The 57,671-nt window shown below is 59.7% G+C and carries 48 protein-coding genes and 2 pseudogenes (1 of these 50 running past the window's edge); 20 read left to right on the top strand and 30 right to left on the bottom strand.

Annotated elements, in window-relative coordinates:
• Nucleotides 1-28: 28 nt before the first annotated feature.
• Together SNL23_RS31595 and SNL23_RS31600 are read right to left on the bottom strand one after the other, a co-directional pair.
• Nucleotides 29-784 (bottom strand): methyl-accepting chemotaxis protein, encoded by a 756-nt coding sequence (locus tag SNL23_RS31595; protein ID WP_371916652.1) that lies wholly within the window; start codon nucleotides 782-784, stop codon nucleotides 29-31.
• A gap of 102 nt (nucleotides 785-886) precedes the next feature.
• Nucleotides 887-2,176, bottom strand: a pseudogene (locus tag SNL23_RS31600) (HAMP domain-containing protein); the annotation flags it as partial.
• Between the two features lie 394 nt (nucleotides 2,177-2,570).
• Here SNL23_RS31600 and SNL23_RS17925 point away from each other — a divergent pair.
• From SNL23_RS17925 to SNL23_RS31610, 3 genes and pseudogenes are all read left to right on the top strand, one after another.
• Nucleotides 2,571-3,890, top strand: coding sequence for a Na+/H+ antiporter family protein (locus SNL23_RS17925; protein WP_167410187.1), 1,320 nt, complete (start codon nucleotides 2,571-2,573; stop codon nucleotides 3,888-3,890).
• Nucleotides 3,891-3,960: 70 nt separating this feature from the next.
• A pseudogene (locus SNL23_RS31605) lies at nucleotides 3,961-4,782 on the top strand (cache domain-containing protein); the annotation flags it as partial.
• A 102-nt stretch (nucleotides 4,783-4,884) separates the two neighbouring features.
• Entirely contained in the window at nucleotides 4,885-5,640 is a 756-nt protein-coding gene (locus tag SNL23_RS31610; protein ID WP_371916653.1) for a methyl-accepting chemotaxis protein, read from the top strand.
• A 12-nt stretch (nucleotides 5,641-5,652) separates the two neighbouring features.
• Here the strand turns inward: SNL23_RS31610 and SNL23_RS17935 are convergent, their stop codons facing one another.
• The 14 genes from SNL23_RS17935 to SNL23_RS18000 all read right to left on the bottom strand — a co-directional run bounded on the left by SNL23_RS17935 (nucleotide 5,653) and on the right by SNL23_RS18000 (nucleotide 24,314).
• Nucleotides 5,653-9,012, bottom strand: coding sequence for a dermonecrotic toxin domain-containing protein (locus SNL23_RS17935; protein ID WP_318302991.1), 3,360 nt, complete (start codon nucleotides 9,010-9,012; stop codon nucleotides 5,653-5,655).
• Between the two features lie 350 nt (nucleotides 9,013-9,362).
• Nucleotides 9,363-10,826, bottom strand: a complete 1,464-nt coding sequence (gene nuoN / locus SNL23_RS17940; protein WP_017476148.1) for an NADH-quinone oxidoreductase subunit NuoN — start codon at nucleotides 10,824-10,826, stop codon at nucleotides 9,363-9,365.
• A gap of 7 nt (nucleotides 10,827-10,833) precedes the next feature.
• Nucleotides 10,834-12,366 (bottom strand): NADH-quinone oxidoreductase subunit M, encoded by a 1,533-nt coding sequence (gene nuoM, locus SNL23_RS17945; RefSeq protein ID WP_076016753.1) that lies wholly within the window; start codon nucleotides 12,364-12,366, stop codon nucleotides 10,834-10,836.
• Between the two features lie 49 nt (nucleotides 12,367-12,415).
• Entirely contained in the window at nucleotides 12,416-14,269 is a 1,854-nt protein-coding gene (gene nuoL / locus SNL23_RS17950; protein ID WP_076016754.1) for an NADH-quinone oxidoreductase subunit L, read from the bottom strand.
• The gene (gene nuoK / locus SNL23_RS17955) at nucleotides 14,266-14,574 is read right to left on the bottom strand and encodes an NADH-quinone oxidoreductase subunit NuoK (protein ID WP_003219560.1); all 309 of its coding nucleotides are present in this window, start codon (nucleotides 14,572-14,574) and stop codon (nucleotides 14,266-14,268) included. The genes nuoL and nuoK overlap by 4 nt, the downstream gene beginning before the upstream one ends.
• Nucleotides 14,575-14,576: 2 nt before the next feature.
• A complete protein-coding gene (gene nuoJ, locus SNL23_RS17960) occupies nucleotides 14,577-15,080 on the bottom strand; it encodes an NADH-quinone oxidoreductase subunit J (RefSeq protein WP_003219561.1) in 504 nt (167 codons plus the stop codon).
• 9 nt (nucleotides 15,081-15,089) lie between these two features.
• Complete coding sequence (nuoI, locus tag SNL23_RS17965; RefSeq protein ID WP_003174725.1) at nucleotides 15,090-15,638, bottom strand: NADH-quinone oxidoreductase subunit NuoI; 549 nt, start codon at nucleotides 15,636-15,638, stop codon at nucleotides 15,090-15,092.
• 11 nt (nucleotides 15,639-15,649) lie between these two features.
• A complete protein-coding gene (nuoH, locus tag SNL23_RS17970; RefSeq protein ID WP_076016755.1) occupies nucleotides 15,650-16,657 on the bottom strand; it encodes an NADH-quinone oxidoreductase subunit NuoH in 1,008 nt (335 codons plus the stop codon).
• A complete protein-coding gene (gene nuoG, locus SNL23_RS17975) occupies nucleotides 16,654-19,368 on the bottom strand; it encodes an NADH-quinone oxidoreductase subunit NuoG (RefSeq protein WP_076016756.1) in 2,715 nt (904 codons plus the stop codon). Before nuoG ends, nuoH begins: the two co-directional genes overlap by 4 nt.
• A 135-nt stretch (nucleotides 19,369-19,503) precedes the next feature.
• Nucleotides 19,504-20,862 (bottom strand): NADH-quinone oxidoreductase subunit NuoF, encoded by a 1,359-nt coding sequence (gene nuoF / locus SNL23_RS17980; protein ID WP_076016757.1) that lies wholly within the window; start codon nucleotides 20,860-20,862, stop codon nucleotides 19,504-19,506.
• Nucleotides 20,859-21,356: an NADH-quinone oxidoreductase subunit NuoE gene (nuoE, locus tag SNL23_RS17985; RefSeq protein ID WP_003219568.1), complete on the bottom strand. Its 498-nt coding sequence runs from the start codon at nucleotides 21,354-21,356 to the stop codon at nucleotides 20,859-20,861. Before nuoE ends, nuoF begins: the two co-directional genes overlap by 4 nt.
• A gap of 2 nt (nucleotides 21,357-21,358) precedes the next feature.
• On the bottom strand, nucleotides 21,359-23,143 hold the full coding sequence (nuoC, locus tag SNL23_RS17990; protein ID WP_076016758.1) for an NADH-quinone oxidoreductase subunit C/D: 1,785 nt from the start codon (nucleotides 23,141-23,143) through the stop codon (nucleotides 21,359-21,361).
• A gap of 72 nt (nucleotides 23,144-23,215) precedes the next feature.
• A complete protein-coding gene (locus SNL23_RS17995; protein WP_003174719.1) occupies nucleotides 23,216-23,890 on the bottom strand; it encodes a NuoB/complex I 20 kDa subunit family protein in 675 nt (224 codons plus the stop codon).
• Between the two features lie 10 nt (nucleotides 23,891-23,900).
• Nucleotides 23,901-24,314: an NADH-quinone oxidoreductase subunit A gene (locus SNL23_RS18000; protein ID WP_003219575.1), complete on the bottom strand. Its 414-nt coding sequence runs from the start codon at nucleotides 24,312-24,314 to the stop codon at nucleotides 23,901-23,903.
• A 592-nt stretch (nucleotides 24,315-24,906) separates the two neighbouring features.
• Between SNL23_RS18000 and SNL23_RS18005 the strand changes: the two genes are divergently transcribed.
• From SNL23_RS18005 to SNL23_RS18060, 12 genes are all read left to right on the top strand, one after another.
• Nucleotides 24,907-25,905 (top strand): ATP-grasp domain-containing protein, encoded by a 999-nt coding sequence (locus SNL23_RS18005; RefSeq protein ID WP_167663371.1) that lies wholly within the window; start codon nucleotides 24,907-24,909, stop codon nucleotides 25,903-25,905.
• A gap of 79 nt (nucleotides 25,906-25,984) precedes the next feature.
• A complete protein-coding gene (locus SNL23_RS18010) occupies nucleotides 25,985-27,124 on the top strand; it encodes a trypsin-like peptidase domain-containing protein (protein ID WP_076016760.1) in 1,140 nt (379 codons plus the stop codon).
• Nucleotides 27,125-27,193: 69 nt separating this feature from the next.
• Entirely contained in the window at nucleotides 27,194-28,330 is a 1,137-nt protein-coding gene (locus SNL23_RS18015) for a phosphoribosyltransferase domain-containing protein (RefSeq protein WP_167663370.1), read from the top strand.
• Nucleotides 28,320-29,078 carry a trehalose phosphatase gene (locus SNL23_RS18020; protein WP_318302994.1) on the top strand — a complete coding sequence of 253 codons (759 nt, stop codon included), beginning with the start codon at nucleotides 28,320-28,322 and terminating at the stop codon, nucleotides 29,076-29,078. The genes SNL23_RS18015 and SNL23_RS18020 overlap by 11 nt, the downstream gene beginning before the upstream one ends.
• Nucleotides 29,071-30,165, top strand: a complete 1,095-nt coding sequence (locus tag SNL23_RS18025) for a cysteine protease StiP family protein (protein WP_318302995.1) — start codon at nucleotides 29,071-29,073, stop codon at nucleotides 30,163-30,165. The genes SNL23_RS18020 and SNL23_RS18025 overlap by 8 nt, the downstream gene beginning before the upstream one ends.
• Nucleotides 30,165-31,115 carry an HpcH/HpaI aldolase/citrate lyase family protein gene (locus SNL23_RS18030; RefSeq protein WP_167663367.1) on the top strand — a complete coding sequence of 317 codons (951 nt, stop codon included), beginning with the start codon at nucleotides 30,165-30,167 and terminating at the stop codon, nucleotides 31,113-31,115. The genes SNL23_RS18025 and SNL23_RS18030 overlap by 1 nt, the downstream gene beginning before the upstream one ends.
• A gap of 102 nt (nucleotides 31,116-31,217) precedes the next feature.
• Complete coding sequence (locus SNL23_RS18035; protein WP_076016765.1) at nucleotides 31,218-31,808, top strand: TerD family protein; 591 nt, start codon at nucleotides 31,218-31,220, stop codon at nucleotides 31,806-31,808.
• On the top strand, nucleotides 31,805-32,989 hold the full coding sequence (locus SNL23_RS18040) for a TerD family protein (protein ID WP_318302998.1): 1,185 nt from the start codon (nucleotides 31,805-31,807) through the stop codon (nucleotides 32,987-32,989). The genes SNL23_RS18035 and SNL23_RS18040 overlap by 4 nt, the downstream gene beginning before the upstream one ends.
• 63 nt (nucleotides 32,990-33,052) lie before the next feature.
• The gene (locus tag SNL23_RS18045; protein WP_076016767.1) at nucleotides 33,053-33,502 is read left to right on the top strand and encodes a tellurite resistance TerB family protein; all 450 of its coding nucleotides are present in this window, start codon (nucleotides 33,053-33,055) and stop codon (nucleotides 33,500-33,502) included.
• A 12-nt stretch (nucleotides 33,503-33,514) separates the two neighbouring features.
• Entirely contained in the window at nucleotides 33,515-34,549 is a 1,035-nt protein-coding gene (locus SNL23_RS18050; RefSeq protein ID WP_076016768.1) for a TerC/Alx family metal homeostasis membrane protein, read from the top strand.
• 33 nt (nucleotides 34,550-34,582) lie between these two features.
• Complete coding sequence (locus SNL23_RS18055; RefSeq protein ID WP_076016769.1) at nucleotides 34,583-35,158, top strand: TerD family protein; 576 nt, start codon at nucleotides 34,583-34,585, stop codon at nucleotides 35,156-35,158.
• Nucleotides 35,159-35,188: 30 nt separating this feature from the next.
• Complete coding sequence (locus SNL23_RS18060; protein ID WP_076016770.1) at nucleotides 35,189-35,767, top strand: TerD family protein; 579 nt, start codon at nucleotides 35,189-35,191, stop codon at nucleotides 35,765-35,767.
• Nucleotides 35,768-35,844: 77 nt separating this feature from the next.
• On the opposite strand, the gene SNL23_RS18065 is transcribed toward SNL23_RS18060, so the two are convergent.
• The 10 genes from SNL23_RS18065 to SNL23_RS18110 form a co-directional block, all read right to left on the bottom strand.
• Nucleotides 35,845-36,384 (bottom strand): DUF1523 family protein, encoded by a 540-nt coding sequence (locus SNL23_RS18065; RefSeq protein WP_318303002.1) that lies wholly within the window; start codon nucleotides 36,382-36,384, stop codon nucleotides 35,845-35,847.
• A gap of 252 nt (nucleotides 36,385-36,636) precedes the next feature.
• Nucleotides 36,637-37,962, bottom strand: coding sequence for an isocitrate lyase (gene aceA, locus SNL23_RS18070; RefSeq protein WP_003219577.1), 1,326 nt, complete (start codon nucleotides 37,960-37,962; stop codon nucleotides 36,637-36,639).
• A 494-nt stretch (nucleotides 37,963-38,456) separates the two neighbouring features.
• Nucleotides 38,457-39,194, bottom strand: a complete 738-nt coding sequence (locus tag SNL23_RS18075) for a secretin N-terminal domain-containing protein (protein ID WP_318303004.1) — start codon at nucleotides 39,192-39,194, stop codon at nucleotides 38,457-38,459.
• A 237-nt stretch (nucleotides 39,195-39,431) separates the two neighbouring features.
• Nucleotides 39,432-39,854, bottom strand: coding sequence for a GNAT family N-acetyltransferase (locus SNL23_RS18080; RefSeq protein ID WP_017479509.1), 423 nt, complete (start codon nucleotides 39,852-39,854; stop codon nucleotides 39,432-39,434).
• The gene (locus SNL23_RS18085) at nucleotides 39,847-41,013 is read right to left on the bottom strand and encodes a ribosomal protein uL16 3-hydroxylase (protein ID WP_063031419.1); all 1,167 of its coding nucleotides are present in this window, start codon (nucleotides 41,011-41,013) and stop codon (nucleotides 39,847-39,849) included. The genes SNL23_RS18080 and SNL23_RS18085 overlap by 8 nt, the downstream gene beginning before the upstream one ends.
• An 84-nt stretch (nucleotides 41,014-41,097) precedes the next feature.
• The gene (gene purB / locus SNL23_RS18090) at nucleotides 41,098-42,468 is read right to left on the bottom strand and encodes an adenylosuccinate lyase (protein WP_076016774.1); all 1,371 of its coding nucleotides are present in this window, start codon (nucleotides 42,466-42,468) and stop codon (nucleotides 41,098-41,100) included.
• A 124-nt stretch (nucleotides 42,469-42,592) separates the two neighbouring features.
• Entirely contained in the window at nucleotides 42,593-43,216 is a 624-nt protein-coding gene (hflD, locus tag SNL23_RS18095) for a high frequency lysogenization protein HflD (protein WP_076016775.1), read from the bottom strand.
• A complete protein-coding gene (gene mnmA / locus SNL23_RS18100; protein WP_076016776.1) occupies nucleotides 43,213-44,337 on the bottom strand; it encodes a tRNA 2-thiouridine(34) synthase MnmA in 1,125 nt (374 codons plus the stop codon). Before mnmA ends, hflD begins: the two co-directional genes overlap by 4 nt.
• Nucleotides 44,338-44,396: 59 nt before the next feature.
• Nucleotides 44,397-44,843, bottom strand: coding sequence for an NUDIX hydrolase (locus SNL23_RS18105; protein ID WP_318303005.1), 447 nt, complete (start codon nucleotides 44,841-44,843; stop codon nucleotides 44,397-44,399).
• A 228-nt stretch (nucleotides 44,844-45,071) separates the two neighbouring features.
• Nucleotides 45,072-47,297: an NADP-dependent isocitrate dehydrogenase gene (locus SNL23_RS18110; RefSeq protein WP_076016778.1), complete on the bottom strand. Its 2,226-nt coding sequence runs from the start codon at nucleotides 47,295-47,297 to the stop codon at nucleotides 45,072-45,074.
• 494 nt (nucleotides 47,298-47,791) lie between these two features.
• On the opposite strand from SNL23_RS18110, the gene icd reads away from it, so the two are divergent.
• The gene (gene icd / locus SNL23_RS18115) at nucleotides 47,792-49,048 is read left to right on the top strand and encodes an NADP-dependent isocitrate dehydrogenase (protein ID WP_010172708.1); all 1,257 of its coding nucleotides are present in this window, start codon (nucleotides 47,792-47,794) and stop codon (nucleotides 49,046-49,048) included.
• A 70-nt stretch (nucleotides 49,049-49,118) separates the two neighbouring features.
• On the opposite strand, the gene cspD is transcribed toward icd, so the two are convergent.
• Nucleotides 49,119-49,385, bottom strand: a complete 267-nt coding sequence (gene cspD / locus SNL23_RS18120) for a cold shock domain-containing protein CspD (protein ID WP_076016779.1) — start codon at nucleotides 49,383-49,385, stop codon at nucleotides 49,119-49,121.
• Between the two features lie 218 nt (nucleotides 49,386-49,603).
• On the opposite strand from cspD, the gene clpS reads away from it, so the two are divergent.
• Nucleotides 49,604-49,993, top strand: coding sequence for an ATP-dependent Clp protease adapter ClpS (gene clpS / locus SNL23_RS18125; RefSeq protein WP_076016780.1), 390 nt, complete (start codon nucleotides 49,604-49,606; stop codon nucleotides 49,991-49,993).
• 29 nt (nucleotides 49,994-50,022) lie between these two features.
• Complete coding sequence (gene clpA, locus SNL23_RS18130) at nucleotides 50,023-52,293, top strand: ATP-dependent Clp protease ATP-binding subunit ClpA (RefSeq protein WP_010172706.1); 2,271 nt, start codon at nucleotides 50,023-50,025, stop codon at nucleotides 52,291-52,293.
• Nucleotides 52,294-52,529: 236 nt separating this feature from the next.
• Here the strand turns inward: clpA and infA are convergent, their stop codons facing one another.
• The 3 genes from infA to aat form a co-directional block, all read right to left on the bottom strand.
• Nucleotides 52,530-52,748 (bottom strand): translation initiation factor IF-1, encoded by a 219-nt coding sequence (gene infA / locus SNL23_RS18135; protein WP_002553999.1) that lies wholly within the window; start codon nucleotides 52,746-52,748, stop codon nucleotides 52,530-52,532.
• 100 nt (nucleotides 52,749-52,848) lie between these two features.
• On the bottom strand, nucleotides 52,849-53,556 hold the full coding sequence (locus SNL23_RS18140) for an arginyltransferase (RefSeq protein WP_167663359.1): 708 nt from the start codon (nucleotides 53,554-53,556) through the stop codon (nucleotides 52,849-52,851).
• A gap of 55 nt (nucleotides 53,557-53,611) precedes the next feature.
• Nucleotides 53,612-54,292, bottom strand: a complete 681-nt coding sequence (gene aat / locus SNL23_RS18145; protein ID WP_076016782.1) for a leucyl/phenylalanyl-tRNA--protein transferase — start codon at nucleotides 54,290-54,292, stop codon at nucleotides 53,612-53,614.
• 487 nt (nucleotides 54,293-54,779) lie between these two features.
• Here aat and SNL23_RS18150 point away from each other — a divergent pair, with 487 nt between their 5' ends.
• Nucleotides 54,780-57,188 carry a DNA translocase FtsK gene (locus SNL23_RS18150; RefSeq protein ID WP_076016784.1) on the top strand — a complete coding sequence of 803 codons (2,409 nt, stop codon included), beginning with the start codon at nucleotides 54,780-54,782 and terminating at the stop codon, nucleotides 57,186-57,188.
• A 57-nt stretch (nucleotides 57,189-57,245) separates the two neighbouring features.
• A protein-coding gene (gene lolA, locus SNL23_RS18155; RefSeq protein WP_026078226.1) for an outer membrane lipoprotein chaperone LolA crosses the window boundary here: on the top strand, nucleotides 57,246-57,671 show its 5' portion. 198 nt of this gene lie beyond the right edge of the window; 426 of the gene's 624 nt are visible here — the first part of the coding sequence; it begins with the start codon at nucleotides 57,246-57,248; the stop codon falls past the right edge of the window.

Here is a 57,671-nt window from a genome sequence, read left to right on the forward strand (position 1 = left end):
GGATACTGCCGGAGTATCCCGCAGCTCATCAAACCTTGAACTGATCCATCAGGCCCTGCTGCTGATTCGCCAAGCTGTTCAACGCCTGACTGACCCGCGCCGATTCATTCGCCTGCTCGGACAACGACTCTGTCACATCGCGAATCGTCGCCACGTTGTTGTTGATCTCCTCGGCCACCGCGCTTTGCTCTTCGGCGGCGCTGGCGATTTGCAGGTTCATGTCGCTGATCACCGTCACCGCATCGCCGATCTGGCGCAAGGCGGTCACGGCCTGGCCCACTTGTTCGACGCTGCCCTGGGCCTGACGATGGCTGTTGCTCATGGAGCCGACCACTTCCTGGGTACCGCTTTGCAGTTGCTCGATCACCAGGCGGGTTTCTTCAACCGACTCCTGGGTACGCCGCGCCAGATTGCGCACTTCGTCGGCGACCACCGCAAAACCACGACCGGCTTCACCCGCACGGGCAGCTTCGATGGCGGCGTTCAGCGCCAGCAGGTTGGTCTGCTCGGCAATCGCACGAATCACTTCCAGTACCGAACCGATCTTCTCGCTGTTGGCGGCCAGGCCTTCAACCTGGGTCATCGCGGTGCTCATGTCTGCGGCCAAATGGCCGATGCTGGTGGTGGTGCGGTCGATCACGGTCAAACCTTCACGCGTGGCCTGATCGGCATCGCGGGCGGCCTGGGCGGCTTGTGCTGCACTGCGGGCAACGTCCTGGGCGGTAGCGCTCATCTCGTGGGAGGCGGTGGCCACCTGGTCGACCTGGCGGTATTGCTGCTCCATGCCGGCGCTGGTCTCAGTGGCAATCGCCGCCGACTGGTCAGCGGTGCCACGGGCGTCCTGCACCGAGCGTTTGACCTGGGCAATGATCGGCTGCAGCTTGTCGAGGAAGCGGTTGAACCAGCCGGCCAACTCGCCGAGTTCGTCATGCTTGTCGTAGGCCAGGCGCCGGGTCAGGTCGCCTTCGCCACTGGCGATGTCTTCCAGCATGCGCGCCACGCCGAGGATCGGGCGGGTTACGCTGCGGGCCATCAGCCACACCAGCAACAGGCCGATTATTGCTGCCAGCAGGCCCAGGCTCAGTTCCAGCAGGGTGCCTTTGGCGTTGTCGGCATCCAGTTTGGACTTCAGGGCTTCAGCCGGAGCCACCAGGACTTTTTCCGGTACATCCAGCAGAACGCCCCACGGTTTGCCATCGGGGATCGGCTGGAACGGCGCGAGCACCTTGAGTTGATGGTCGGTGCGTACACTGTGGGTCTGGGTGCTGGTGGAAAGCGAGCTGATCAACTGCGCGCCGTTGGCCGTGTCGACGGCGTCCAGGCGCTGGGCGAGTTTGCCGGCGTCCGGGCTGTAGCCAGCCAGCAGGCCCACCGGGCTGATGATGCTGACGCTGGTCTGGCCGTCATAGAGTTTCTGGCTGGCGCCTTGGCTGACCGCTTGCAGACTGTTGAGGTTGATGTCCACCGACAGCGAGGCGATGACTTTGCCGTTGACCATCAGCGGGAAGACGATGCTGGTCATCAGCACCTTTTGCCCGTCGATCACATAGAAATAGGGTTCGATCACGCACGGCTTGAGTGTGGTGCGCGGGCAGGTGAACCAAGCGTTGGCTTTTTCGCCGCTGGGTCCGACGCTGGTGTCGGACATGTCGCTTTCGGGCAGCGACATCGACGTTAGCTTGCCCGCAGTCGGCTGCGACCAGTACAGCGCAAAACGGCCTTTGTCGTTGCTGCCCAGCTCTTGCTGGTTGGCGAACAACTCGTCCTTGCCATCCAGTGCGTTGGCCTCGAACACCAAGGACAAGCCCAGCAGTTCCGGATTGGCTTGCAGCGCGGCCTTGACCTGGCGCGTCAGGTCTTCGCGCAGGTCGAAGGCATCCAGGAAGCGTTTCTCGGCCTGTTCGCGCAGGAACAGCACCTGGCGGGAAAAACCGTGGCCGTATTGATAAGCGTCCATGAACTGCTGGCGAATGCCCAATGCCTGGACTTCACCCTGGGCTTCAATGCGTGCCTGGGCGGCTTCGTCGAGCATTTCCATACTGGAAGCCTTGACCAGGTCGGAGCTCTGCGCCATGCGGTACAGCGAGAGACCCACCAGCAAGGTCACGATGCCCAGCAGGCAAAGTCCGGCCAGCAGGGTAATTTTCCATTGAATGGACAGCTGTCTGAGCGACATGGAGCCTTCCTTAACCTTTCGATACGACAGAGACGATCTGCCTGTATCGGCCGCCCAGGATTTTTCTTTATTCAAACGATCAATTTAAACTTGTTTGTGTGGCGAGGGGGCTTGTCGCCCGTTGGGCTGCGTAGCGGCCCCAAAAAAAGCGGGAGCGCTGCGCACTCCAACGGGGGACAAGCCCCCTCGCCACAGGATAAGCCCCTCGCCACAGACAAATCCCCTAACCACTGACAAACCTTCTCCCCACAGTTTTGACAAGCCAGGCCGGGTGCTGCAAAGTGCGCGCCCTCTAATAAAACTCCTTTAAAACCTGGTTTGCGGCAGCCGTTCCCGACAGCAGCCCGGGCAGGTGTGTGCTTTTTTTAGTTTTTTCTGTCTTGAGGTAACGATGATTAATGCAGTAATCGCCGCGGTCGGCACGATGCTGGTGCTCAGCCTGTCCCGCGTGCATGTGGTGATCGCGATCATTGTCGGCGCCCTGGTGGGTGGACTGACCGGCGGCCTGGGCATCGACGCAACGCTCAAGGCGTTCAACAGCGGGCTGGGTGGCGGTGCGACGGTAGCGTTGTCCTACGCGTTGCTCGGCGCGTTCGCCGTGGCGATTGCCAAATCCGGCCTGGCCCATGCGTTGGCCGACAAAGCGCTGCTGCTGGTGGATCGCCAGGAAGCCACGGGCGGCAGTCACGTTAAATGGCTGTTGATCGGCTTGCTCTGGGTAGTCGCGATTGCCTCGCAAAACATCCTGCCGATCCACATCGCGTTTATCCCGCTGCTGGTACCGCCGCTTTTATACGTGCTGACCAAGCTGCAACTGGATCGCCGCCTCATCGCCTGTGTCATGACCTTCGGCCTGATCACGCCCTACATGTTCCTGCCGGTGGGCTTCGGCAATATCTTCCTGAATCAGATCCTGCTGGCCAACGTGGCCAAGAGCGGCGTCGACATCAGCCACGTCAACGTCACCCACGCCATGGGCCTCCCGGCGCTGGGCATGGTGGTCGGCCTGCTGGTGGCGGTGTTTATCAGCTACCGCAAGAAGCGCGTGTACGACTTGGAGAAAATCGAGCGGGTCGAGCAGGTGGCGGTGCAGTACAACCCGCTGACCCTGCTGGTGGCCGGCCTGGCGATTGCGGCGGCGTTCATTATCCAGCTGTGGCTGGACTCGATGATCATCGGCGCCCTCGCCGGGTTCCTGATCTTTTCGGTGTCGGGCATCGTGCGCTGGCGCGACACCGATGACCTGTTCACCGAAGGCATGAAGATGATGGCGATGATCGGCTTCATCATGATCGCCTCGTCAGGCTTTGCCGAAGTGCTCAAGGCCACCGGCGAAGTGCAGACACTCGTGCAAGCCTCGGCGGCGTTTATCGGCCATAGCCGTGGTGTGGGCGCGCTGCTGATGTTGCTGGTGGGGTTGCTGGTGACCATGGGTATCGGCTCGTCGTTTTCCACGGTGCCGATCCTCGCGGCGATCTTTGTGCCGTTGTGCGTGCAGTTGGGCTTCAGTCCGCTGGCCATCGTGTGCATCGTCGGCACGGCCGGGGCATTGGGTGATGCGGGCTCACCGGCGTCGGACTCCACCCTGGGCCCGACTTCGGGTTTGAACATCGACGGCCAGCATCACCATATCTGGGACACCGTGGTGCCGACGTTCCTGCACTACAACATTCCGCTGCTGGCGTTTGGCTGGTTTGCCGCGATGACGCTCTAACGGGATTGTCCTACAGATTTATTGTTACTAGCCGTTAACCTCTTAAGTTGTCCCTTAAGAGAGAAGAGCCATGCGTCTGAGTCTAAAGGCCAAAGTACTGTCCCTTGCTGTCCTGCCCGTGTTGTTGTTTGCCGTGATCATCAGCCTGACCACGGTCTGGATCCTCCGGGAGCAGGCTCGTAACGAGGTTGAAGAAACCCGTCAGAACCTGCTCAACGACGCCAAGACCACCTTGCGCGGTTACGTCGAGGTGGCCATGACCACCATCAAGCCGCTGTACGACGCTGCCGCCCAGGGCGACACGGCGGCGCGGGCGCAGGTGGTCAAGCTGCTGTCCAACACCAGCTACGGCAAGGACGGATATTTCTTCGGCTACGACTCCGAGACCATTCGCCTGTTCAAGGGCAACAGCCCGGACGGCGTCGGTAAAAGCTTCAAGGACAACCGCGACCCGAATGGCGTCTACGTCAACCGCGACCTGGTGAAGGTCGGCAAGGACGGCACCCACTACCTGCAATACAGCTCGACACAGCCCGGCCAGACCGAGCTGGTGCCCAAGCTCGGCTACACCGAATACCTGCCCAAATGGGACATGGTGATCGGTACGTCGGTGAACCTGGACGGTATCGATGCCCAGGTCGCCGAGGTTCAGGCCAAGGTCGAGAAGCGCATGGAAGGCGTGCTGCTGAGTATCATCGGGATTGCCGTGGTGGTGCTGCTGGTGATCGCCGCCGTGGGCATGCTGGTGGCCAATACCATCCTGCGGCCACTGCACCTGATGAAGATCAACCTCGACGACATCGCGGCCGGTGAGGGTGACCTGACCCGCCGCCTGGCTATCACCAGTCAGGACGAGCTGGGAGAACTGGCCGGCTCGTTCAACCGCTTTGTCGACAAGATCCACGGCCTGGTGCGGCAGATTACTGAAATGACCTCCCAGCTTACCGGCCTGGTGAGTCAAGTCGCCGAGCAAGCCAATCGCTCGGAGAAAGCCATGGAGCGCCAGCGTCACGAGACGGACCAGGTGGCTACCGCGATCAACGAAATGTCTTCTGCTGCCCACGAAGTGGCGCGCAGTGCTCAAGGTGCAGCGGTGGCGGCACAGCAAACTGACGCCGAAGGCCAAGCCGCGAAAAAAGTCGTGGACGGCAGCATTGCGCAGATTCATGCGCTGGTGAACGACATCCGCACCAGCGGCGTGTCTTTGGACAGCTTGCAGCAGGACGTTTCCTCGATTGTCAGCGTGCTTGGCGTGATCCGCTCGATTGCCGAGCAGACCAACTTGCTCGCCCTCAACGCCGCCATTGAAGCCGCGCGGGCAGGGGAGGCCGGTCGTGGTTTTGCCGTGGTCGCCGACGAAGTACGGGCTCTGGCGAGCCGCACCCAGCAAAGCACCCAGGAAATCCAGGGCATGATCGACCGTCTGCAAAAAGGCACCGAAGCCGCCGTGGAATCCATGCGCCGCTCCAGCGACGCCGGCGACGGCACGTCTGCCAAGGCCAACGAAGCCGGTGCGTCCCTGGACACCATGGCGCAGTTGATCGGCACCATCAACTCGATGAACGCGCAAATCGCCAGTGCGGCGGAAGAACAAACCGCCGTGGCCGAAGAAATCAATCGCAGCGTGCATCAGATCGCAGTAGCGGTGGACAGCGTGGCGGATGAAACCCAACAGGGTGCCCAGACCTCCCGCAGCCTGGCGGACCTGGGGCAGCGGTTGGGTCAGTTGGTGGGGCAGTTCAGGATCTGACCGGGGGGGGCATCAACCCGGGTTATAGGGGGTTTCTCCATGGGCGATGACGCGGTCCACCAAGTCTGAACCGGGCGCGGTCCGATACTTCAAGGGCACATCAAATCGCGTGTCTACATAAAAGATATGCGGGTTGTCCGGGCTTCGCACCATTTGCAGGCCCGAGGTGTTTATCTCGTAGTAGTGGGTCATTTTATCCAGTGCATTACCGTACTGGCGGCGCCCGAAAATGGTCCGGGAAATCTCTGCGGTTGCCTTGTCATCAGGTGCCAGATCCGTGAAGTAATGCCTTCCCTGGTTTCCAGGCAGGCGTTCTCCGGTCAACTTGCTGCTCGAGGGCGACAGGTTACGACTGGCAAGGATGGCTGAATGACCTTTTTTCCCCGTGTAGTGATAAAAAACGTTCTGGCCTTTGACTGGCGGTTCCAGCGTAGCTTTCTCACCCGGAAAACTTTCGGCCAGCCGAGGCCGTTTGTTGGCTGCGTCCGGTTGTGCGGCCGGATTGCTGGCGGTGCTGGATGATGCAGCGCCATTGCCCTGGGAAAGGGGGCGTTTGGCTGTCGCCTGGGAAGGGCGGCTGGCCTGATAGCCGTTGGCATGCGAGCTCGCTCCATTGGTTGTCGCTCCTCCCCCACGCAATTTACTGACTCGCCACGTGCCATCGTTTGTCCGGTGCAGGAACGCGACCTGTTTTTGGTTTTGCGGATCAATGACGCGGACGATGCCGCCCTCGGCTTTGTAGTTCCGGCTTATTTGAAACGGCCTGTTGATGCCGGTGCCATCGGTATACCGGATGTAGAACTGTTCGCCGACCTGATAGGTGCCGTCCCCCCTTATCGGCCTACCGGCAAGCAGATTCTCGGGCACCGCATGACTACTGAGGTCGGGCAACTGGGCGGTGGTTGCCTTAATGGCGGGAGGTGTACGGGGTATCAGTGGTGCCAGGGCGCTTTCTGCCGCCGGTAACCGCAATACGGGTCGTAGAATCGGGCTGGCATTGGTTGCAGTGTTAGTCGTGCGGCCTGCGTATCGTGCATAAATCATGGCCAGCCGGTTGGGTTTGTCGAGAATTTTGACGATGGACTGGCCCGGCGCATTGATGAATTTCAGTCCGGTCCTGCCCAGCCTGACGCCAGTGGATACGCCTTTGCCGACAATGGGCAGGACGTCCATGAACGCGGTGCCTACTGCGATACCGAACATCACCTTATTGTGAGTCGACTCCTTTTCCACCTCAGCGGTGCTGACAGAGCTGAAGTCGGCTTTATCGATCAATATTTCCGTCATCTGTTTGTACAGGGCGTCCAGGACATTGCCCTGGATGGGTTTGAGGTAGGCGCTGCTCGCCATCTCCTTGGCCTTGGCTATACGATCCAGCACGTTGGGAATATTTTTTTGCAGCAGATCGGAGAGAGTGGCCTTCAGGCTATTGGGGTTGATCGGCGAAGCTTTGCTTTCGGCGTAGGTTTTCCATTGCGGCTGGTTGAACAGTTCTTCGAGGGCTGCCTGACTGGCAAGTTGCCGAAATGACACGCCATCGGGAGCGTCAGGGCTATACAACACCAGCGCCGACTCCGGAGCATTACCGATGGCGAGTACACCCTGAAGAGGCAGGCCGTGAGCGCTCACGGTATGGGCGACAATGGTTTTGCCATCCACCTGCAGTCGAGTGGCGGCGTCCGGATAATCAAGGACAGCCTGTACCCACTGCGGCCCCTCGGAATCTTCCGGATAAGCGTGCCGGTTCAATTGCCCCAGAAAGGCTTGTTTGTTCATGGAATCGGTCAGAGTGGCTTTCCACGCCGTGCGCAGTTTTTCGGGCTCTCCCTCCTGGGCATCCGGCGCCATTCGTTGCTGGAGCAATTTGACATAGTTGCCGCCGACATCTATCTCGCTTGCGAAAGCTTTGAGTTCTGCGGTGTTCCAGGTAATGGGGTTGAAGTCGTCATCCAGCAGGTCGAGGCCCATATCGTCAATTAACGGGGCAGTCATGGTCACTGAGGTGTGCTGATGGCTGTCTGCCGCAGGCCAGGCGGTGGGATTCTTCAGCGAGAAGTCAGTCAATGACAGGTATTGGGTATCGACGGTGCGATCAGTGTAGGAGCCTGCCCGGCTACCGCTATGAATTCTGGACTGTGTGGTGATTTTCACCTGGATCTGGTCCGGGTCGTAATTGGCTGTCGGGTATTTTTCCTTGAGTGCGGCGCTCAACCTCTGTTTGGCAAACGCTTGCAGGGAGGGAATGTCTTCCAGAAGCGGCGTCAGCGTCTGTAGGCTGCGCTGCTCCACACCCTCAAGGTATTGATAGTGGCCTTCATGGAGGAGCGACAGCTCTTTCAACCATGATGGACGTTGTTTTTCTTCCAGCCTTTCATACTCGGCAAGCAATGCATTGTTGCCGTCCATGGGGGCGGCCCAGTTGGCTGCATCCTGTATAGCGCCATGCACATCTGGTCGGCTTAACAAGGCTGGGTAGGTTTTGAATAACCCCACAATAGTGGCTTCCAGCTCATCTGTCTGGCGTTGGAATAGCTGAGGTATCACTTCGACGACAACGTCCCCCGGGACGGGAGCAAAACCAAGCGCCAGATCGTCCCCGGACAACGGCTGGCGCTTGTTTTCCACCGATAAAGGCAGGGTTTGCGCCAGCAGTGTTGCCGGGATGCCGCCGTTGTTGATTCGTTGCGCCAGCATCGTGTGCAGTTGCGCAGGGGTTGCGAACTCTTCAAAGCCTTCTCCCGGCGTGTAAAGCACCACGGGGCCATTGCGCTCGTCGGCCAGGATGCTCTTGCTCCCGTTGGGCCAGTGCGGCGCTTCGGCGGCGGAGCCGTCATTGCGACTAATCATGAAGGCACCGGCCAGGCGCGCACCCACGGCGGTGTTGTCATCCACCGTGATTGGATACACGCCCAGCCTGTTGCCAGGAGGGAAAGCGGTTTCCCGGGCCGCCAGGGTCGGGAAGCGAAACGCGTTGTCGATCAGCGTTTTGCTTTGTGGGCTCAGTGTGCCGTTGGTTGCCCCCAGGGCTGCCAGGTTGGAGAGCATGTCTCGGTGCAGGTTGATCAGCTCGTTTTGAGGTGAGGTCGAGTTGCGCTCAGGGGGGCGCTGAGTTGTCCAGAACCGGCTGATGGTTTCGGAGAATTGCTGAGCGAGTTTTTTGCCTGGCTCTGGATGTGACAGCAGCGCCTCGATTTGCTTTGGCGTTTGCTGCCCCAAGAAGCTACTGAAGGTGGGCTGTTGCGCCCGCAACCGATTGATTTGTGTGTTGAGTTGCGTGTACTGCTGGAGGAACGCGGCTTGATCGGTAGGTGCCCTTCCAAATACATACCGTGCGACTACCGCTGGATAAATGGCATGGACGTTCGGTGGCATGGGGGAGGCAGCTGTGACGCGGGGCGCCTGCGCCGGTTGCTCCTGGTGCACCGACCTCGCCTGGGACCCGATAGAGGGCGATGGTGTGAGAGCGAGGGGAGCGGGAGGAATATAATCAAAGGGCGGTGGGGCAGCTGCAGAAAATATCGACATTCGTTGCACCTCGAAAGGCAGGCCTCAGTCCATTCTCACCTGTTTTTTTTGGATACCGCTCCAGCGGCATATCCTTCAGTGGGGGAGAGGGAATGTCTGGTTCCTTTGGCGAAAAGGAGCGATGTGTATCTTCGAGTGAGCACAATGCAAAACGGCGCCCGAAGGCGCCGTTTTGCTTGCTGCATCTAACTAAGCGGTCAACCCGCCATCACCGCATGCTGCACCAGGGTGAGCAACGGCTGTGGGTAAACACCCAGGAAGAACGCCAGCAGGGCGATTGCCAGCAGCATCACGCCGCCCGCTTTCTGCTCCCAGTGCAACTCGGCGTCCACACGGCGCAGGTTTGGCTCGATCAGGTACAAGGTCACCATCACGCGCAGGTAGTAGAAAACGCCGATGGCGCTGCCCAGTACCAGGGAAGCAACCAGCCACCATTCGTGAGCCTCAACACCGGTCGCCACGATGTAGAACTTGCCGATGAAGCCAGCGGTCAGCGGGATACCGGCCAGGGACAGCATCATCACGGTCAGTACGGCGGTCAGGTACGGACGGCGCCAGAACAGGCCGCGGTATTCGTACAGGGCGTCTGCGTCACGGCCTTTGTAAGGCGAGGACATCAGGGTGATTACACCGAAAGCGCCGAGGCTGGTGATCACGTAGGTGACCAGGTACACGCCGATGGCTTCCATCGCCAGGCCCTTGCTCGCCACCAGGGCGATCAGCAGATAACCGAAGTGCGCGATGGACGAATAACCCAGCAGACGCTTGAGGTTGTTCTGGGTCAGCGCCAGCAGGTTACCGAACAGGATCGAGGCGATTGCGATGATGGTCAGCACGTTGCTGAGTACACCGGTGTTGGCCGCAGGGGAGATCTGGAACAGACGCACCATCACGGCAAACACGGCAACTTTCGACGCGGTGGCCAGGAACGCGGCCACCGGCGCCGGGGCGCCTTCGTACACGTCCGGGGTCCACAGGTGGAATGGCACCAGCGACAGTTTGAACGCCAGGCCGATCAGCATCATGGCGAGGCCCAGTTGGGCGATTGGCGCAGGGCTGCCGGAAGCTGCCAGGGCGTGACCGATACCGCTGAAGCTCAGGCTGCCGGCTTCTGCGTAGAGCAGGGCCATACCGAACAACAGGAACGCGGAACCGGCGGCCGACAGCACCATGTACTTGATGCCGGCTTCCAGGGAACGCTTGTTGAAGAAGGCATACGCCACCAGGCCGTAGACCGGGATCGACAGCAGTTCCAGGCCGATGAACAAGCCGGCCAGGTGCTGTGCGCTGACCAACACGATACCGCCGGTTGCAGCCAGCAGGATCAGCAGGTACAGCTCTTCGCGGTTGCCCGGGTAACCCGTACCGCCTTCGCCGAGGTAGGCGTGGGCGAGGGTGACGCAGGCCAAGGTGGCCACGAGGATCAACGCGATATACAGCAGCGCGAAGTCATCGACCATCAACAGCGGCGTGACCGCCAGCGGTGCGACCTTGAGTGCCGGGATAATCGACAGCAAGGCCAGGTTCAAACCTGCCACGGAAATCAGGAAGGTCTGTGAGTGGTTGCGGCGCCATGCGATCGCCAGCATCACCACCACAACGGTGAGGCTGGAGATCAGCAGCGGCGCAAGCGCGATAAAGTGTTGGATCGTGAATTCCATAGCGCTCTTACCGGGCCGAAGCGAGTTGAGTGAAGGCGGTGCTGAACCATTGCTGCACGCCATGCATCGTTGCGGCAGAGGTATCCAGGAACGGTTGCGGGTACACGCCGATGAAGATCAGCAGTACTGCAAGGCCGAGCACCATGATCAGTTCGCGACCGTCCATGCCGTGCAATACGGTGTCGGACTTGGCCGGACCGAAGTACGCACGGTGGATCATGATCAGCGAGTAGACCGAACCGAACACCAGGCCTGAAGTCGCGATCGCACTGATCCACGGTGTATGCACGAAAGCACCCATCAGGATCAGGAACTCGCCGATGAAGTTACCGGTACCCGGCAAGCCCAGGGATGCGGCGGCGAAGAACAGGCTGATGGCCGGCAGGTAGGCGATACGCGACCACACGCCACCCATTTCACGCATGTCACGGGTGTGCAGGCGCTCGTAGAGCTGGCCACTGAGGATAAACAGTGCCGCTGCCGACACACCGTGCGCCAGCATCTGGATCACCGCGCCTTGCAGCGCCAGTTGGCTGCCGGAGTAGATGCCGATCAGTACGAAACCCATGTGGGAAACGGACGAGAAGGCAATCAGGCGCTTGATGTCGGTTTGGGCGAAGGCCAGGAACGCACCGTAGAAGATCCCGATCAGACCGAGGGTCATGGCGATCGGCGCAAACTCGGCCGAGGCATTCGGGAACAGCGGCAGGGCGAAACGCAGCAGGCCGTAGGCCGCCGTCTTCAACAGGATACCGGCCAGGTCCACAGAACCTGCGGTCGGCGCCTGGGCGTGAGCATCAGGCAACCAGGAGTGGAACGGCACCACCGGCAGCTTCACCGCGAACGCGATGAAGAAGCCCAGCATCAGGATGTACTCGGTGGTCAGGGACATCTTGGTTTTCAACAGGTCGGCGTAGTTGAACGTGATCACGCCCGTGCTGTTGAAGTTGACCAGTACCAGACCCAGGATCGCCACCAACATGATCAGGCCGGAAGCCTGGGTGAAGATGAAGAACTTGGTCGCCGCGTAGATCCGGGTTTTCTTGCCGTCCGAAGAACTGTGACCCCAGAGCGCGATGAGGAAGTACATCGGCACCAGCATCATTTCCCAGAAGAAAAAGAACATGAACAGGTCCAGCGCAAGGAACACGCCGACAACGCCGCCCAAAATCCACATCAGGTTCAGGTGGAAGAAGCCCACGTGACGCTGGATTTCTTTCCAGGAGCAGAGTACCGAGAGGATACCCAGCAGGCCGGTCAGCAGGATCATCAACAGCGACAGGCCGTCGAGGGCCAGGTGCACGTTGATGCCGAAGCGCTGGATCCACACGTGCTTGAATTCAAGCGCGAAGGTTGGATCGACACCCGGTGCCGGAGCAAATGAATAATCGCCATGGGCCCACAGCCAGAGGCCGAGCGCGAGTTCCAGGGACATGGTCAGCAACGCAATCCAGCGGGGGAGGGTGGCGCCGAAGCGTTCACCCATCCAGCAGAGCAGGCCGCCGATAAAAGGGATCAGGATTAGCCAGGGCAGAATCATGACGGGCTCGTTTCCTTTCGCAAGTTCGCAAAGTTCGCAATGTGCATAGTCAGACCGCGACCACGATGATGGCGCCGATCACCAGGACGGCACCGGCCGCCATGGAAGCTGCATACCAGCGCAATTGGCCAGTCTCGCTGCGGCTCAGGGCGGTGTGACCGGCCTTGGCGGCACGCGGGATCAAACCGATGGTCTGGTCGAGCGGGTCTTTGCGCAGTACGTGGCTGATCGCAAGGTAAGGCTTGACGAACAGTTTGTCGTAGATCCAGTCGAAGCCCCAGGCAGCGAACCACCAGGCCGAAAGGAAGCGGCCAATGCCACTGTTGGCGATGGCGGTGACGAAGCGGCGCTTGCCGAGGAACAGCAGGGCTGCCAGCAGGATACCGGCCAGGGCGATGGCACCCGAGGCGATTTCCAGGCTGTGCTTGGCTGCACCACCGGCATGACCTGCACTTTCCGGCAGAACACCGGCCAGAGGCGGGGTGATCATGGCGCCGACGAAGGTCGACAGGACGATCAGCACCGACAGTGGCAGCCAGTGGGAAATACCGTGGCCTGCATGGGCTTCAGTCTTGGCTTCACCGTGGAACGTGATGAAGATCAGGCGGAAGGTGTACAGCGAGGTCATGAATGCACCCACCAGGCCGGCGTACAGCAGGCCGTGGTTACCGCTGGCAAAGGCTTCCCAGAGGATTTCGTCTTTCGAGTAGAAACCTGCGGTCACCAGTGGCAGGGCCGACAAGGCCGCGCCGCCGACGATGAAGCTGGCATAGGCCAACGGCAGTTTCTTCCACAGGCCGCCCATCTTGAAGATGTTCTGCTCGTGGTGGCAGGCAACGATCACCGCACCGGAAGCAAGGAACAGCAGGGCCTTGAAGAAGGCGTGGGTCATCAGGTGGAAGATCGCGCCGTCCCAGGCGCCAACGCCCAGGGCCAGGAACATGTAGCCGATCTGGCTCATGGTCGAGTAGGCGAGGATACGCTTGATGTCGGTTTGAACCAGGGCAGCAAAACCTGCCAGCACCAGGGTCACGCCACCCACCAGGCCCACCAGATGCAGAATCTCCGGTGCCAGGGTGAACAGGCCGTGGGTACGGGCAATCAGATAGACACCGGCAGTCACCATGGTGGCGGCGTGGATCAGTGCCGAAACCGGGGTAGGGCCGGCCATCGCATCCGCCAGCCAGGTTTGCAGCGGCAGTTGCGCGGATTTACCCACGGCGCCACCCAGCAGCATCAGGGTCGCCAGGGTGATCCAGAAGTCGCCGACCTGGAATTTCTGCGGTGCCAGCACCAGCAGTTCCTGGATGTTCAGCGTGCCCACTTGTTGGAACAGGATGAACAGGCCGATGGCCATGAACACGTCGCCGATCCGGGTCACGATAAAGGCTTTGAGTGCTGCGTTACCGTTGTTGCGGTTGCTGTAGTAGAAACCGATCAACAGGTACGAGCACAGGCCCACGCCTTCCCAGCCGAAGTACAGGAACAACAGGTTATCGCCCAGCACCAGGAACAGCATGCTCGCGATAAACAGGTTGGTGTAGGCGAAGAAGCGCGAGTAACCGGCTTCACCGCGCATGTACCAGGATGCGAACAGGTGGATCAGGAAGCCCACACCCACCACCACGCCGAGCATGGTGATCGACAGGCCGTCGACGTAGAGGGCGAAGTTGGGCTTGAAGCCCTCCACCGACATCCACTGCCACAGCACCAGGGTGTAGTGACCGCCTTCCGGCGGCGCAACGTTGAATTGCCAGATGACGTAGGCGGCGACAATCGCCGACAGGCCAATGGAACCCACGCCGATCAAGGCCGAGAGGTTTTCCGACCAGCGTCCACGGGAGAACGACAGCAGCAGGAAACCGATCAGGGGAAATACGAAAGTCAGAAAGATCATGTTCATCCGCGCATCTCACTGGCAGCGTCGATATCAAGCGTGTGGAAGCGACGATACAGTTGCAGCAGGATCGCCAGGCCAATACTGGCCTCGGCGGCTGCCAGGCTGATCACCAGGATGAACATCACTTGTCCATCCGGCTGGCCCCAACGGCTACCGGCCACGATGAACGCGAGTGCCGCGGCGTTCATCATGATTTCCAGGCTCATCAACACGAACAGAATGTTGCGGCGAACCATCAGGCCGACCAGGCCAAGGCAGAACAGGATGCCGGCGACCGCCAGACCATGCTCCAAAGGGATAGCAGGCATCGTCATTGCTCCTTGGCTTCGTTGCGGCCCAAGTGGAAGGCGGTGATGGCTGCAGCGAGCAGCAACATCGAAGCCAGTTCGACCACCAGCAGGTACGGGCCGAACAGGCTGATGCCCACGGCTTTCGCGTCTACGGTGGTGTGGCCGATGGCCTGGCCGCTCTGGTGAGCGAACAGCACATACAGCAGTTCACCCAGCAGCAAGGCTGCCAGGATCACCGGGCCGAGCCAGATGCCGGGCTTGAGCCAGACGCGTTCCTGGGCGACCGAAGCCGGCCCCAGGTTGAGCATCATCACCACAAACACGAACAGCACCATGATGGCGCCAGCGTAGGCAATCACTTCCAGCACACCGGCGAACGGTGCGCCGAGGCTGAAGAAGGTCATGGCCACGGCGATCAGCGAAATGATCAGGTAGAGCAGGGCGTGCACGGGGTTAGTGTTGGTGATCACGCGAAGCGTGGACACCACTGCAATACCCGATGCGAAATAGAAAGCGAATTCCATCTTTCTTCCTTAAGGCAGCAAGCTCTTCACGTTGATCGGCTCGGCTTCGTTTTGTGCGGCGCCTTTCGGCTTACCGGCAACGGCCATACCTGCAACACGATAGAAGTTGTAATCAGGGTTTTTACCGGGACCAGAGATCAGCAGATCTTCTTTCTCGTACACCAGGTCCTGACGTTTGAACTCGGCCATCTCGAAATCCGGTGTCAGCTGGATCGCGGTGGTCGGGCAAGCTTCCTCGCAGAGGCCGCAGAAAATGCAGCGCGAGAAGTTGATGCGGAAGAAGTCCGGGTACCAGCGACCGTCTTCGGTTTCAGCTTTCTGCAGCGAGATGCAACCCACCGGGCACGCCACGGCGCACAGGTTGCAGGCCACGCAGCGCTCTTCGCCGTCGGGGTCGCGGGTCAGGACAATGCGGCCACGATAACGCGGCGGCAGGTACACCGCTTCTTCCGGGTATTGCAGGGTGTCGCGTTTGCGAAAGCCGTGACCGAACACCATCACCAGGCTTCGCAACTGGGTACCGGTACCCTTAACGATGTCGCCAATATATTTGAACATGGGTCAAATCCTCACTGAACCGCGCCCGCTGGCGTGTTCAACAACACAACGGCAGCAGTCACCAGCAAATTGATCAGGGTCAGCGGCAGGCAGAATCGCCAGCTGAAATCCATCACCTGGTCATACCGTGGACGCGGGATGGAAGCGCGCAGCAGGATGAACAGCATGATGAAGAACGCGGTCTTCAAGAAGAACCAGAAGAACGCCAGCTGCGGCAGGATGCCGAACGGACCGTGCCAGCCGCCGAAGAACAGCGTGACCAGCAGGGCCGAGATCAAGATGATGCCGATGTACTCACCGACGAAGAACATGCCCCATTTCATGCCGGCGTATTCGATGTGGTAACCGTCGGCCAGTTCCTGTTCCGCTTCCGGCTGGTCGAACGGGTGACGGTGGGTCACGGCGACGCCAGCGATGAAGAAGGTACAGAAGCCGAAGAACTGCGGAATGATGAACCACAGGTTCTGCGCCTGGTACTCGACGATGTCGCGCATGTTGAACGAGCCCACCTGCACCACGATGCCCATCAGCGCGAGGCCCATGAACACTTCGTAGGACACGGTCTGGGCCGAAGCCCGCAAGCTGCCCAAGAGGGCGAACTTGTTGTTACTGGCCCAACCGGCGAACAGCACCGCGTAGACCGACAAACCGGCCATGGCGAAGAAGAACAGCAAGCCGATGTTCAGGTCCGCCACGCCCCAGGTTGGGGTGATCGGGATGATTGCGAAGGCAATCAGCAAGGCGCTCATGGCCACGACCGGTGCCAGGGTGAAGATCACCTTGTCGGCAAACGGCGGTGTCCAGTCTTCCTTGAAGAACATTTTCAGCATGTCGGCGGCAATCTGGAACATACCAAACGGGCCAACGCGGTTCGGACCGTAACGGTCCTGCCACCAGCCCAGCAGGCGACGTTCGACGAAGCTGAGCAAGGCGCCCGCCACGACCACGGCCAACAGGATCACGATGGCCTTGACCACCGCGATGATCACGTCGATCACTTCAGGGGTGAACCAGGTCATTGAGCTGCCTCCTGCAGACCGTCAACGGTGAGGCCGAAGATCGCCGGAGGAATCCCCGCGAGGCCTTTTGGCAATGCAACCAGGCCAGCACCCAACTCGTCATTGATGCGCAGCGGCAGACGCAGGGTCTTGCCCGCTACGGTCAGGCTGAGCAGGGCACCGTCGTTGACGCCCAGGCGGTCGGCTTCGGACTTGGCAACAGACACGTAGGCGGCCGGAATGCGCTCTTGTACCGGCGCGGCTTTGGAAGAGGTTTCTTCGCTGCCGAACAGGTGGAAGAACGGCACAACCTGCCAGGTGCCCTGGGCCGGGTTGAATGGACGCGGAACGCTGGCGAACCAGTTCAGCGAGTCACCGGTGCTTTCGATCAGGCGGGTGCCCGGGTCGCCAGCGCGGATGTGACCACCGACTTCGTCCTGGAACTTGTTCCAGGCTTGCGGCGAGTTCCAGCCCGGCGACCAGGCAAATGGCACCTGCTGACGTGGCTCGACCGAACCCGAGTAACCTTCCATGGAGAAGGCGAACGCGGTGTCGTTGTCTTGTGGAGTACGTGGCTCATGCACGCTGATGTCGGCACGCATGGCGGTACGGCCGGAGTAACGCAGCGGTTCACGGGCGAGTTTCATGCCCTTGATGCGGAACGAGGCAGACGGTGCAGCGTCGACGATGCGTGCCAGTTGCGGTGCTGCTGCGGCTGCAGCAGCGGTCACATGGTCGAGCTGGGTCCAGTCGATTGGCTGGTTCAGCAGGGTAGCGCGCAGGGCATGCAGCCAGCGCCAGCCTTCGTGAACCAGGATGCTGGCGTCCATGTACTTCGGATCGAACACTTGGAAGAAGCGCTGGGCGCGGCCTTCCTGGCTGACCAGGGTACCGTCGCCTTCAGCAAAGCTGGCGGCGGGCAGTACCAGGTGGGCGCGGTCGCTGGTGGCGGTTTTCTGGTGGTCGGCAACAATCACCACTTTGGCCGCGTTCAGCGCAGCGTCGACCTTGGCCGAATCAGTGCGGGTGTACAGGTCGTTTTCCAGTACCACGATCGCGTCGGCACTGCCGTCGGTCACGGCTTGCAGGGCCGCGTCCAGGGACTCGCCACCGAGCATGGCCAGGCCGAGGCTGTTGGCTTCCGGCACGATCAGGCTGATGGAACCGTTCTTCTCGCGCAGCTTCAAGGCTTTGGCAATATTGGCAGCGGCTTCGATCAGCGCCTTGGAACCCAGCGAGGTGCCGGCAATAATCAATGGACGCTTGGCCGCCAGCAGGGCGTCGGCGATGCGCTGGGCCAGTTCAACGGCTTCAGCGTCCAGGCCTTCAACGGCAGGCGCGCTGGCATCGAGGGCGTGGGCCACGGCGAAACCGATGCGGGCCAGGTCGTCAGGCGCGGCGTGTACGCATTCTTCAGCGATGTCGTCGAGCTTGGTTTCAGCCAGGCTGGCGATAAACAGCGGGTTCAGCGCGTGCTGGCCGATGTTTTTCACTGCAGCGTCGAGCCAAGGCTGGACGCGCATGGCGTCGGCCATGTCTTCGGCCTTGCCTTTTACCGACTGGCGCAAGGACAGGGCCATGCGTGCAGCGGTCTGGGTCAGGTCTTCACCGAGGACGAAGATCGCGTCGTGGTCTTCGATGTCGCGCATGTTCGGAACCGGCAGCGGGCTGTCGTTCAACACTTGCAGCACCAGGCGGATACGCTCCAGCTCACCGGCTTCGATACCCGAGTAGAAGTGCTCGGCACCTACCAGCTCGCGCAACGCGTAGTTGCTTTCGAGGCTGGCGCGGGGCGAACCGATACCGACGATGTTGCGACCGCGCAGCAGGTCAGCGGCTTTATCCAGTGCTTCGTCGAGGCTCAGCTTGGCGCCGTCGGCCAGCAGTGGCTGACGTGGGCGGTCTTCGCGGTTGACGTAGCCATAGCCGAAACGGCCACGGTCGCACAGGAAGTACTGGTTGACCGAACCGTTGAAGCGGTTTTCGATACGACGCAGTTCGCCGTAGCGCTCGCCCGGGGAGATGTTGCAACCGCTGGAGCAGCCATGGCAGATGCTCGGAGAGAACTGCATGTCCCACTTACGGTTGTAGCGCTCGGAGTGAGTCTTGTCGGTGAACACACCGGTCGGGCAGACCTCGGTGAGGTTGCCGGAGAACTCGCTTTCGAGGGTGCCGTCTTCAACGCGACCGAAGTACACGTTGTCGTGGGCGCCGAATACACCGAGGTCGGTGCCGCCGGCGTAGTCCTTATAGAAGCGCACGCAGCGGTAGCAAGCGATGCAGCGGTTCATCTCGTGGGAGATGAACGGGCCCAGTTGCTGGTTCTGGTGGGTGCGCTTGGTGAAGCGATATCGGCGCTCGTTGTGGCCGGTCATCACGGTCATGTCTTGCAGGTGGCAGTGGCCGCCTTCCTCACACACAGGGCAGTCGTGCGGGTGGTTGGTCATCAGCCATTCGACGACGCTGGCGCGAAACACTTTCGCTTCTTCGTCTTCGATGGAAATCCAGCTGCCGTCGGTGGCAGGGGTCATGCAGGACATCACGATACGACCACGGGTGTCGTTCTCGTCGGTGTACTGCTTGACCGCGCACTGGCGGCAAGCGCCAACGCTGCCAAGGGCGGGGTGCCAGCAGAAATATGGAATGTCGAGGCCTAGCGACAGACACGCCTGTAACAGGTTGTCTGCCCCATCGACTTCGAGCTCTTTGCCGTCTACGTGGATAGTGGCCATGGTTCAAAGTTCTTCGTTGGCCCGGTGTCAGCGGGCGTGGCTAATGGAATCTTGTTATTCATGTGCATCAACACAGCCATCAAGGCGTCAGCACATGAGAAAGCGAAGGGCACGGACCCTTCGCCTTTTTAAGCGTTACGCACCGACCATGGTCGGTGTTACCACCTGATTCAGGTCACCGGCGCGCGCAGGTGCGATGCCAGCCTCGAATTCAGAGCGGAAGTATTTGATCGCGCTGCCCAATGGCTCCACGGCGCCCGGTGCGTGAGCACAGAAAGTCTTGCCTGGGCCGAGGAAACCGACCAGACCCAGCAGGGTCTCGATATCGCCGGGCTGACCTTCGCCGTTCTCGATGGCCATCAAGAGCTTGACGCTCCATGGCAAACCATCGCGGCACGGCGTGCAGAAACCGCAGGATTCGCGGGAGAAGAACTGCTCCATGTTGCGCAGCAACGACACCATGTTCACGGTGTTGTCCACGGCCATGGCCAGGCCGGTACCCATACGGGTGCCCACCTTGCCGATGCCGCCGGCGTACATTTGTGCGTCGAGGTGCTCGGGCAACAGGAAGCCGGTACCGGCGCCGCCTGGCTGCCAGGCCTTGAGGGTGTAGCCGTCGCGCATGCCGCCGGCGTAGTCCTCGAACAGCTCGCGTGCGGTCACGCCGAATGGCAGTTCCCACAGGCCCGGGTTCTTGACCTTGCCGGAGAAGCCCATGAGCTTGGTGCCCATGTCTTCGCTGCCTTCGCGGGCCAACGATTTGTACCACTCCACGCCGTCGCCGATGATTGCCGGCACGTTGCACAGGGTTTCAACGTTGTTCACGCACGTCGGCTTGCCCCACACGCCAACGGCGGCAGGGAAGGGCGGTTTGGAACGCGGGTTGGCGCGGCGGCCTTCGAGGGAGTTGATCAGTGCGGTTTCTTCACCGCAGATATAACGCCCGGCGCCGGTGTGCACGAACAGCTCGAAATCGAAGCCCGAACCGAGGATGTTTTTGCCCAAAAGCCCAGCTGCCTTGGCTTCTTCCACTGCACGGTTCAGGTGCTTGGCGGCGGTGGTGTACTCGCCACGCAGGAAGATGTAGCCACGGTAGGTTTTCAGCGCGCGGGCGCTGATCAGCATGCCTTCGATCAGCAGATGGGGCAGTTGCTCCATCAGCATGCGGTCTTTCCAGGTGTTCGGCTCCATTTCATCCGCGTTGCACAGCAGGTAGCGGATGTTGATGGATTCGTCTTTGGGCATCAGGCCCCACTTGACGCCCGTGGGGAAGCCTGCGCCGCCGCGGCCTTTAAGGCCTGCGTCTTTCACGGTCTGGACGATGTCGTCCTGGGCCATGTCGGCAAAGGCTTTGCGCGCGGCCGCGTAACCGTTCTTGGCCTGGTATTCGTCGAGCCAAACGGCTTCGCCGTCGTCACGCAGGCGCCAGGTCAGTGGGTGGGTCTCGGGCGAACGCTTGATCAGGTTGGCCGGGCCGAAGGAAGTCAGGGTCATGGGTAGCCCTCGAGCAATTGGGTGACGCCAGCAGGCTGTACGTCGCCGAATGTGTCGTCGTCGATCATCAACGCCGGCGCCTTGTCACAGTTGCCCAGGCAGCACACCGGCAGCAGCGTGAAGCGCCCGTCCGGAGTGGTTTGGCCCAGGCCGATGCCCAGCTTGCTCTGGATCTCGCTGACCACGGACTCGTGGCCACCGATGTAGCAGACCATGCTGTCGCAAACGCGAATGATGTGGCGGCCAACCGGCTGGCGGAAGATCTGGCTGTAGAACGTCGCCACGCCTTCAACGTCGCTGGCGGGGATGCCGAGGATCTCGCCGATGGCGTAGAGGGCGCCGTCCGGCACCCAGCCACGTTCCTTCTGGACGATCTTCAAGGCTTCGATCGACGCCGCGCGCGGGTCTTCGTAGTGATGCAGCTCGTGCTCGATGGCCGAGCGCTCGGTTTCACTCAAGGTGAAACGGTCTGTCTGGATAAGCGTGCTATTCATGCTTAGCGGTCCACGTCGGCCATAACGAAATCGATACTACCCAGGTACGCAATCAAGTCCGCGACCATTTCACCTTTGATCACCGAAGGGATCTGCTGCAGGTGCGGGAAGCTTGGAGTACGAATCCGGGTGCGGTAGCTCATGGTGCCGCCATCGCTCGTCAGGTAATAACTGTTGATACCCTTGGTCGCTTCGATCATCTGGAAGGATTCGTTGGCCGGCATCACCGGGCCCCACGAAACTTGCAGGAAGTGCGTGATCAGGGTTTCGATGTGTTGCAGCGTGCGCTCTTTGGGCGGCGGCGTGGTCAGCGGGTGATCCGCCTTGTACGGGCCTTCCGGCATGTTGCGCATGCACTGTTCGATGATCTTCAGGCTCTGGCGCATTTCTTCGACGCGCACGATGCAGCGGTCGTAGGCATCGCCATTGGCTGCCAGCGGGACTTCGAACTCGAAGTTCTGGTAGCCGGAGTACGGGCGCGCTTTACGCAGGTCGAAATCGCAACCGGTGGAACGCAGGCCAGCACCGGTGACGCCCCATTCCAGGGCTTCTTTGGTGTTGTACTGGGCGACGCCGATGGTCCGGCCCTTGAGGATGCTGTTGTCCAGGGCGGCTTTCTGGTACTCGTCCAGACGCTTGGGCATCCAGTCGATGAATTCCTTGACCAGGCGTTCCCAGCCACGCGGCAGGTCGTGGGCGACACCGCCGATGCGGTACCAGGCCGGGTGCAGGCGGAAACCGGTGATGGCTTCGATGACCTTGTAGGCGCGCTGACGGTCGGTGAACGTGAAGAACACCGGGGTCATGGCGCCGACGTCCTGGATATAGGTACCCAGGAACAGCAGGTGGCTGGTGATCCGGAAGAACTCGGCCATCATGATGCGGATGGTGTCGACGCGGTCAGGCACCTTGATACCGGCCAGCTTCTCGACCGAGAGCACGTACGGCAGGTTGTTCATCACGCCGCCGAGGTAGTCGATACGGTCGGTGTACGGGATGAAGCTGTGCCACGACTGACGCTCGGCCATCTTCTCGGCACCACGGTGGTGGTAACCGACGTCAGGCACGCAGTCGACGATTTCTTCGCCGTCCAGTTGCAGGATGATGCGGAAGGCACCGTGAGCCGATGGGTGGTTCGGGCCCAGGTTGAGGAACATGTAGTCCTCGTTGGTGCCGGAACGCTTCATGCCCCAGTCTTCCGGACGGAAGCGCGCAGCCTCTTCTTCAAGCTGTTGCTTGGCGAGGGTCAGGCTGAATGGATCGAATTCGGTGGCGCGGGCAGGGAAGTCCTTGCGCAGCGGGTGACCTTCCCAGGTCGGCGGCATCATGATGCGCGTCAGGTGCGGGTGACCCGGGAAGTCGATGCCGAACATGTCCCACACTTCACGCTCGTACCAGTTGGCGTTAGGCCAGATACCGGTCACGGTCGGAACGCTCAGGTCGCTCTCGGAGAGGGCTACCTTGATCATCACGTCGCTGTTACGTTCCAGCGACATCAGGTGATAGAACACGGTGAAATCGGCGCCGCTCGGCAGTCCCTGGCGCTTGGTGCGCAGGCGCTCGTCCACGCCATGCAGGTCATAGAGCATGACGTACGGCTTGGGCAGGTTGCGCAGGAAGCTCAGGACTTCGACGAGCTTGGCACGCGCCACCCACAGCACCGGCATACCGGTGCGTGTGGCCTGGGCGGTGAAGGCGTCAGGGCCAAAACGGTTATTGAGTTCGACGACCACATCCTGGTCGTCTGCCTTATAAGGCGGGATGTACAGAGCACTGCCTGTAGTCATGGTTTTTTATCGCTTTCGGTCAACGTAAAGAATGAAGCCAGGTTTTCGTTCTATAAAAGAAGCGGTTCTGGATCAGACTTCGTCGGGGCTGCGCAGGTTGGTGACTGCGATTCGCTGTTCGCGGCGCTGTTCCTTTTGCGAAGGCATCTCGGCGCGGTACACGCCTTGATCGCCGACGACCCAGGACAGTGGGCGACGCTCCTTGCCAATCGATTCCTGCAGCAGCATCAAGCCTTGCAGAAATGCTTCAGGGCGGGGCGGGCAGCCAGGCACGTAGACGTCCACGGGCAGGAACTTGTCCACCCCTTGAACCACGGAGTAGATGTCGTACATGCCACCGGAGTTGGCGCACGAACCCATGGAGATAACCCACTTTGGCTCGAGCATTTGCTCGTAGAGACGCTGAATGATCGGCGCCATCTTGATAAAGCAGGTACCGGCGATAACCATGAAATCCGCCTGACGCGGCGATGCCCGGATAACTTCGGCGCCAAAGCGCGCGATGTCGTGGGGCGCCGTGAAGGCGGTGGTCATTTCCACGTAGCAGCAGGACAGACCGAAGTTGTACGGCCACAGGGAGTTCTTACGTCCCCAGTTGACCGCGCCACTCAGCACGTCTTCCAGCTTGCCCATGTAGATGTTTTTGTGGACTTGGTCTTCTAACGGGTCGGAAACGGTTTCCCGTTCGCCGATGGGGTACTGCTCGTTAGGAGCATCCGGGTCGATCCTGGTGAGATTGTATTGCATCGCCAAAGCCTCATTGTTTCAGCTTCGCTTGCCGCTTGCGACGAGCTTCCGGAGCCCAATCAAGGGCGCCCACTCGAAATAGGTAGACAAGGCCTGCCAACAGAATTGCTATGAAAACGAGAGCTTCGACGAATCCGGTCCAGCCGCTTTCGCGGACGGACACAGACCAGGCAAAGAGAAAAAGGGCTTCGATATCGAAGATCACGAAGAGCATCGCGACCAGATAGAATTTGGCTGAGAGCCGCAAGCGGGCGCCACCTGTAGGCAGCATGCCGGATTCGAACGGTTCATTTTTGCTGCGGCCCCAGGCTTTTGACCCGAGGAGGCTGGAGACACCGAGCATGAAGGCGCAGAGGCCGACAACACCGAGGAGGAAAATGGCAAAGCCCCAGTTGTGGGCCATGAGTCCTGTCGCTTCGGTCATGCTGGAAATCCTTAACAGAGAGCAAAGGTCTCTGAGCTCGAAAAAGTAACGATGCAGTGACGATATGTCGCAGCGCAATCAATCGCGGTGATTTTATGGCTAAACACCGGGCAAGTAAAATTCCTATAGCGAAATTATTCGATGGAATAAGGACATAGTGCACCTTCTTGGGGCTGTAGCCCTTGTGGGGCGGGCATTAGCGCGCATTTAATGAATTGTGTTTTGTTTAACCGGTAACGAAGTTTTCATGCTCTAAATGATAATGAATATTGTTTGCGCGGGTTTTAAACAACTGTTCGGCGTTTAGCGGGGGAAGTTGCTGTTACTTGTGCGGGTGGCGCAAGTTGGTAAAGCGGATGTTTTAACTGACTTTGGCGACGCGGATACCGCTCTGGATCAATGTTTGGTCCAAAAAGGCGCGAAAGCGACCTCGGCGAGGCTTGGGGCGTTTGCGGTCTGTGATACGGCGAAACAGGATTTAGATAGCCTTTTGCTTGATGTTCGTTAATGTGTCGGAAAAATTACACAGCGTTGAGGGCTATCGCCCAACGAGTGCGTCAATTTCTGGCGATGTTCATTGAGGAGCGTACACGTGATCTGGTTTCTTGAAGGTCAATCCAGCCAGCGCGACATTATTATAGGTGCGCGTGAAGCATTACCGGCGGGTGTCAGGGTCTTTGCCTCACACCGCCAGGATCGGCCCGAGATCACAGGGCAGGCCGACGTCGCTTTTCAAGAGCCTCAAGACAACCAGGAGCGTATCGACTGGGTAATTGAGACGGCACTTGAGCACCGTATCGAAGTCATTCTTGCGGGACGTATTGGCAGCCAGTACGAGGCGGCACGCGACCGATTCGAGGCGGCTGGCTTGCGCCTTGTCACCGGCGGCATGTCCATGGAGACCTTTGACAAGGTCGACGATAAAAGCCAGTTCACCGCTGAGGCCGAGCGTGCGGGGCTCGCTTGCACGCCTGCGATTACGGTCACAAATGCCCAGGAACTGGCGGCGGCCTACGCGGTGCTGTCGGCGCAGGGAGAGGTTTGCATCAAGCCTGTGGTCGGCATCTACGGGCAGGGGTTCTGGCGGTTCAAGTCGGATGTCGACCCGTTTCGCTGTTTGCAAAACCCGGATGCGCGGGAAATCGATTTCGACACCTACCTGAAGATTTACCGGTCGGGCGCAGAGCGTGCGCCGATGCTGGTCATGCCTTACCTCGCCGGCAGCGAGTGTTCGGTCGACATGGTGTGCGAGGCGGGCAGGCCCGTGGCATTCGTGGGCAGGAGGAAGCAGGGCGTTCACCAGACATTCGAGCGCGAATCAGCGGCCGTGGAGTTGGCCCTCAAGGCTGCGGCGCATTTCAAGTGCGATGGCTTGGTGAACGTGCAGACGCGGGACGACCTTGAAGGCGTTCCCTATCTGTTGGAGATCAATCCGCGCTACTCCGGCGGTATCGGCTATACGCGCGCGACCGGGGTAAACCTGGCCGGAATTTTCGCCACTCGTCGGCTTGGTTTGCCGGAGCCGGCGAGTCAATGGGCCGAAGGCGTGCGCGTGAAGCCCATTACGGTCGCCGTACTAGCCTCTAATTGATATCAACGCGCCACAGAAAGAGTGAATGATTATGTCTGTCTTGACATAATCACCCTCACATCGATCAGGGAAGGTTAGGATGAAGGCGCTTACGCCCGGAGCAAACACCGCTATTTCAGGTGTAAAGACTGCATGGACACTCGACTCCGGTAACGCCACCGCCTTCGGTGAGTACGCTGCCGTCGCATTGCTCCCCGTCACCGAGAAGCGCCTGCCAACAGGCGATCCGGCGCTGTTTCAAATCACCCAGAAGTGGATGGAGTGGAGCGGCAAGCAAGCCTCGATCGGTTGTTCCCTTGATTTGTCCGCGTTGCCTGGCGGCAGTGAAGGGGTGTTGCTGGTCGTTTACACCTTTGGCGCCGCAGGCCCTGTCAGTGAACTCAAAGAGTTGCGTCTTCAGGTCGACAATCAGGTCGAGTTGCACCTGGATTTGCGTAACAACGGCGAATCGGCCATTGTCATCGGCGAGTTTTACAAGCGTAACGATCAGTGGAAGTTCCGCGCGCTCGCCGAAGGTTCCGCCTATGGCCTCGCCGCGATGGGGCGACGCATGGGCATTAGCATCGACGACGCACACCCAAACCGCCGCCCTTATTCCGGCGACTCTCCAAGAAACCGTGGTTCTGCAACGGGCACCGGTTTTGCCGTTTCACCCAGTCACGTCATGACATGCGCCCACGTAATCGAGGGCATGCAGGAACTGCACATTTCTTCTTTTGCCGGCCGTTACCGCGCGGAAGTGGTCGTGGTCGATCAACGTAACGATATCGCGCTGTTGCGGGTCCAGGACTGCCCGACGTTATCGCCCGTGCTCTTCAAGGACGGCGCCGGTTGTGCCCTGGGCGAATCAGTGATTGCACTGGGTTTTCCAATGGCGGGCCTGGCCGGAGGTGGTGTGCATGTCACCCAGGGAGGCGTGTCCAGTTTGTTCGGGCTGCACAACGATTCCAGTTTGCTGCAATTCACCGCAGCGATTCAGCCCGGGTCCAGTGGCAGCCCGTTGTTCGATACCAGCGGCGGGGTTATCGCCATGGTGACGTCGACCTTGCCGGACGCGCAAAACATGAACTTTGCCGTCAAGGCAGGCCTGCTCCTGGCCTTCCTGGATGCCTGCCAGGTGTCACCTTCCAAATCTCCAACGGGCCGAACGTATTCGACCTCGGAAATGGCCCGTGAAGCTCAATCCTCGCTTTGGCGGATTGAAGCCAGAAACCCGTAGAGGCACCCGGTTTGAAGAAAAAGTGAGGGGCATTGCACTCACTAAACGCCTCTTTTAGGAATGTCGTACATGGAATCCGCAGCAGTAAAAACATCGACCCGCCGACTCAGCGCGCAGCTCAAGCGCGGGTTGATGGAGGTTGATATAGACCAATCGGCCTTCGAGCCCGAATCACTCTTCGGATTCGCGGAACGCCGCAATCCAAAGCGCGCGTTCCTGTTTGTATCGCGGGTGCTGGGCAAGCATATCCCTGTGCGCCCATCGGCCATGCAGGCCAGTTACGCAAGCCTAGCCGCGAAGATTCCCGCAGATTTACCCGGGCCGGTGCTGGTGATCGGCATGGCCGAGACCGCCGTGGGCCTGGGCGCCGGTGTGCACCGCATGTACAGCAAGACCCGCCAGGACACCGTCTATCTGGTGAGCACCCGGCATCCGGTGGGGGATGAAATGTTCGCCCGCTTCGAAGAGGAGCACAGTCACGCCAGCGCGCACTTGATCCATCAGCCAACCGATCCCGCTATCCGCGAACGGATGCACCAGGCGCGTTCTCTGGTGCTGGTGGACGACGAGGCCTCAACCGGCAAGACGTTTATCAATCTGCACCGGGCGCTGATAGAGGCCGGGCTGAGCAAGGTCGAGCGGGTGGTGACGTGCGTGCTTACCGATTGGTCCCAAGGGGCCGTGCGCAAGGTCCTGGGCGAGACGGCCGATGAGGTGTCGCTGCTGCAGGGCACGTACCGCTTCCTTGAAGATGTGAGCGCGCCGCTGCCGCACATGCCGGATGTCGGGGCGGTGGCGGTGGGCGACTGGCCGATTGATCCGCGCAACGATTGGGGGCGTCTGGGCGTTTGTCATGTGGATGACACGCTTGCAACGGATATTCAGGTGAAGCCGGGCGAACGGATTCTCGTGGTCGGCACCGGGGAATTCGTGTGGCGCCCGTTCCTGTTGGCCGAGCGCCTTGAACAGGCGGGGGGCGACGTTCATTTCAGCTCCACTACTCGCTCGCCGATTGCCCTGGGGCATGAGATCGGCCACGCGTTGTCGTTCTCCGACAACTATGGCCTGGGCATCCCCAATTTTCTTTACAACGTGCGGCCAGGCCAATTCGACCGGGTGTTGATCTGTAGCGAAACACCTGCCCAGGCAGTTCCGCAATCGTTGATAGACGCATTGAACGCAGAGGTCATCGTCGATGAGCAGTAAGCGCCCCCTGATCCTCATAGACCTGGATGACACGTTGTTCCAGACGGCTCGCAAGATGCCCGAAGGCAGTGCCCGGCATACGGCGACGCTGGATGTCGATGGGCAGCCCAACGGTTACATGAGTGCCGTGCAGAAAACTTTTGTGGAGTGGCTGCTGGAATCGGCCGATGTGGTTCCGGTCACCGCGCGCAGCGTGGAAGCTTACAGCCGCGTGCAATTGCCCTTTGTCGCAGGGGCAGTGTGCTCCCACGGTGGGGTGATTCTTCAGCCCGATGGGACGTTGGACCGGGATTGGCATGGGCAGATGACTGAGGTGCTCGCCGCCTATCAAAGCCGTTTGCCTGCGCTCAGCGCGGCAACCTTGGCGATCGGCGAGGAAATGGGCTTTTCCCTGCGCGGCTGGGTGGTCGAAGAGCAAGGCCTGCTTAACTACGTGGTGACCAAGCACAACGAGTCCGACGACTCGGTGCTGCAGAAGGTACTGGCAGAAGTCCAGGCCTGCGGCCTTGTGGAAGGCATGCATATTCACGGCAACGGTAACAACCTCGCGTTCCTGCCCAATGGCCTGGCCAAGCGCCATGCGGTCCAGGAACTGCTGCGTCGAGACCGTGCCGCTCACGGCGAACGCCCGGTGTTGGGGTTTGGCGACAGCGTGACTGACCTGGGTTTTATGAACGAATGCAACTTCTGGGCAACGCCGGCCAATAGCCAACTGGCAAAAGTCGTGGAGGCGATGATCCATGCGTGATGCCTTCGCCCATCTGACAACGGTCGGTAGCGGGAGCTACCAGGCCGACGACGTGCTCTTCCTGCTGCAGCCCGTCGAGATCGAAGTGACGGATGTCCATGAGAAAGAGCGCCTGATCCAGACCAAACAAAAGCATTACTCGGAGATGATCAGCCAGGAGTCGGCGCCTACCGAGGTGCACAAAGAGCTGTACCAGCGGGCCATGCAGCAAAACGCGGGCAGGATGGCCAGCGACGTTCAGTCCTTGGCCCTGGCCCTGGACCAGGCTTGCAAGGGGCCTTCGATTGCGCTCGTGTCGTTCGTCCGCGCGGGCCTTCCGCTGGGCGTGCTTTTGCGCCGTGCGCTGCTGGATCTAGGGCGTGATGCCCATCATTACGGCATCAGTATCGTGCGTGACCGTGGCATCGACAAAGTTGCCCTGGAAGCAGTGATCGCCGCTCATGGCGCCGAAAACGTTGTGTTCGTGGATGGTTGGACCGGAAAGGGCGCAATCTCCGGCGAGATCCAGCGCAGCCTCAACGGCGATGCGCGGTTCCCGGAGCAGCCACGCCTTGTGGTGCTCGCCGATCCATGCGGGCGCGCCTGGCTGGCGGCTTCCGCTGAAGACTGGGTGATTCCATCGGGCATTTTGGGCGCCACGGTTTCCGGCCTGGTCTCGCGTTCCATCTGGCCTGCCGAGGGTGGGCTGCATGGGTGCGTGGTCTACGACCACCTGAATGAACACGATGTGACCCGCGACTTTGTGAACCAGATTGAAGCCGTGCGCCGGGCATTGCCTGCCGTCGCGCCAGCGTCTGCATGGACGCAAGCGCAGCGCACTGAGTTGCAATCGGCGGCGCTGGACGTGATCGACGTAATCGCCAAGCGTTTTGGCATTACCAATTTGAACCGGGTAAAACCTGGTATCGCCGAGGCTACCCGTGCCGTATTGCGCCGAGTGCCGGACCACGTGCTGGTGCGTGATCGCAGCGATCCGGACGTCCAACTGCTGATGCACCTGACCGAGCGGGCCGGTGTGACGGTTGAGGAAGTGGGGGCGGCCCTTGGCCCCTACCGTGCAGTGACCGTCATCCGGAGCTTGAGCTGATGAAGAAAATATCGCCTTACGCCCTGGGTGCCACGCTCTACATGCCGGCCACCCGTGAGGACATTCTCGAGGTAGTGTTTCGCAAGAAGCTGCCTCAACTGCGCTCTATGGTGGTGTGCCTTGAGGACGCGGTTGCCGAAATCGACGTCGACACCGCCCTGCGCAATCTCCATCGGTTGTTGAGCGCCATTGAGCAGCAGGGCGGCCGGTCGGAAGACGGGCCGATGCTGTTTGTGCGCCCGCGCGACTGGCAGATGGCGGCGGTGCTGAACGATTGGCCGCTGATGGCTCATGTCGATGGCTTTGTCGTGCCCAAATTGAGCCTGTCCAACCTGCGTGCATGGGAGTTGGCGGTTACCAACCCGCATATTCTGCTGATGCCGACCCTGGAAACCCGGGAAGTCTTCAATCCGCAGGCAATGGTCGAGCTGGGCACGGCGCTCAACGAAACGCTGGCGCAGCGCATCATTGCGCTGCGCATCGGCGGCAATGACTTGCTGGGTTGCCTGGGGTTGAGGCGTAACCCGGACATGACGCTGTACAACACGCCCATGGGCTATGTGATCCCGATGTTGGCCGGGGTTATGGGCTCCCAAGGGTTTGCCTTGACGGCGCCGGTGTTCGAGCAACTGGCCACGCCGCATCTGCTGCTGGAAGAGCTGGGCCTTGATATTGCTCATGGTTTGGTGGGTAAGACGGCGATTCACCCGAGCCAGATCAACACTATCCAGGACAGCCTGCGTGTCAGTGTTGAGGATTTAAATTGTGCCAAATTAATGCTGAACGAGATCGCGCCCGCTGTTTTCAAACACAATGACGCAATGTGCGAACCAGCGACTCATCTCAAATGGGCGACCAACATCCTTGAACGTGCCAAATGGCATGGCGTCAGGCATGTCGAGACCAGCCACACCGAACAACCGATTCGTCTCGCCGAGGCCGGCCGATGACTCAGGGCATACCTGCTTTTGTCCTGAAGCCAATGGCCGCCTGCGTGGCTGAAGACAACAACCGTACACACCAGAAAACGACGATTAACAAGGAGCGTACCGATGGCCCTGACTCTGACTAAAAACCAAACAATCTCCCTGGAAAAAACCGCGGGCGGTGGTGGCCTTACAGCGATCAGCCTGGGACTGGGCTGGGATCCGGAGAAAGCCGGGTTCCTGGGGCGGTTGATGGGCAACAGCGGTGAGATCGACCTGGATGCCTCTTGCATCCTTTTCGATGCAGACCTTCAGCCAGTGGACCTGGTGTGGTTCCGCCAATTGCAATCGCGCGACGGCTCGATCAAGCATTCCGGCGACAACCGCACCGGCGAAGGCGATGGCGACGATGAAACCATCAACGTTGACCTGCAGCGCCTGCCGGCCACGGTCAAATCGCTGGTGTTCACCGTGAACAGTTTCACGGGGCAAAACTTCGAAAAAATTGCCAACGCCTACTGCCGTATCGTCAACGCAAGCAACAAGACCGAACTGGCGCGCTTCAATCTGTCCGAGAAGGGCAGTCATACCGGCGTGGTCATGGCAAGTCTGGTGCGCGAAGCCGGCGGCTGGGAATTCAAGGCTATCGGTCAAGTCACCAACGGCCGCACAGCTGACGACCTGGTCAACCTGGCCATCCAGGCAGTACGGCCATGACGACCTTGGGGCCAGGCGCAAACGCGCCGGTCGCCACCGGCCAGGTACGGGTCGATATCAGCTACTCGGCCATTCCGGGCGCTGATATCGACGTGTCTGCGTTTGTCCTTGGGGCTGCTGGAAAAGTCCGCGGCGACACCGATATGTGTTTCTACGGGCAGACCAATGTACTGGGTGGCGCGGTGCAAATGACCGAGTCCTCGGCCGGTCGCGCGGGGTTCACGCTTGACCTGTCGCGCCTTGAGGCGGCAGTCGAGAAAGTCGCGTTGACCGCAACGATCTATGAGAACAAGGCCAGCTTCGATCGTGTGTCTCATCTCGCACTGACTGTCACCGGCGGCATTGAGGCGCAGATCCCCACCGCAGGCATGAAGGAAACCGCACTGATTCTGGGTGAGTTCTATCGTCGCCAGGGTGAATGGAAGTTCCGCTGTGTAGCCCAGGGTTTTGCGGGTGGCCTGGAGCCGTTGGCCCAGCACTTTGGTGTTGAAGTCGCTGCGCCTGCGCCCGCAGCTCTAACTCCAGCTCCAACTCCAACTCCAGCACCCGTGCCTGCTCCGGCAGCGGCGCCGAAGCCATCGGTCAGCCTCAGCAAAATTACCCTCGACAAGACTCGCTCGTCGATCAGCCTGGAAAAAACCGCTGACGGCTTTGGCGAAATCAAGGTCAACCTGAACTGGAACAAAGGCAAGGGTGGTGGCGGTTTCTTCTCGCGTAACAACGCCATTGACCTGGATGTCGGGTGCCTTTACGAGTTGCAGGATGGTTCCAAGGGCGTCGTTCAGGCGCTGGGCAATTGCTTCGGCGAACTGAATCGTGACCCCTACATTCAGCTCAAAGGTGATGACCGTACCGGCGCCGTCAGTGATGGCGAATGGCTGCACATCAACGGTAAACACTGGGGTGAGATTCGACGGGTCCTGGTGTTCGCGTTCATTTATGAAGGCGCCCCGAACTGGCGGGAAACCGATGGCGTGGTGACTATCCATGTCCCGGGTCAGCCACCTATCGAGGTTCGCCTGAATGAAGAGGGCGGTCGCCTGGGTATGTGTGCAATCGCCCTGCTGGAAAACGTCGGTGGCAGCGTCAAGGTGAGCCGCCGCGTTGACTTCCACAAAGGGCATTCGCTGATGGACAAGGCTTACGGCTGGGGTATGCGCTGGGCGGCAGGTTCCAAGTAATCCGGATATCCAACTGCAATTGAATACGGCGGGCCAGACCGGCCCGCCCTTGAGGTGAACAACATGTTGTCATGGCTGAAAACGAATGCGGCGCTTGCCCGCGAGAAGTTGACCACCGAGGTAAGCAAGTTCAAGAACAGGGAGTTCATGGAAGCTGTCGCCAACAGCTGCGCTATGGTCGCGGCGGCCGATGGTGAAGTCACCTCCGCAGAAAAAACCAAGATGGCGGGGTTCATCAGCAACTCGCCCGAACTGAAAGTGTTCAACCTGACCGACGTCATCAAGGTTTTCAACGACGCGTGTGCCAAGTTCGAATTTGACTTCCAGATCGGTCAGGCTGAAGCCCTGAAAAACATCAGCAAGATCAAAGGCAAGGACGGGGCAGGTCGTTTGCTCGTTCGTGTCGCCTGCGCCATTGGCGCGTCGGACGGTGATTTCGACGAAAAAGAAAAAGCCGTTTGCCGTCTGATTTGTCTCGAGCTGGGTCTCCCCCCAGCTGACTTTGAACTCTAAAGGAACATTACTGTGGAAGTTAGCCACCTGGGTTTCCCCCCGCTGACCATTGCCGTGTTTGTAGCATTGGCGATTGGCGCGATGGTACTCGACATGTTTACCCACCGTGGCGACCAGCCCATCAGCCTGGCGCGTGCGTCGGCCTGGTCGATATTCTGGATTCTCATCTCGTTCGCTTTTGCAGGATTCCTGTACGTCGAGCACGGTTCTGAAGTCGCCACGCTGTTCATCACCGGCTACGCCCTTGAAAAAGTGCTGAGCGTGGACAACCTGTTCGTGTTCATGGCGATCTTCGCCTGGTTCAAGGTGCCCAATGGCCTGCGTCATCGCGTGCTGTACTGGGGCATCCTTGGCGCGATCGTGTTCCGCCTGATCTTCGTCGCCATTGGTACCGGACTGTTGGCCCTGGGGCCTTGGGTCGAAGTGGTCTTCGCCCTGGTCGTCGCCTGGACTGCCGTCATGATGCTGCGCAGCGGCGGCGATGACGAAGAAGAAGAGGATTACTCCCAACACATGGCTTACCGTTTCGCCAAGAAACTGTTCCCTGTGTGGCCGAAACTGCACGGTCATGCCTTCTTCGTACGTCGCAAGACCCTGGAAGCCGAACTGACCAAGCCGGAAAACGCCGGGATGTCGTTGGCTGCCAAAGGCGGTTTGTTCGCGACACCACTGTTCCTCTGCCTGGTGGTGATGGAAGTCTCCGACGTGCTGTTTGCGTTTGACTCTGTCCCGGCAGTTATTGCGGTGAGTCGTGAGCCATTGATCGTGTTCTCGGCGATGCTCTTCGCCATTCTCGGCCTGCGGACCATGTACTTTGTGCTGGAAGCCTTGAAGCGCTACCTGGTTCACCTGGAAAAAGCGGTCATCGCACTGCTGTTCTTCATTGCCGTAAAACTTGGCTTGAATGCGACAGACCATATTTTCCATCACGGCTACAACATTGATCCGAACACCAGCTTGATCATTGTTGTCGTTGTACTGGCCATCGGTATTTTTGCCAGCGTGCTCTTCCCTCAAAAGGAAGAAGTCGAAGTCGAAAAATCGTAATTTCAAACAGATTACCCACAAGGAGTTGTACTCATGGCACTGACCCTTCAAAAAGGCGGCAACCTGTCTCTTTCGAAGACCGACCCGACACTGACCAAGATTCTGATCGGTCTGGGCTGGGATCCTCGCGCGACTGACGGGACTGAGTTTGACTTGGACGCCAGCGCATTCCTGCTGGGTGCCAACGGCAAAGTACGCAGCGACGCCGACTTTATTTTCTACAACCAGCTCAAAAGCGCTGACGGTTCCATCGAGCACACTGGCGACAACCGCACCGGTGCCGGCGATGGCGATGATGAAGTACTGAAAGTTGATCTGAGCCGCGTTCCTGCGGATATCGACAAGATCGCGTTCACCGTTACGATTCACGATGCAGACGCTCGTAAGCAGAATTTCGGTCAGGTCGGCGGCTCGTTCATTCGCGTCGTAAACGAGATCAGCGGTGCTGAGATTGTTCGTTATGACCTGGCTGAAGATGCCTCTACCGAAACCGCGATGATCTTTGCCGAGCTTTACCGTAACAACGGCGAGTGGAAATTCCGCGCCGTTGGTTCGGGCTTCGCAGGTGGCCTGAAAGCAGTGGCCAACTCGTACGGCATGAGCTTCTAACCCTCCACGTCCAGAACAAGGAAATTAATCATGGCTGTAAGTCTTTCCAAAGGCGGCAACGTATCGCTGTCCAAAGAAGCCCCCGGGTTGACCGAAGTAGTTGTAGGTCTGGGCTGGGACCCTCGTGTCACGGACGGCACCGAGTTCGACCTCGATGCATCGGTTTTCGTCGTAGGTGAAAACGGCAAGGTGCTCGACGACAACAGCTTCATTTTCTACAACAACAAGAAGTCGGCTGACGGTTCCGTCGAGCACATGGGCGATAACCGCTCCGGTGCCGGCGAAGGCGACGATGAACAAGTGACCGTAAAACTGACTTCCCTGGCCCCGCTGGTGAAGAAGCTGGTATTTGCTGTCACCATCCACGACTCCGAAGCCCGCAAACAGACCTTCGGTCAGGTTGCCAACAGCTTCATTCGTGTGGTGAACAAGGCTGATGGTAAAGAGCTGGCGCGTTTCGACCTGAGCGAAGACGCTTCGACTGAAACTGCGATGATCTTCGGCGAGCTTTATCGCAGCGGCGAAGAGTTCAAGTTCAAGGCGATCGGTCAGGGTTTTGCTGGCGGCTTGAAGCCTCTGGCTGAAGCCCATGGCGTTAGCATTGGCTAACCCATTGGGTTAAAAAAAAGCCCCGTCTTTCGAGCGGGGCTTTTTCATGTCTGCCGTTTAAGCAATCAGGGCTGGGGTCAACTTACGACAGTCTGACGACGCCGCTTCAGGCGGCGTTTGATGAACACCGCGACAACAATAAGCACCAGCGCGATGATGCCCAGCAACACCGTATTGAACAGCGGGAAGGGTTCTTCACGGCTGTTGGTAGCTTCGATATCGGTGACGTTCGGGAACACCGACAATATCTTGATGCGCCACCCGTAGTACCGGATGAGCGCCAGTTGTTCAGCGTTGCGAGAGTAACCCTGGGCCTTGGCCTGGATGTCCGCAGAATCGAACTTGAAATACCAGGGGAACGACCAGCCGGTGTCTTCATTGCGGTAGACCATGACGTCTTTGGTGTCAGGGTGCTCGGTGTTGATGAAGTAAACGTCTCGGGTCGGGCCATCAGCCGGGTTCTCGGCATTGATCACGCCATCGTGGTCGACCCGCTTGACCTCGCCTCCGGTGATCAGTACCACCTCGTGTTGGGGGAGGACGTAGAAAAGCCCCAGTGCGCCGGCGCTGACGATAAGCAGCACTGCACCCAGAATTACGCCTTTGAGCAACTTCATACCTTCACTCCATTTTATAAGGTGGCAATTTTGCCCGTTTTCTTCGCCAGAGGGCATGTTTAGTTGGTCGTCACTCAGCGTTGCAGGGCGCGCAGAGTGGCGTATCTGCCTGTCCAGTGCCGTTTGACGGCGGTAGTAGCGTGCAGGATAAAACTGTTGCAAAAAAAAACGCCCCGAACCAGTCGGGGCGTCAGATCGTGCGGCACTGCGGTTAGGTCTTCCTTGGGGCCGCAGTGGCCGTGTACTCAGTACTTAGTGGAACTGCTCTTCTTCGGTCGAACCGGTCAGCGCAGTCACGGACGAAGTGCCGCCCTGGATCACGGTGGTCATGTCGTCGAAGTAGCCGGTGCCCACTTCCTGCTGGTGCGCCACAAAGGTGTAACCCTTGGCGGCGTCAGCGAATTCCTGCTCCTGCAGCTTCACGTAGGCGGTCATGTCGTTGCGGGCGTAGTCGTGCGCCAGGTTGAACATGCTGTGCCACATGTTGTGAATGCCGGCCAGGGTGATGAATTGGTGTTTGTAGCCCATGGCAGACAGTTCACGCTGGAACTTGGCGATGGTCGCGTCGTCCAGGTTCTTCTTCCAGTTGAAAGAAGGCGAGCAGTTGTAGGACAGCAGTTGGTCCGGGTATTCCTTCTTGATGGCTTCGGCAAAGCGGCGAGCTTCGTCCAGGTCCGGCTTGGCAGTTTCGCACCAGATCAGGTCGGCGTACGGCGCGTAGGCCAGGCCGCGAGCGATCGCCTGGTCGAGACCGGCGCGCACTTTATAGAAGCCTTCCTGGGTACGTTCGCCAGTCACGAACGGCTGGTCGTACGGGTCGCAATCCGAGGTCAGCAAGTCAGCCGCGTTGGCATCGGTACGGGCCAGGATGATGGTCGGAGTGCCAGCAACGTCAGCAGCCAGACGAGCAGCCGTCAGCTTTTGAACAGCTTCCTGGGTTGGAACCAGTACCTTGCCGCCCATGTGGCCGCATTTCTTCACCGAAGCCAGTTGGTCTTCGAAGTGAACGCCGGCAGCACCCGCCTCGATCATGCTCTTCATCAGCTCGTAGGCGTTCAGAACGCCGCCGAAACCTGCCTCAGCGTCTGCAACGATCGGTGCGAAGTAGTCGATGTAGCCTTCGTCGCCCGGGCCTTTACCGGCTTTCCACTGGATCTGGTCGGCGCGGCGGAACGAGTTGTTGATGCGCTTGACCACGGTTGGCACGGAGTCCACCGGGTACAGCGATTGGTCGGGGTACATGGATTCAGCGGAGTTGTTGTCCGCTGCCACTTGCCAGCCGGACAGGTAGATCGCCTGGATGCCGGCTTTTACCTGTTGAACCGCTTGGCCGCCGGTCAGGGCGCCCATGCAGTTGACGAAATCTTTCTCTGGGCGGAAGGACGGCTTGGCACCCTGGGTGACCAGCTTCCACAGCTTCTCGGCGCCGAGTTTTGCAAAAGTGTGCTCAGGTTGAACCGAGCCACGCAGGCGGACGACGTCAGCAGCGGAATAAGCGCGGGTCACGCCTTTCCAGCGTGGGTTTTCAGCCCAATCTTTTTCAAGGGCTGCAATTTGCTGTTCGCGTGTCAGTGCCATGGGGAAAAACCTCGTCGCATAGGTCTAGGTGGAAAATTCCATTTGCCAGCCGCGCAATCGTTGCGTGGGAATGGCTGCTCGCTGACCAGAAGCTTAGGCGGTCAAGTCAGGCTTGGCGGGGAAGGCGACGGGATGAACGAGTATCGAGCGGGGGAGTTGAGCAGGTAGGGGCGAACTGCGAACGGTCTTCAGGCGTCGTGGGCCTTTGTACGATCCATCAGTGTGTTGCCGGGTTACCTGGTTAGCTTCCGTCCCTCGGGACAACTTCGTTCCAGTCGCAACCTCGTCAAACACACCTTGTGGGCGGTACAGACACGAATCGGCTCAGGTAGGTAGCTTAGAGCGACGATCCGAAGGCCCTTGCCAGGGCCCCTGATTAGCGGGAGCGAGGCCATCATGCCCATGCTTTTTTGGATCGTCAAATGTTTTGTAGTGCTTTTTTTCAAGCACTACATCTTTAGTCTAATACGACTTGCCAGTCAGTTTTTGGTGCTTCAGTTCAGGGTGTCGACTTTGACCCGCAAGGTCAGGTCATCGCGCCCCTGAGTAGAGTAGCTGCGGGTTGTAGTGGTTTTGTCGGCCTGCGTCTGGCGATTGACCCCGGCCAGGGTGATCCACTCGCCCAAGCGTCCGCTGACAGTTGTGTCGGTACTTTGCACGTTCACTACATCGGGACGTTCCTGGCTCATGCGGTCACGATTGGTACTGATGCTCAGGTGAACGGTCTCACCGGTGACGCTGGCGGTGACGTAGAAGCCCTGGGTCACGTTGCGATACTGCGTCTGGTTCTGCGGGCGGCCGTAGGCATCAGGCTGGGTGGTGGTGAGCGGCACGCTCTGGCCGACCTGGATCAGCGCAGGCACGCCTTCGCTGGCCTGGATCTGCTGGATCCCGCCGTCGCGGCTGTCGGTGCTGTAGGTGATGACCTGAGTTTGATTGTTGCCGTTGCTTTGCTGGTTGTTCTCGTTGGTGTCGACGGTGATCAGCAGGCGTTTGGAAGGCGTGTCCAGTTGCGCAAGCAAGGCGCGCAGGCCCTGGATCTTGTCGGGTTCGGCATTCACGATCAGTTGGTTGCCGTAGGCGCTGACGGTACCGTCCTTGCCGATAAAGTTCTGCGCGACGGGCAACAGGTCGGCGCTGGTGCGGTTGCTCAGGGGTACGACTTCGGTGGCAGCCATCACCGAGAAGCTGGTGGCCAGGAGCAAAGTAGTGAGCAGGGTGCGTAGGGACATGTCCGTTATCTCTGCGAGTCATTAGGCTTGATAGTGCCAGTTTGTCGGCCTGGCGGGGTGCAAGTTGAATCCTGGACGGCAAAAGGCCCTGGCATCGGTGGATGGCAGGGCCTTTTGAGGTGTTGCTGTTGGCGCCTTCGCGAGCAAGCCCGCTCCCACATGTGATCGCATTCCAAGGATGTACTGGATCGAATGTGGGAGCGGGCTTGCTCGCGAAGGGCGCGACTCGGTCTCGGATCAGCCCTCGCGCACCATATCAACGTGAGGAATCCCGACTTCCAGGAACTCATCGCTGACAATCTTGAAGCCCAGGCGCTCATAAAACGGCGCTGCGTGGACCTGTGCGCTGAGGATCTGCCGGGTCTGGCCGCGTTTCTCGGCCTCGCCGATCACTGCTTCCATCAGCTTGTCGCCGACCTTCAGGCCGCGCCAGTCCTTGAGGACTGACACACGCCCGATCTCGCCGGTAGGCAATAGGCGTGCAGTACCGATGGGGAAGTCGCCTTCGAACGCCAGGAAATGCACGGCGCCCGCGTCGTCAGCATCCCATTCCAGCTCCGGTGGAACCGATTGTTCAGCGATAAATACCGCTTCACGAATGCGCCGTATCTCGGCGATATCCTTTTGCCAGTCCGCGACACTTACGTGAATCTTATTCATCGGCAAACCCCAGGCTCCCTTGCTTGACCAGTTCCCACAGCAGGGCGCAGCCATCTTCATCCGCCAGCCATGGGCCGAGGTTGTCGATGTGCAATGCGTCGGCAGCGCAGACCAGCTTCAGCAGTTCCCGCAGCTTGCCCGGCAACAGGCGGCTCTGGCCGCTGGCGAACAGCAGCAGGTCGTCGTCCACTTCGGACCAGGCCAGGCGTGCGCTTGGGTTGCGGATCAGCACGGCGCCGTCTTGCAGGCTGCCCAGCAGGTCTTCTTCTTCCACTTCCGGGCCGGCGACCAGTTCCGGGTAGCGCGGCTCGGTCATGAACTGGCCAAACCAGGTCAGCAGCATGCGCTCGTCGCTCATGTGCTCGGCCAGCAGGCTTTTCAGGCGGTCGAGGGCGTCGGCCTGGATCTGGTGCGGGTCGCTGACCGGCTGGGCGTCGGCGTCGGTGTAGCGCTCTTCGTCAGTCAGGTACTGGCTGAGGAAGTCGGTGAAGTGGGTCAGCACTTCAGCCGCGCTCGGGGCGCGGAAGCCTACGGAGTAAGTCATGCAATCATCCACGGCAACACCGCAGTGGGCCAGGCGTGGCGGCAGGTAGAGCATGTCGCCCGGTTCCAGTACCCATTCGGCGGTTTCTTCGAATTCTGCGAGGATGCGCAGGTCGGCGTGCTGCAGCAGCGGGCTTTCGGAGTTGCACATCTGGCCGATCTTCCAGTTGCGCTTGCCGGAACCTTGCAGCAGGAACACGTCGTAGTTGTCGAAGTGCGGGCCCACGCTGCCACCCGGGGCGGCGTAGCTGATCATCACGTCATCGATGCGCCAGCTCGGCAGGAAACGGAAGTTTTCCAGCAGTTCAGCCACTTCCGGCACGAACTGGTCGACGGCCTGCACCAGCAGGGTCCACTCACGCTCGGGCAGGGTGCTGAAGGCATCTTCGGCGAACGGGCCGCGACGCAACTCCCACGGGCGCTCGCCGTGTTCGATGATCAGGCGCGACTCGACTTCTTCTTCCAGCGCCAGGCCGGCCAGTTCGTCGGCGTCGATCGGGCTTTCGAAATCAGGAATGGCCTGGCGGATCAGCAGCGGTTTTTTCTGCCAGTAGTCGCGCAGGAACTCGCGTGCCGTGATGCCGCCCAGAAGTTGAAGAGGAATATCAGGATTCATGTGTAACCTATTGAAAAAAAGCACTTTTCAGACGGGAATAAAAACGCCCGGCGCTGCCGGGCGTCTCAAAGGGTCAAGCAGCTATCAGATGCGTTTGGCTTGGGCCACAGCGTTGCCGATGTAGTTAGCCGGGGTGAGCAGTTTCAGCTCAGCCTTGGCGGCGGCTGGCATGTCCAGGCCGTCGATGAAAGTTTGCAACGCTTCAGAGGTGATGCCCTTGCCGCGGGTCAGCTCTTTGAGCTTCTCGTACGGGTTTTCGATGTTGTAGCGGCGCATCACGGTCTGGATCGGCTCGGCCAGGACTTCCCAGCAAGCGTCCAGGTCAGCGGCGATCTTCTGCGCGTTGAGCTCAAGCTTGCTGATGCCTTTGAGGCTGGCTTCGTACGCGATCACGCTGTGGGCAAAGCCCACGCCGAGGTTGCGCAGTACGGTGGAGTCGGTCAGGTCGCGCTGCCAGCGGGAGATCGGCAACTTGCTGGCCAGGTGCTGGAACAGGGCGTTGGCGATACCGAGGTTGCCTTCGGAGTTTTCGAAGTCGATCGGGTTGACCTTGTGCGGCATGGTCGACGAACCGATTTCACCGGCGATGGTGCGTTGCTTGAAGTAGCCCAGGGAGATGTAGCCCCAGATATCGCGATCGAAGTCGATCAGGATGGTATTGAAGCGCGCAATCGCGTCGAACAGCTCGGCGATGTAGTCGTGAGGTTCGATCTGCGTGGTGTACGGGTTGAAGCCCAGGCCCAGCTCGTCTTCGATGAAGGCGCGGGCGTTTTCTTCCCAGTCGATCTCAGGGTAGGCCGACAGGTGGGCGTTGTAGTTGCCTACGGCGCCGTTGATCTTGCCCAGCAGCGGCACGGCGGCCACTTGAGCGATCTGGCGCTCCAGGCGGTACACCACGTTGGCCAGTTCTTTACCCAAAGTGGTCGGCGAAGCCGGCTGGCCGTGGGTGCGCGACAGCATCGGTACGTCGGCGAAACGGATAGCCAGTTCGCGGATGGCTTCGGCAGTCTGGCGCATCAGTGGCAGCATCACGTCATCACGGCCTTCGCGCAGCATCAGGGCGTGGGACAGGTTGTTGATGTCCTCGCTGGTGCAGGCAAAGTGGATGAACTCGCTGACTTTGGCCAGTTCCGGCAGCTTGGCCGCTTGCTCTTTGAGCAGGTACTCGATGGCTTTAACGTCGTGGTTGGTGGTGCGCTCGATCTCTTTGACACGCTCGGCGTGCTCCAGAGCGAAGTTTTCCGCCAGGGCGTTCAGCACCGCGTTGGCTTCGGCGGAGAACGCCGGCACTTCGCTGATGCCAGGGTGAGCGGCCAGGCGCTGGAGCCAGCGCACTTCAACCAGAACACGAGCACGGATCAAGCCGTATTCGCTGAAAATAGGGCGCAGGGCCTGGGTTTTGCCGGCGTAGCGGCCGTCAACAGGGGAAACCGCAGTGAGCGAAGAAAGCTGCATGGGGTGTTCTCGGACAGTCGGGCAACGAAATGGGGCGCGTATCATACATGAAAAAATCCGCCGGTCCGTTGCCAACTGACCGGCGTATTACGCGTGGGGCTATAAAAAAATCGGTTGCTGCGACTTATTCGTTGCGCATCAACGGGTAAAGCTCTTTCAGCAATTTGCGACGGCTGACGACCAGTTGCCAGCGATGACCGCCCAACTGGCGCCACAACCGCGCCGAACGAATACCGGCCAGCAGCAGCGCGCGGATTTTCGAGGCGTTGTTCGGTTGTTGCAGGTTGCGCATGTCGCCGTGCACCTGGATCCGCTGGCGCAAAGTGCTCAGGGTGTCCTGATACAGCGCGCCACAGGCAGCGATCACATTTTCGTGGGCCGGGCCGAAATGTTCGACCTGGGACTGAATCTGCGGCAGGCGCTTGCCGATGGTTTCCAGCAAGTCGTCGCGCTTGGCCAATTGGCGCTCCAGGCCGAGCATCGACAGGGCGTAGCGCAGTGGCTCGCGCTGCAAGGTGCTCGGGTCGCGCTCGAGGGCGCCGACCAGCGCGCGATAACCTTCACGCAGGGCCAGGTCGTCGCCGCCGTACACTTCCAGGGTGTCCTTCGGGTCGCGGATCAGCAGGCTGCCGAGCATGCAGGTCAGGCCTGCCTCGGTGACCTGGCCGGTCTTGGCGATCTTGTCCACCAGCACCGCGGCGAGAAACACGCCGCCCAGTGCCGTCAATTGCTCCTGGGTCGGGCTCATGCCTTGCTGCTCCAGGGTTCGGCAACTTCGATCACGCCGCCCCCCAGGCAAATCTCTCCGTCGTAGAACACTACCGATTGGCCCGGCGTTACGGCGCGCTGCGGGTCGTCGAAGGTGGCGCGATAGCCGGTGGCGGTTTTTTCCAGGGTGCAGGGTTGGTCGCTCTGGCGATAGCGAACCTTGGCGGTCAGGCGGCGCGGGCTGCTGAGGTCCACCGGGTTGACCCAGTAGATGTCCGAAGCGAGCAGGGCGCGGGAGAACAGCCATGGGTGGTCATTGCCCTGGCCCACGATCAGTTCGTTGTGTTCCAGGTCCTTGACCAGCACGTACCACGGCTCTTCACCCGCGTCTTTCAGGCCGCCGATGCCCAGGCCCTGGCGCTGGCCGATGGTGTGGTACATCAGGCCGTGGTGACGGCCGATGATTTCGCCTTCGGTGGTCTTGATCTCGCCCGGTTGCGCCGGCAGGTATTGCTTGAGGAAGTCGCTGAAACGGCGCTCGCCGATAAAGCAGATCCCGGTGGAGTCTTTCTTCTTGGCGGTGGCCAAGCCGTGTTTTTCCGCAATTGCGCGCACTTCGGGCTTTTCCAGCTCGCCCACCGGGAACAGGGTCTTGGCGATCTGTTCGCCGCCGACGGCGTGCAGGAAGTAGCTCTGGTCCTTGTTGGCGTCCAGGCCCTTGAGCAGTTCGGTGCGGCCATCGATGTCGCGACGGCGCACGTAGTGGCCAGTGGCGATCAGGTCGGCACCGAGGATCATCGCGTAGTCGAGGAACGCCTTGAACTTGATCTCGCGGTTACACAGGATGTCCGGGTTCGGCGTACGACCGGCCTTGTATTCGGCCAGGAAGTGCTCGAACACGTTGTCCCAGTACTCGGCGGCGAAGTTGGCGGTGTGCAGCTTGATGCCGATTTTGTCACAGACGGCCTGGGCATCCGCCAGGTCGTCCATGGCGGTGCAATATTCCGTTCCATCGTCTTCTTCCCAGTTCTTCATGAACAGGCCTTCCACCTCATAACCCTGCTCCATGAGCAGAACGGCGGAAACGGAAGAATCCACGCCGCCGGACATACCGACGATGACGCGCTTCTTTTGTGTGTCAGAAGGGGCTGGATCACGCATAGGATTTCAACGGGAGTCTTTAAAAAGGACGCGATTCTAGCAGGCTCGCGTCTGCAAGGCTAAAGAGAAGGGCGGATCAATTCGAGGCTGTGGCGTTGGCCGGCCAGATAATCGTCGATACAGCGGATAATCAGCTCGCTGCGCCAGTCTTCGCGCACGGCCATCAATTCGTCACGGGTCAGCCAGCGGGCGCGCAGGATGCCGTCGTCCAGTTGGTAGTCCGGGTGGTGTTTCAGGGCCTTGGCGATGAAGCACACGCGCTGATAGGTCACGCCATTGCTGGGAGCGGTGTACAGGTAAATCCCGACAATCCCGGTGGCTTCGACGTCCCAGCCGGTTTCTTCGAGGGTTTCGCGCACGGCGGCCTCGGTCAGGGTTTCGTTCGGATCAAGGTGCCCGGCGGGCTGGTTCAGCACGGCGCGGCCGCCCTTGAGTTCTTCGACCATCAGGAAGCGGCCGTTGTCTTCGACGATGGTGGCGACGGTGATGTGAGGTAGCCAGGTCATAAAGTGCCTCGATTCAAGGTGTAACGGCGTCTTCAGGTGCGATTGCATTCAGTGTGGGAGCGGGCTTGCTCGCGAATACGGCGTGTCAGTTAAAGAGGTATTGACTGATCCACCGCATTCGCGAGCAAGCCCGCTCCCACATTTTGATTGGGTTTCTTCAATAAAAGCGCCATGTCCAGAAACAGAAACCCCGGCACAGGGCCGGGGCTTCTTTGCATCCTTACAACCTTACACCAGCGCAGCGATTGCCGCGTTGAGGGTGTTGCTTGGGCGCATGGCCTTGCTGGTCAGCTCGGCGTTCGGCGCGTAGTAGCCACCGATGTCCACTGGCTTGCCCTGGACGGCGTTGAGCTCGGCAACGATGGTTGCCTCGTTCGCAGCCAGGGTCTTGGCCAGTTCGCCAAACTGCGCTTGCAGTGCAGTGTCTTCGGTCTGGGCGGCCAGGGCTTGAGCCCAGTACAGCGCCAGGTAGAAGTGGCTGCCGCGGTTGTCGATGTTGCCGACTTTGCGCGATGGCGACTTGTTGTTGTCGAGGAACTGGCCGGTGGCCTGGTCCAGGGTCTTGGACAGCACCAGGGCTTTCGGGTTGTTGTAGTTCACACCCAAATGCTCGAGGGACGCTGCCAGGGCCAGGAACTCGCCCAGGGAATCCCAGCGCAGGAAGTTTTCTTCAACCAGTTGCTGTACGTGCTTCGGAGCCGAACCGCCGGCGCCGGTTTCGAACAGGCCGCCACCGTTCATCAGCGGCACGATCGACAGCATCTTGGCGCTGGTGCCCAGTTCCATGATCGGGAACAGGTCAGTCAGGTAGTCGCGCAGTACGTTGCCGGTCACCGAGATGGTGTCCAGGCCCTTGCGGGTGCGCTCCAGGGTGAACTTCATCGCGTCGACCGGCGCCATGATGCGGATGTCCAGGCCTTCGGTGTTGTGGTCTTTCAGGTAAGCCTGAACTTTCTCGACCACGACGCCGTCGTGTGCGCGCTGTGGGTCCAGCCAGAAGATGGCCGGGGTGTTGCTGGCGCGGGCACGGTTGACGGCCAGTTTGACCCAGTCCTGGATCGGCGCGTCTTTGGTCTGGCACATGCGGAAGATGTCGCCGGCTTCAACAGCCTGTTCCATCAGGAGGTTGCCCTTGCTGTCGGTGACGCGGACTACGCCGTCAGCCTTGATCTGGAAGGTCTTGTCGTGGGAGCCGTACTCTTCGGCTTTTTTCGCCATCAGGCCAACGTTTGGCACGCTGCCCATGGTGGTGGGGTCGAAGGCGCCGTTGGCCTTGCAGTCTTCGATGACTGCCTGGTAGATGGTCGCGTAGCAGCGATCCGGGATCACAGCTTTGGTGTCGTGCAGCTGGCCGTCGGTGCCCCACATCTTGCCGGAGTCACGGATCATGGCAGGCATCGAGGCGTCGACGATGACGTCGCTCGGCACGTGCAGGTTGGTGATGCCTTTGTCGGAGTTGACCATCGCCAGGGAAGGGCGAGCGGCGTACACCGCCTGGATGTCAGCTTCGATCTGCGCTTGCTGATCGCCAGGCAGGGCCTTGATGCGAGCGTACAGGTCGCCGATGCCGTTGTTCAGGTTGAAGCCGGTCTGCTCCAGCACAACAGCGTGCTTGGCCAGTGCGTCTTTATAGAACTCGGCAACGATCTGGCCGAACATGATCGGGTCGGAGACCTTCATCATGGTGGCTTTCAGGTGAACCGACAGCAGTACGCCTTGTTTCTTGGCGTCTTCGATTTCAGCGGCGATGAAGCTGCGCAGGGCTTTCTTGCTCAGCACGGCGCTGTCGATGATCTCGCCAGCTTGTACGCTGGTTTTTTCTTTCAGGACGGTAGCGGTACCGTCCTTGGCGATCAGTTCGATCTTGACGGCATCAGCGCCTTCGATCTGTACGGCTTTCTCGCTGCCGTAGAAGTCGCCGTTGCTCATGTGGGCAACGTGGGACTTGGAGTCGGCAGCCCAGGCGCCCATTTTGTGCGGGTGCTTGCGTGCGTAGTTCTTGACCGACAGCGGTGCGCGGCGATCGGAGTTGCCTTCGCGCAGTACCGGGTTCACGGCGCTGCCCTTGACCTTGTCGTAACGTGCACGGGTTTCTTTTTCCGCGTCGGTGGTTACGGTTTCCGGGTAGTCCGGCAGGTCGAAGCCCTGGGCTTGCAGTTCCTTGATGGCGGCCTGCAGCTGAGGGGTCGAAGCGCTGATGTTCGGCAGCTTGATGATGTTGGCTTCAGGGGTTACGGCCAGGTCGCCCAGTTCGGCGAGGTGGTCCGGCACAGCCTTGGCGCCCAGTTGCTCGGGGAAGCTTGCGAGGATGCGCGCGGCCAGGGAAATGTCGCGGGTTTCCACGGCAATATCAGCGGAAGCGGTGAAGGCCTCTACGATAGGCAGCAGTGAATAGGTGGCGAGGGCTGGGGCTTCGTCGGTGAAGGTGTAGATGATCTTCGAGCGGGTGGGCATATTCGGATTAACTCTCTTCTTTGCTGAAAGCATGCGCAGAAACTCGAGATGCGCCGGGTAAAGCGCGTTCGTTCAAAGTCATCCATGAGCGAAATGTCGAAGTTTCTTCGCGGTGATGTTGGGTTGCATCAGTCGAGCGTCAAGCGGGTGGACTATTGTAATAGTCCGGCTTTTCGGGCGGAGGGCATCAATGTAGAGCGGTCGGCCGTCGTGACTCTTTGGTCAGCGGCGGCATTATACATAGGTCGCTATGCTTACGCCGAGCCTTCATACAAAAGGTGTGTCGTCCATTGGTCTAAAGGTCGCAGGCAGCGGGTTACGCCCAAAGTCGCATAGTGTGCTCAAGATTGGCGCTTTTCCCTTTGCTTTCAAGCTTGTAGGCCACTAAATGTGCTGTTTTCGACGCAAATGTGCAGGGCCTGAGGTTTCAGTCCTCATTTATCTGGAGTAGGCTCGAACGCAGCCAGATGTTCAATCCATAGATGGAGTTCAGCATGGGATACAAGAAGATTCAGGTTCCGGCAGTCGGCGACAAAATCACCGTCAATGCAGACCATTCTCTCAATGTTCCTGACAACCCGATCATCCCCTTCATTGAGGGCGACGGTATTGGCGTCGACATCAGCCCGGTGATGATCAAGGTTGTCGATGCGGCTGTTAACAAGGCTTATGGCGGCAAGCGCAAGATCTCTTGGATGGAGGTTTATGCCGGCGAAAAGGCCACTCAGGTTTACGACCAGGACACCTGGCTGCCCCAGGAAACCCTGGATGCGGTCAAGGACTACGTGGTTTCCATCAAGGGCCCGCTGACCACCCCGGTCGGTGGCGGCATCCGTTCGCTGAACGTGGCCCTGCGTCAACAGCTCGACCTTTATGTGTGCCTGCGCCCGGTGCGCTGGTTCGAAGGCGTGCCAAGCCCGGTCAAGAAGCCAGGCGATGTGGACATGACCATCTTCCGTGAGAACTCCGAGGATATTTACGCCGGTATCGAGTGGAAGGCTGGCTCCCCGGAAGCGATCAAGGTCATCAAGTTCCTGAAAGAAGAGATGGGCGTCACCAAGATCCGTTTCGACCAGAATTGCGGGATCGGCGTCAAGCCGGTGTCCCTGGAAGGCACCAAGCGCCTGGCGCGCAAGGCTCTGCAATATGTAGTGGATAACGACCGCGACTCGCTGACCATCGTGCACAAAGGCAACATCATGAAGTTCACCGAAGGTGCCTTCAAGGAATGGGCCTACGAAGTGGCGGCCGAAGAATTCGGCGCGACCCTGCTCGATGGCGGGCCGTGGATGCAATTCAAGAACCCGCGCACCGGCAAGAATGTGGTGGTCAAGGATGCAATTGCCGACGCCATGCTCCAGCAGATCCTGCTGCGCCCTGCGGAATATGACGTGATCGCTACGCTTAACCTTAACGGTGACTACCTGTCCGACGCCCTGGCGGCGGAAGTGGGCGGCATCGGTATTGCGCCGGGTGCCAACCTGTCCGACACCGTGGCCATGTTCGAAGCCACCCACGGTACCGCGCCGAAGTATGCCGGCAAGGACCAGGTCAACCCGGGTTCGCTGATCCTGTCGGCGGAAATGATGCTGCGTCACATGGGCTGGACTGAAGCGGCCGACCTGATCATCAAGGGCACCAACGGTGCTATTTCGGCCAAGACTGTGACTTATGATTTCCATCGCTTGATGGACGGCGCCAAGTTGCTGTCTTCGTCCGCCTTCGGGGATGCGCTGATTTCGCATATGTAGACTTATAGGCAGGCATAAAAAAACCGGCCTTGATGGCCGGTTTTTTTTAGAGCGTTTGCTCAGCGGCTGATCAGGCCGACTGTTTTTCTGATTTTTGAGCGACGTCTTCTTTGGCGGTGCCTAGGCTGACGGGCGCGCCGATATTCACTGCATGCAAGCCTTTGGGTCCCTGAATGATTTCGAAGGAAACCGGTTGCCCTGCCTTCAGAGTCTTGTAGCCATCCATTTGGATTGCCGAGTAATGCGCAAAAAGGTCGTCTTCCTTGCCGTCTTCATTAATGAAGCCGTAACCCTTGGCATTGTTGAACCATTTGACCTTACCGCTTGCCATGCCCATATCCCTCTGCACCAGACTCCATCACTGGAGTATCATCCAGTTTATCCGTCCTAACCCGAATAAATAAGGTTGACTGCGCGGACCTTTTTTACCCACTGTGGGTTCTATTGGTTGTAACACTGATTTGCCGATAGTCAAGGCGACCAGTCGGTCAGAGTTGAAAATCTGACAGGCCGCCCCCACCACTGTATTTGAACCACTGACGAACCTTTCTTTCCATGCATGCAATCAGCCAGATTCGACTAACATTCAATCAGGATCGCCCGACTCTCCATAAAGATCATCCGGATGGTCATGAAGACGACGATGGTTCTGCAGGCATTGCTGTTCAGGAGGCCAAGCCTGCTTTACAGGCGCCGCCGATGTACAAGGTGGTTTTGTTCAACGATGACTACACACCGATGGATTTCGTCGTCGAAGTGCTCGAGGTGTTTTTTAACCTGAACCGCGAGTTGGCGACCAAGGTAATGCTGGCCGTTCACACAGAAGGACGGGCAGTATGTGGAGTGTTTACCCGCGACATCGCCGAGACAAAGGCCATGCAGGTCAACCAGTACGCCAGGGAAAGCCAGCATCCGCTACTCTGTGAAATCGAGAAGGACGGTTAACTCCGACCACTTGGGTATGAGGTGAAGCTATGTTAAACCGCGAGCTCGAAGTCACCCTCAATCTTGCCTTCAAGGAGGCCCGTTCGAAGCGTCATGAATTCATGACCGTCGAACACCTGCTGCTGGCACTTTTGGATAACGAAGCTGCCGCCACCGTACTGCGTGCGTGTGGTGCCAATCTCGACAAACTCAAGCATGACCTGCAGGAGTTTATCGACTCCACCACGCCGTTGATCCCCGTTCATGACGAGGACCGCGAGACCCAACCTACCCTGGGCTTCCAGCGGGTACTGCAGCGTGCCGTTTTCCACGTACAGAGCTCCGGCAAGCGCGAAGTCACAGGGGCCAATGTGCTCGTGGCGATCTTCAGCGAGCAGGAAAGCCAGGCCGTATTCCTGCTCAAGCAGCAAAGCGTTGCCCGTATTGATGTCGTCAACTACATCGCCCATGGCATTTCCAAAGTGCCAGGGCATGGCGATCACTCAGAAGGTGAGCAGGATATGCAGGATGACGAGGGCGGTGAGTCTTCTTCTTCGAGCAACCCGCTGGATGCCTATGCCAGCAACCTCAACGAACTGGCGCGCCAGGGGCGGATCGATCCGCTGGTAGGGCGCGAGCTGGAAGTTGAACGCGTGGCGCAGATCCTGGCGCGTCGCCGCAAAAACAACCCGCTGTTGGTCGGTGAAGCAGGCGTGGGTAAAACCGCGATTGCCGAAGGCCTGGCCAAACGCATTGTTGATAACCAGGTGCCAGACCTGCTGGCCAACAGCGTCGTCTACTCCCTTGACCTGGGCGCGCTACTCGCCGGGACCAAATACCGTGGCGACTTCGAGAAGCGCTTCAAGGCGCTGCTCGGTGAGCTGAAAAAACGCCCGCAGGCGATCCTGTTCATTGACGAAATCCACACCATCATTGGTGCCGGTGCTGCTTCCGGTGGCGTGATGGATGCGTCGAACCTGCTCAAGCCGCTGCTGTCTTCGGGTGATATCCGTTGCATCGGTTCGACCACGTTCCAGGAATTCCGCGGGATCTTCGAAAAAGACCGTGCCCTGGCGCGCCGCTTCCAGAAAGTGGACGTGTCCGAGCCTTCGGTTGAAGACACCATCGGCATCCTGCGCGGGCTCAAGGGGCGTTTCGAAGCGCACCATGGCATCGAGTACACCGATGAGGCGCTGCGAGCAGCCGCCGAGCTGGCGTCGCGCTACATCAATGACCGGCACATGCCGGACAAGGCCATCGACGTGATCGACGAGGCGGGTGCCTACCAGCGCCTGCAGCCGGTCGAGAAGCGTGTGAAGCGCATCGACGTGCCTCAGGTCGAGGACATCGTGGCGAAGATCGCGCGTATTCCGCCAAAACACGTCAACACGTCCGACCGGGAACTGCTGCGCAACCTGGAGCGTGACCTCAAGCTGACCGTGTTTGGTCAGGATGCGGCCATCGACTCGCTGTCCACGGCGATCAAGCTGTCCCGTGCGGGCCTCAAGTCGCCGGACAAGCCGGTCGGTTCGTTCCTGTTTGCCGGGCCTACCGGTGTCGGCAAGACCGAAGCAGCGCGGCAACTGGCCAAGGCCATGGGTATCGAGCTGGTGCGTTTCGACATGTCCGAATACATGGAGCGTCACACTGTGTCGCGCCTGATCGGTGCGCCTCCGGGCTATGTCGGCTTCGACCAGGGCGGCCTGTTGACCGAGGCGATCACCAAGCAGCCACATTGCGTACTGCTGCTCGATGAAATCGAGAAGGCGCACCCGGAAGTCTTCAACCTGCTGTTGCAGGTAATGGACCACGGCACCCTGACCGACAACAACGGGCGCAAGGCGGACTTCCGCAACGTGATCGTGATCATGACCACCAACGCCGGTGCCGAAACGGCCGCGCGGGCTTCCATTGGCTTCACTCATCAGGATCACTCTTCCGACGCCATGGAAGTGATCAAGAAGAGCTTCACGCCGGAATTCCGCAACCGTCTGGACACCATTATCCAGTTTGGTCGCCTCAGCCATGAGGTCATCAAAAGCGTGGTGGACAAGTTCCTCACCGAGCTTCAGGCGCAGTTGGAAGACAAGCGTGTGCAGCTGGAAGTTACGGACGCGGCGCGCAACTGGCTGGCAGAAGGTGGCTACGATGCGGCAATGGGCGCTCGGCCAATGGCTCGCCTGATCCAGGACAAGATCAAGCGCCCACTGGCGGAAGAGATCCTGTTCGGCGAACTGGCAGACCATGGTGGCGTGGTGCATATCGACCTGAAGGACGGCGAGCTGACCTTCGACTTCGAGACCACGGCTGAAATGGCCTGATAGCTGAAGCAACAAAACAAAAAGGCGCCGAGAGGCGCCTTTTTGTTGTCTTGGAACTGATGGAGATCAAATGTGGGAGCGGGCTTGCTCGCGAATGCGGTGTGCCAGTCGACACAATCAATGACTGACACCCCGCATTCGCGAGCAAACCCGCTCCCACAAGGGATTTCTGGTCTCAGGTAAATAGCGCACACACAAAAACGCCCGGCATAACCGGGCGTCTTGTATTGACTTGATTAACGGGCGCGGTAAGTGATGCGCCCTTTGCTCAGGTCATAGGGCGTCAGTTCGACGCGCACTTTGTCACCGGTAAGAATACGGATGTAATTCTTGCGCATCTTGCCGGAGATATGCGCGGTTACGACGTGCCCATTTTCCAACTCCACACGAAACATGGTGTTGGGCAGGGTGTCGACGACAGTGCCTTCCATTTCGAAGCTGTCTTCTTTCGACATGCAGTAAAGCCCTCGGTATCCAGTGAATGGCCCGGTGCAACTGCGCCAGGCAAAAGCGGCGTGCATTGTGCCCGAAAAAGGGTGTTTAAGCCAAGAGGTTCTAGTTCAAGGTGACCCATCTTTGGTTAATTAACAGCTCAATGGGCCGATATTGGGTCTTGTAGTTCATCTTTTTGCAGTTTTTTATCCAGTATCCGAGGTACACCGCCTCCAATTCCATGCGCAGGGCTTCGCCGATTTGCCACAGGATCGCAAAGCGTCCCAAGCTGCGCCGCTCCTCGCTAGGCTCATAAAAGGTGTAGACCGCCGACAGGCCATTGGGCAGCAGGTCGGTGACGGCTACCGCCACCAGGCGTCCCTCAAGGCGAAACTCGTAGAAGCGTGAGAAGGGCAGGTCGCGCACCAGGAAGGTGGAAAACTGGTCGCGGCTGGGCGGGAACATGTCGCCGTCGGCGTGGCGCTGCTCGATGTAGCGCTGGTAAAGGTCGAAGTATTCTTCGCTGAAACCCGGTTTGGCGGCGGTGACGGTCAGGTCGGCATTGCGCTTTAGGATGCGTTTCTGATTACGGTCCGCCAGGAACTGCGCCACCGGGATGCGCGCCGGTACGCAGGCGTTGCAGTTCTGGCAGTGGGGCCGGTAAAGGTGGTCGCCGCTGCGCCGGAAGCCCATTTCCGACAAATCGGCATACACATGCACGTCCATCGGCTGGCTGGGGTCGAGGAACAGCGTGGTGGCCTGCTCATCGGGCAGATAGCTGCAAGAGTGGGGTTGAGTGGCATAAAACTTCAAACGCGCCAGCTCGGTCATGATCAACCCTCGGATAAGCTTTGAAATAAGTGTAAGCCAGGTGCGGGGAAGTCGCCTAGGAAACCCATGGCGCAGAGCTGGTTTGGTCCAAATGGTCGCGCAGGTAGTTGGCAAAGTCGCTGCGGGGAATGGCGCGGGCGCCGAGGCTGTGCAGGTGGTCGGTGGGCATCTGGCAGTCGATCAGCACAAAGCCCCATGCCTGCAATTGCCTGACCAGGGTGGCGAAGCCGAATTTGGAGGCGTTGTCGGCGCGACTGAACATCGATTCGCCGAAAAACAACTGGCCCATCGCCAGGCCGTACAAGCCGCCGACCAGCTCGCCTTCGTCCCAGACTTCCACCGAGTGCGCATAGCCGCGCTGGTGCAGCTGCAGGTAGGCACTCTGCATGGCTTCGGTGATCCATGTGCCGTCGGCATAACTGCGCGGCGCCGCGCAGGCCTGGATGACGGCGGCGAAATCCTGGTCAAAGGTCACCGTATAACGCTGCTGGCGCAACAGTTTGCCGAGGCTGCGGGAAACATGCAGCTCGTCGGGGAACAGCACGGTGCGCGGGTCGGGTGACCACCAGAGGATTGGCTGGCCCTCCGAGAACCAGGGAAAGCAGCCATGGCGATAGGCCTGGATCAAGCGGTCGGCCGACAGGTCGCCACCGGCGGCGAGCAGGCCATTGGGTTCGCGCATGGCCTTGGCCAGCGGTGGAAACGTCAGGGTGTTGCGTTGTAACCAGGTCAGCATGGCATCCAGGCTTACGGAAGGGGAGGGCGGTAACGGCGATGTTGCCCGTTGCAAGAGCTGTGATTATTGTCGACGAAACGCTCTGGGGCTACCCCGAACATGGGATCGGTGCAGATAAGCATGAACGGGTGTTTCTGCAACTCTATGCCGGGGCCGTGGTCGTAATCGCGTACGTCGGTCGGCAAGCTAGCCTGGATTGGCAAAAACAGCTCATAAGCCTTTGTCAGTAAAGACAATGCATGCTCAAATTGAGCGTTATGAAACCGAAGATTGGCTATGCTGTGCAACGTAGGGCCTAGTGCGTGGCATAGCGCGCACAAACCCGTACAATGCGGCCATTCAGGCGTTATCGCCGTTTCATGAATCAGTTGCAGAGTGTTAAAAGTAGCTTCACTGGCACTCGTTCATTTTTTACCTGCTCGGATTGAGCAGTATTTTGCAGTCATTCAATAGATGGACGCGCTAAAGGCGCAGGAAAAGACCCGTTTTGAAGAAATCCGCCGCTACACCTAAAGCCGCAGTCGTGCCCGCCTGGCGCCAGCACCTGCACTATCGACTCAAGGAAGGTGCACTGATCGCCATCGGCGCACTGTGCCTGTTCCTGATGATGGCCTTGCTCACCTATGGCAAGGACGATCCAGGCTGGAGCCACAACAGCAAGATCGAAGACGTGCAGAACTTCGGTGGCCCGGCCGGCTCCTACAGCGCCGATATCCTGTTCATGGTGTTGGGTTATTTCGCCTATATCTTCCCGTTATTGCTGGCCATCAAGACCTGGCAGATCTTCCGTCAGCGTCATGAGCCGTGGCAGTGGAGCGGCTGGCTGTTCTCCTGGCGCCTGATCGGCCTGGTGTTCCTTGTACTGTCGGGCGCCGCCCTCGCACACATTCATTTCCACGCACCTACCGGCTTGCCGGCCGGTGCTGGCGGCGCATTGGGCGAAAGCCTCGGCGACCTGGCCCGCAGGAGCCTGAACATCCAGGGCAGCACCCTGATGTTTATCGCGCTGTTCCTGTTTGGCCTCACCGTGTTTACCGACCTGTCCTGGTTCAAGGTCATGGACGTGACCGGCAAGATCACCCTCGACCTGCTCGAACTGTTCCAGGGCGCCGCCAATCGCTGGTGGTCGGCCCGGGTTGATCGCAAGCGCATGGTTGCGCAGTTGCGTGAGGTCGATACCCGCGTCAATGAGGTGGTGGCCCCGAGCACGCCGGACCGGCGTGAGCAAGCCAAGGTCAAGGAGCGCCTGATCGAACGCGAACAGGCCCTGACCAAGCACATGTCGGACCGCGAGAAGCAGGTGCCGCCGGTGATCGCACCGGCGCCGCCCAAAGCGCCCGAGCCAAGCCACCGCGTGCAGAAAGAGAAACAGGCGCCGTTGTTTGTCGACAGCGCCGTGGAAGGCACCTTGCCGCCGATCTCGATTCTCGACCCGGCGGAAAAGAAACAGCTCAACTACTCCCCTGAGTCCCTGGCGGCCGTTGGCCACCTGCTGGAAATCAAGCTCAAGGAATTCGGCGTCGAAGTCTCGGTGGACTCGATCCACCCGGGCCCGGTGATTACCCGCTACGAAATCCAGCCGGCTGCCGGCGTGAAGGTCAGCCGCATTTCCAACCTGGCCAAGGATCTGGCGCGTTCGCTGGCCGTGACCAGCGTGCGGGTGGTGGAAGTGATTCCGGGCAAGACCACCGTCGGTATCGAGATTCCCAACGAAGACCGGCAGATCGTGCGCTTCTCTGAAGTGCTGTCGACCCCGGAATACGACAACTTCAAATCGCCGGTCACCTTGGCACTGGGCCACGACATCGGCGGCAAGCCGGTGATCACCGACCTGGCGAAAATGCCCCACTTGCTGGTCGCCGGTACCACCGGTTCCGGTAAGTCGGTGGGTGTGAACGCGATGATCCTGTCGATCCTGTTCAAGTCTGGCCCGGAAGACGCCAAGCTGATCATGATCGACCCGAAAATGCTCGAGCTGTCGATCTACGAAGGCATTCCGCACCTGCTGTGCCCGGTAGTGACCGACATGAAGGACGCGGCCAACGCCCTGCGCTGGAGCGTCGCCGAGATGGAGCGCCGCTACAAGCTGATGGCGAAGATGGGCGTGCGTAACCTGTCGGGCTTCAACGCCAAGGTCAAGGAAGCCCAGGACGCCGGCACACCGCTGACCGACCCGCTGTACAAGCGCGAAAGCATTCACGACGAAGCGCCGCTGCTCACCAAGCTGCCGACCATCGTGGTGGTGGTCGACGAATTCGCCGACATGATGATGATCGTCGGCAAGAAGGTCGAAGAGCTGATCGCCCGTATCGCCCAGAAGGCCCGTGCCGCCGGTATCCACTTGATCCTCGCTACCCAGCGCCCGTCGGTGGACGTGATCACCGGCCTGATCAAGGCCAACATCCCGACCCGCATGGCGTTCCAGGTATCGAGCAAGATCGACTCCCGGACCATTATCGACCAGGGCGGCGCCGAGCAACTGCTGGGCCACGGTGACATGCTCTACATGCCGCCGGGCACCAGCCTGCCGATCCGCGTTCACGGCGCCTTCGTCTCCGATGATGAAGTGCACCGTGTGGTGGAAGCCTGGAAACTGCGCGGCGCCCCGGAATACAACGACGACATCCTCGCAGGCGTCGAAGAAGCCGGCAGCGGCTTCGACGGTGGCAGCAGCGGTGGCGACGATGATGCCGAGACCGATGCGCTCTATGACGAAGCCGTGCAGTTTGTCCTTGAAAGCCGCCGCGCCTCAATCTCTGCGGTACAGCGCAAGCTGAAGATTGGCTACAACCGTGCTGCGCGCATGATCGAAGCCATGGAAATGGCCGGCGTAGTCACCTCGATGAACACCAACGGCTCGCGCGAAGTCATCGCGCCAGCGCAGATGCGTGACTGATTACGTGCCGCGTGGCAACACGCGGCACGCCTTGTAAACGAATCTAAGAGGACTCCCATGCGTCTTATCCGCATGCTGTTGTTGCCGGCATTGGCCCTGACTGCTGTTTCGGCTCACGCTGACCCGGCTTCCGTTGCGAGCCTGACCAACCTGCTGGACAAATCAAAGACTCTGAGCGCGCGCTTCTCCCAGTTGACCCTGGACGGTGGCGGCACTCAATTGCAGGAAACCGCCGGCGAAATGGCCGTGCAGCGTCCTGGGCTGTTCTACTGGAAAACCGACGCGCCAAACGAGCAGACCATCGTTTCCGACGGCCAGAAAGTCACCCTGTGGGACCCGGACCTGGAACAGGCGACCATCAAGAAGCTCGATCCGCGCCTGAGCCAGACCCCGGCGTTGCTGTTGTCGGGCGATGTGTCGCAGATCAGCCAGAGTTTTGATATCACCTCCAAGCAGGCCAGCAACGTCATCGACTTCACGCTG

Source organism: Pseudomonas sp. SED1, assembly GCF_034044025.1.
Classification (GTDB): Bacteria; Pseudomonadota; Gammaproteobacteria; order Pseudomonadales; family Pseudomonadaceae; genus Aquipseudomonas.

Coding starts and splice junctions, on each gene's coding strand:
- SNL23_RS17935 (WP_318302991.1), bottom strand. CDS start 9,012: ATGCCACCGAACGTCCATGCCATTTATCCAGCGGTAGTCGCACGGTAT.
- SNL23_RS18110 (WP_076016778.1), bottom strand. CDS start 47,297: ATGCCCACCCGCTCGAAGATCATCTACACCTTCACCGACGAAGCCCCA.
- purB (WP_076016774.1), bottom strand. CDS start 42,468: ATGCAGCTTTCTTCGCTCACTGCGGTTTCCCCTGTTGACGGCCGCTAC.
- hflD (WP_076016775.1), bottom strand. CDS start 43,216: ATGAGCCCGACCCAGGAGCAATTGACGGCACTGGGCGGCGTGTTTCTC.
- nuoJ (WP_003219561.1), bottom strand. CDS start 15,080: ATGGAATTCGCTTTCTATTTCGCATCGGGTATTGCAGTGGTGTCCACG.
- nuoE (WP_003219568.1), bottom strand. CDS start 21,356: ATGAATAGCACGCTTATCCAGACAGACCGTTTCACCTTGAGTGAAACC.
- SNL23_RS18055 (WP_076016769.1), top strand. CDS start 34,583: ATGGCACTGACCCTTCAAAAAGGCGGCAACCTGTCTCTTTCGAAGACC.
- icd (WP_010172708.1), top strand. CDS start 47,792: ATGGGATACAAGAAGATTCAGGTTCCGGCAGTCGGCGACAAAATCACC.
- SNL23_RS18040 (WP_318302998.1), top strand. CDS start 31,805: ATGACGACCTTGGGGCCAGGCGCAAACGCGCCGGTCGCCACCGGCCAG.
- clpS (WP_076016780.1), top strand. CDS start 49,604: ATGCATGCAATCAGCCAGATTCGACTAACATTCAATCAGGATCGCCCG.
- SNL23_RS18045 (WP_076016767.1), top strand. CDS start 33,053: ATGTTGTCATGGCTGAAAACGAATGCGGCGCTTGCCCGCGAGAAGTTG.
- SNL23_RS18140 (WP_167663359.1), bottom strand. CDS start 53,556: ATGACCGAGCTGGCGCGTTTGAAGTTTTATGCCACTCAACCCCACTCT.
- SNL23_RS18000 (WP_003219575.1), bottom strand. CDS start 24,314: ATGACCGAAGCGACAGGACTCATGGCCCACAACTGGGGCTTTGCCATT.
- SNL23_RS18060 (WP_076016770.1), top strand. CDS start 35,189: ATGGCTGTAAGTCTTTCCAAAGGCGGCAACGTATCGCTGTCCAAAGAA.
- nuoH (WP_076016755.1), bottom strand. CDS start 16,657: ATGACCTGGTTCACCCCTGAAGTGATCGACGTGATCATCGCGGTGGTC.
- SNL23_RS17995 (WP_003174719.1), bottom strand. CDS start 23,890: ATGCAATACAATCTCACCAGGATCGACCCGGATGCTCCTAACGAGCAG.
- SNL23_RS18025 (WP_318302995.1), top strand. CDS start 29,071: ATGCGTGATGCCTTCGCCCATCTGACAACGGTCGGTAGCGGGAGCTAC.
- SNL23_RS18075 (WP_318303004.1), bottom strand. CDS start 39,194: ATGTCCCTACGCACCCTGCTCACTACTTTGCTCCTGGCCACCAGCTTC.
- nuoG (WP_076016756.1), bottom strand. CDS start 19,368: ATGGCCACTATCCACGTAGACGGCAAAGAGCTCGAAGTCGATGGGGCA.
- cspD (WP_076016779.1), bottom strand. CDS start 49,385: ATGGGCATGGCAAGCGGTAAGGTCAAATGGTTCAACAATGCCAAGGGT.
- aat (WP_076016782.1), bottom strand. CDS start 54,292: ATGCTGACCTGGTTACAACGCAACACCCTGACGTTTCCACCGCTGGCC.
- SNL23_RS31610 (WP_371916653.1), top strand. CDS start 4,885: ATGGAGCGCCAGCGTCACGAGACGGACCAGGTGGCTACCGCGATCAAC.
- clpA (WP_010172706.1), top strand. CDS start 50,023: ATGTTAAACCGCGAGCTCGAAGTCACCCTCAATCTTGCCTTCAAGGAG.
- SNL23_RS18085 (WP_063031419.1), bottom strand. CDS start 41,013: ATGAATCCTGATATTCCTCTTCAACTTCTGGGCGGCATCACGGCACGC.
- mnmA (WP_076016776.1), bottom strand. CDS start 44,337: ATGCGTGATCCAGCCCCTTCTGACACACAAAAGAAGCGCGTCATCGTC.
- nuoM (WP_076016753.1), bottom strand. CDS start 12,366: ATGATTCTGCCCTGGCTAATCCTGATCCCTTTTATCGGCGGCCTGCTC.
- nuoK (WP_003219560.1), bottom strand. CDS start 14,574: ATGCCTGCTATCCCTTTGGAGCATGGTCTGGCGGTCGCCGGCATCCTG.
- SNL23_RS18010 (WP_076016760.1), top strand. CDS start 25,985: ATGAAGGCGCTTACGCCCGGAGCAAACACCGCTATTTCAGGTGTAAAG.
- SNL23_RS18020 (WP_318302994.1), top strand. CDS start 28,320: ATGAGCAGTAAGCGCCCCCTGATCCTCATAGACCTGGATGACACGTTG.
- nuoN (WP_017476148.1), bottom strand. CDS start 10,826: ATGGAATTCACGATCCAACACTTTATCGCGCTTGCGCCGCTGCTGATC.
- SNL23_RS18030 (WP_167663367.1), top strand. CDS start 30,165: ATGAAGAAAATATCGCCTTACGCCCTGGGTGCCACGCTCTACATGCCG.
- SNL23_RS18080 (WP_017479509.1), bottom strand. CDS start 39,854: ATGAATAAGATTCACGTAAGTGTCGCGGACTGGCAAAAGGATATCGCC.
- SNL23_RS18035 (WP_076016765.1), top strand. CDS start 31,218: ATGGCCCTGACTCTGACTAAAAACCAAACAATCTCCCTGGAAAAAACC.
- infA (WP_002553999.1), bottom strand. CDS start 52,748: ATGTCGAAAGAAGACAGCTTCGAAATGGAAGGCACTGTCGTCGACACC.
- SNL23_RS31595 (WP_371916652.1), bottom strand. CDS start 784: ATGGAGCAGCAATACCGCCAGGTCGACCAGGTGGCCACCGCCTCCCAC.
- SNL23_RS18105 (WP_318303005.1), bottom strand. CDS start 44,843: ATGACCTGGCTACCTCACATCACCGTCGCCACCATCGTCGAAGACAAC.
- SNL23_RS18015 (WP_167663370.1), top strand. CDS start 27,194: ATGGAATCCGCAGCAGTAAAAACATCGACCCGCCGACTCAGCGCGCAG.
- nuoI (WP_003174725.1), bottom strand. CDS start 15,638: ATGTTCAAATATATTGGCGACATCGTTAAGGGTACCGGTACCCAGTTG.
- aceA (WP_003219577.1), bottom strand. CDS start 37,962: ATGGCACTGACACGCGAACAGCAAATTGCAGCCCTTGAAAAAGATTGG.
- nuoL (WP_076016754.1), bottom strand. CDS start 14,269: ATGAACATGATCTTTCTGACTTTCGTATTTCCCCTGATCGGTTTCCTG.
- nuoC (WP_076016758.1), bottom strand. CDS start 23,143: ATGACTACAGGCAGTGCTCTGTACATCCCGCCTTATAAGGCAGACGAC.
- SNL23_RS18065 (WP_318303002.1), bottom strand. CDS start 36,384: ATGAAGTTGCTCAAAGGCGTAATTCTGGGTGCAGTGCTGCTTATCGTC.
- nuoF (WP_076016757.1), bottom strand. CDS start 20,862: ATGACCCTGACTTCCTTCGGCCCGGCCAACCTGATCAAGCGTTCGCCC.